The sequence below is a fragment of the Citrobacter sp. S46_ASV_140 genome (genome assembly GCF_018919545.1).
GTDB lineage: Bacteria > Pseudomonadota > Gammaproteobacteria > Enterobacterales > Enterobacteriaceae > Citrobacter > Citrobacter braakii.
In genome coordinates, this window is the sequence record NZ_JAHLRC010000006.1 from 1 (window position 1) to 57,671 (window position 57,671).

Sequence of the window (57,671 nt, forward strand, 5' to 3'; positions counted from 1 at the left end):
ATGAGTACCACGATATAAAAACGACTGAAAACGTAAGGAAAGCCTAATGAATCAGTGGCCAAATCCCTTTATTGAACAGCGTGCCGACCCGTTTATTTTACGTGACGGTAGCCACTACTATTTCATTGCTTCAGTGCCCGAATACGATCGTCTGGAGATCCGCCGGGCGGACTCGCTGGAAGGGTTACGCACCGCTATCCCGGTTGTCGTCTGGCGCAAACCAGAAAACGGCCCCATGAGCCAGTTGATCTGGGCACCTGAGATCCATCATCTGGCAGGCAAGTGGTACATCTATTTTGCCGCCGCCCACACACAGGCGCTCGACAAGCTGGGGATGTTCCAGCACCGTATGTTTGCGCTCGAATGTGCAGACGCCGATCCGCTGACCGGTCAATGGACAGAGAAAGGGCAGATTAAAACGCAGTTTGATACCTTCGCGCTTGATGCCACCACCTTTAACCATCAGGGAAAACAGTGGTATCTGTGGGCGCAGAAATCCCCCGATATCGCCGGAAACTCCAATATCTATCTCGCCGAACTGGAAAATCCATGGACGATTAAAAGCGAGCCGGTAATGCTCAGTCATCCAGAGTATGACTGGGAATGCCGGGGTTTTTGGGTCAACGAAGGCCCGGCCGTCATGTTTCACGGTGACAAGCTGTTTATCAGCTATTCCGCCAGCGCCACCGATGAGAACTACTGTATGGGATTATTGTGGATTGATCTCAATGCCGATCCGCTCAACCCGCAGAACTGGCACAAATCGCCGCGCCCGGTCTTTACCACCAGCTACGAAAACCGCCAATACGGGCCGGGGCACAACAGCTTTACGCAAACGCCGGAAGGTGAAGATGTGCTGGTGTACCACGCGAGAAATTACACTGAAATCGAGGGCGATCCGCTATACGATCCAAACCGCCACACTCGTCTGAAGCTGGTGCGCTGGAACGAAAACGGGATGCCAGATTTTGGCATCCCGCCTGCTGATACGCTTTGAAAGATTGGCCCGCAAGCACAAAGCGACCGGGCCAATTTTTTTCCTCGACGGATAAGCGCAGCGCCATCCACCAATAATGGCTTAAATTAATGTGCCATAAATGGTCAACACGGCAATGACCACCACCACCACAAACGAGGTCTTCTTCGCCATCGAAACCGCGGCTTTTGGCGTTGCGACTTTATCGGTATGTGGTTCACGCGCCAAAGAAAACTGCGCAAGGCGAGTAAGCACCTGATATTGCGAAGTATGCAGATCCGCCAGCGACGCAAACCAGGCAGGCAACGCCTTCTCGCCGTGCCCCAGCAGCGCATAGACGACACCCGCCAGGCGCACCGGGATCCAGTCCAGCACATGCAGGATCGCATCGATACCTGATTGCAAACGCTGGTGTGGCGTCTGATAGCGCGCCAGCCAGGACTGCCAGGCACGTAGAAAGGCATAACCCACCAGCGTCACCGGTCCCCACGGGCCACCGACAATCAGCCAGAATAACGGCGCCAGATAAAAGCGAAAGTTGTTCCATAACAGCGCGTTCTGCAGTTCGCGCAAGAACTCACGCTCATCGCACTCAGGCGGAATCCCATGAATCAGGGTCAGCTCGCTGGCCATCGCTTCACGGGCGTGAGCGTCATCGCGAGCAGCCGCGTTCAGATAGGCATGATAATGAAGACGCGTCTTGCCAGCGCCGATGCACAGCAAACCAATTAAGATCCACGCCACCAGCAAAGGCACGTTAAACAACAGGCCTTGAAGTGCGCGCAGCAGCAGGAACGTCACCCCCATCGCAATAAGGGCCATGCCTACCGTACGCATCATCGAAAAATGCTTCACCCGGCGGAAAAAAGCTTCAACCCGGTGATCAAGCTGCCAGTGCTCACCCAGCTTAAACAGGCGTTCAACAATCAACACCAGTAATGTTGTAAACAGCGTCATGTCATCTCCTTGTGCGACGAGGGGGTGACCAGGGCGCGAAACCTTGCCCAGTCAAAAGAGGGCCCGGGATCGGTCTTACGCTCGGGCGCAATATTGCAATGTCCTGTCATGTTGTTGGCAATGGCCGGATAACGCGTAATCAGGGCATTCGTCACGGCTGCCAGTTGCTGATACTGCGCATCGGTATAAGCCAGCGTATCCGTCCCTTCCAGCTCAATACCAATTGAGAAATCATTACAGCGTTCGCGGCCTTGATAGTTCGACACGCCAGCATGCCAGGCGCGTTTATCAAAGGGGACATACTGCACGATTTCACCGTCACGGCGAATTAAACAATGTGCCGAAACGCGCAAATGGGCGATCCCGGCAAAATAAGGATGGGCATTGGGATCAATCGTGCCCGTAAACAGCGCATCGATCCACGGGCCGCCAAACTCGCCGGGCGGCAGGCTGATATTATGCACCACCAGCAGAGAAGGGTTTTCGTCATCCGGGCGGCAATCGTAATGAGGAGAGGGAACGCGTCGCGCCTCTGCCAGCCAGCCCTCGTCTAACAACATGCAGAATCTCCTTATTGGTGGTGCTCATATCAGGTTCAGGGTAGCATGTTTCCACCTTATGATTCGTTAGCAATTTGGAGTTTTATCATGCCGCCTCGCCGCTATAACCCTGACTACCGACGTGACGCGCTGTTGGAACGCATAAATCTGGATATCCCTGCCGCTGTAGCTCAGGCGCTGCGTGAAGATTTAGGCGGAGAAGTTGATGCCAATAACGATATCACCGCACAACTTTTACCCGCGGAGATGCGCTCCCACGCCACCGTGATCACCCGCGAAGATGGCGTTTTTTGTGGAAAACGTTGGGTAGAAGAGGTCTTTATTCAACTGGCTGGCGATGATGTCAACATCACCTGGCATGTCGAAGATGGCGACAGCATTAAGGCCAATCAGCCGCTATTTGAACTGGACGGCCCTTCCCGCGTGCTGCTAACCGGCGAACGTACCGCGCTTAATTTTGTACAGACGCTTTCGGGTGTGGCGAGCGAGGTGCGTAAATATGTCGACCTGCTGGCGGGAACAAAAACCCAACTGCTGGATACACGTAAAACTCTGCCGGGGCTACGTACCGCGCTGAAATACGCCGTATTATGCGGCGGCGGAGCGAATCATCGTCTGGGGCTTTCTGATGCTTTCCTGATTAAAGAAAACCACATTATTGCTTCTGGTTCGGTACGTCAGGCCGTTGAAAAAGCCTTCTGGCTGCACCCGGATGTGCCGGTTGAAGTCGAAGTAGAAAGCCTGGATGAACTGGACGACGCGCTGAAAGCAGGGGCCGACATCATCATGCTCGATAACTTCGAAACTGACCAAATGCGGGAAGCGGTAAAACGCACCAACGGCCAGGCGCGTCTGGAAGTGTCGGGTAACGTCACTCATGAAACTCTGCGCGAATTTGCCGAAACCGGCGTGGATTTCATCTCTGTTGGCGCGCTGACCAAGCATGTTCGCGCGCTCGATCTCTCTATGCGTTTTCGCTAATTACTGATGGTGTAGCCCGATAGTACTTTCACTTATCGGGCCCATCACGTCGGTTTTTTCTATCGGCCGGATAAAGCGTTTACGCCGCCATACGGCTGTTTCTTCGAGCCTCTTCGCAAATACGTTGTCTGACTCTGTAATTTCATAAAAATCCTCGGAACCCGCCTTCCCGTTCTGTTTTTTGCCTCTCGCCGTGACCCCGAGCGTTTGCCAAAGTAGCGCCAGCTAACTCAAGGAGCGAACGATGGACAAGCAACGAGGCTTCACACTTATCGAACTCATGGTGGTCATTGGCATTATTGCCATCCTTAGCGCCATCGGTATTCCGGCTTATCAAAACTATCTGCGCAAAGCCGCGTTAACAGACATGCTGCAAACCTTTGTTCCCTATCGCACGGCGGTTGAGCTCTGTGCGCTGGAGCATGGCGGAACAACAACCTGTGATGCCGGAACGAATGGCATCCCTTCTCCAGCCACCACCCGTTATGTCTCAGCCATGAGCGTTGAAAAAGGGGTGGTCAGCCTCAGCGGACAAGAAAGCCTGAACGGGTTAAGCATCACCATGACGCCGGGTTGGGACAATGCCAACGGTATTACCGGCTGGAGCCGTAACTGCGTTATCCAGAATGACAGCGCATTGCAACAGGCCTGTGAAGATGTTTTCCGTTTCGATATTAATTAAGGAAAAGAGATGAATACCACCCAACTTACGGCGCTGTGCCAACGTCATCAGGGAATATTACTGGATGCAGACAATGAAGTGGTGCACATCGCCGTCGTGGACGCTCCGTCCCACGAATTGCTGGACGCACTGCATTTTGCCACCACCCGACGTATCGACATCGTCTGCTGGACGCGTCAACAAATGGAAGGCCACACGCATACGCCACAGAAAATGCTCCCGGCAGTGGTCACGAAAAGCAGCGCCAGCGCAGCAGATTTGCTGAATCAGACGTTTCAATCCGCTCTGGTGCAACGGGCTTCTGATATTCATTTTGAACCTGCGGAAAATCACTATCGCATCAGATTACGTGTGGATGGCGTACTGCATGCTTTACCGGACGTCACGACCGAGATGGGTATCGCCATCACTGCCAGACTAAAAGTTTTAGGCAGTCTGGATATTGCCGAGCACCGACTTGCGCAAGACGGCCAGTTTACCGTTGAGATTTCAGGAGAGCCGGTCTCGTTTCGCATCGCCACCCTGCCCTGTCGCTTTGGCGAAAAAGTGGTGCTACGGCTACTGCATCAGGTCGATCAAGCGCTGGAAATCACCGCGCTGGGAATGCAGGACACGCAGCTGGCAGCATTTTCACAAGCGTTGCAGCAGCCTCAGGGGCTGATTCTGGTCACCGGACCGACCGGAAGCGGTAAAACGGTCACGCTGTACAGTGCGCTGCAGACCCGAAACACTCCGGACGTTAACCTCTGTAGCGTGGAAGATCCAGTCGAGATCCCGATCGCAGGTCTTAACCAAACACAAATTCATCCACGTGCCGGTCTCACTTTTCAGGGAGTATTGCGCGCGCTGCTGCGCCAGGATCCCGACATTATCATGGTGGGTGAAATCCGTGATGGCGAAACGGCTGAAATAGCCCTTAAAGCCGCACAAACCGGTCATCTGGTTCTATCAACACTGCATACCAATTCCACCACAGAAACACTAATACGCTTGCAGCAAATGGGGGTTGCACGCTGGATGATCGCCTCCGCGCTGACGCTCGTTATTGCGCAGCGGTTGGTGAGAAAATTGTGTCCCCATTGCCGACAACGTCTGGAAACGCCGATCATGCTCCCGGAAGCGATCTGGCCTACGCCACTGCCTCGTTGGCAGGCTCCGGGCTGCCAACATTGCTATCACGGATTTTATGGCCGTACGGCATTGTTTGAAGTTCTCCCCGTGACACCTGCATTGCGCCAGAGCATCACCAACGGTACGTCCGTAGACGGAGTGGAATCGAATGCTCAGCAACTGGGGATGAGCACGCTTTTCGAAAATGGTTGCAAGGCCGTCGAACAAGGGTTAACAACATTTGAAGAGTTGGTACGCGTACTGGGCATGCCCCATGTCAGCTAAACTGCTTTGGCGCTGGCAAGGTATTAGCAACGAAGGTAATCCACTGGAAGGCGTACTTTGGGCCGATACCCGCCCCTCATTGATGCTTGCTCTCGAGCAACGGCATATTACGCCGCTGCGCATTAATCGTATGCGTGTCAAAGCCTCACAATGGAGCCGTGAAAAAAGCGCTGAAACCATACATCAACTGGCGACGTTGCTGAAAGCAGGGCTAACACTCTCGGCAAGTTTAGCTTTGCTGGCTGAACAGCATCCCAGCAGCCAATGGCAAGCGCTACTGCGCACGCTGGCTCACGATATGGAACAGGGTATTTCTCTCTCCACCTCGCTATCTCAGTGGCAACACGTTTTTCCGCCTCTTTATCAGGCAATGATCCGTACCGGAGAGCTTACGGGTAAGCTGGATGACTGCTGCTTTGAACTCGCCCGCCAGCAGAAGAATCAACAGCAGCTGGCGGATAAAGTTAAAAAAGCCCTGCGCTATCCGATTTTCATCATCACGATGGCAGTGATGGTGGTATTCGCGATGCTGCAGTTTGTACTCCCTGAGTTTGCCGCCATTTACCAGACGTTTAACACCCCGCTACCGGCACTCACTCAGTGGATTATTGCCATCGCGCATTTTAGCAGCCAATGGGGATGGCTGGCGGGAGCATTCATCCTGGTAGCGGGTGCGGCATATCACCTGATGAAGCAGAAGCCATACTGGCTCACTCTGCGCCAGAAATTGCTGCTCGGCTTCCCGGTCATAGGGCCGATGGTGAGAGGGCAAAAGCTCACGCAGATCTTCACTGTTCTGGCGTTAACGCAAAATGCAGGTATTCCTTTTCTGCAAGGCCTTGAGAGCGTCACTGAAACATTGGCCAACCCTTTCTGGTCGCAACGCTTAGCGCAGGTACATCACGACATCAGCGCCGGACAACCGGTCTGGTTAGCGCTAAAAAATTGCGGTGAATTCAGCCCATTGTGCATACAGTTGGTCAGAACAGGTGAGGCTTCCGGCTCGCTGGATACAATGCTGCGTAATCTCGCACATCACCACGGCGAGAAAACATTGTCTCAGGCAGAGAATCTGGCTGCGCTACTCGAGCCTGCGTTACTGGTCATTACGGGGCTGATAATCGGTACGCTGGTCGTTGCGATGTATTTGCCGATTTTTCATTTAGGAGATGCGATGAGCGGGGTGGGATAAATTCAAATGCCGGATGGCGCACAGCTTATCCGGCATGTCATAGTCCTACTTGTTCTTACAGGCTATTGAAAACGCGGTTTTCTTGTTCCTGTACACGAATAAACGTTGTACGTTTGGTCAGTTCTTTCAGGCGAGATGCACCGACATAGGTACAGGCAGAACGCAGGCCGCCAAGGATATCGCGTGCAGTGTTATCAACCGGGCCACGCAGAGGCAACTTAACTGTTTTACCTTCCGCAGCGCGGTATTGTGCAACACCACCGACGTGACGCGTCATGGCTGATTCTGAGCTCATGCCGTAGAACAGCATGAATTTCTCACCGTTCTCTTCAACAATTTTGCCGCCGCTTTCTTCATGACCGGCCAACATACCGCCGAGCATAACGAAGTCCGCGCCACCGCCGAACGCTTTTGCCACGTCACCCGGCATTGTGCAGCCGCCGTCACTGACAATCATGCCGCCCAGACCGTGAGCTGCATCGGCACATTCAATAACCGCAGAAAGCTGTGGGTAGCCAACGCCGGTTTTTACACGTGTGGTACATACAGAACCCGGGCCAATGCCGACTTTAACAATGTCCGCGCCGGAAAGTACCAGCTCTTCACACATTTCTCCAGTAACCACATTGCCCGCACAAATTGTTTTTGTCGGCCATGCTTCACGCGCTTTCGACACAAACTGAACAAAATGCTCTGAGTAGCCATTTGCCACATCAATGCAGATAAAGTTCAGCGCCGGGTTGAGCGCCAGAATCTGTTTGGTTTTTTCGAAATCGGCATCAGAGGTACCGGTTGAAACCATTACATGTTTGAGCACATCAGCAGAGCTCTCTGCGATGAAAGCAGCCCAGTCTTCAACAGAATAGTGTTTGTGTACCGCAGTCAGGATGTCGAAGGATGCCAGCGCCGTTGCCATGGCAAACGTCCCGACAGTGTCCATGTTCGCGGCAATAATCGGTACGCCGGACCAGGTCTGACCTGAGTGCTTAAAGGTAAATTGACGTTCCAGCTCAACATCGGAACGGCTTTTGAGAGTAGAACGCTTAGGGCGGATAAGAACGTCTTTGAAACCTAACTTCAGATCTTCTTCGATACGCATGTGCGGATTCCTGGGGTTAATGGCGAAAAATCGAAACTCACAACTCCAGTGACGCTATCATACGCACTAATCAATGCCGCGCAAGACTGCGAAATTCTCTTTTTTTACGCTACAATCCCATAAATTTACCTGGCGAATAGTAGGTTAATCCTGCAGCAGCCTCGCCGTCGCACGCTTAACTTTTAACTGTTTGATAATCAAACTTAAACTCCAGGATCTGCATCTATGAGGTATACGGTAGCCTTAACCGGCGGCATTGGCAGTGGTAAAAGTACCGTTGCAAATGCGTTCGCTGACCTCGGAATAAACGTCATTGATGCAGATATTATTGCGCGCCAGGTGGTTGAACCCGGTACCCCAGCCCTTAAGGCGATCGAAGAACATTTTGGTACCGAAGTTATAGCTGCCGACGGATCGTTGCAGCGACGCATTTTACGCGAACGCATTTTTTCCAGTCCTGAGGAGAAAAGCTGGCTGAATGCCCTGCTCCATCCGCTTATTCAGCAGGAAACGCAGCGCCAGTTTCAGCAAGCAACCTCCCCTTATCTGTTGTGGGTTGTACCTTTGCTGGTGGAAAATTCGCTGTATAAAAAAGCCAACCGCATACTCGTGGTGGATGTTACCCCCGAGACACAGCTCAGACGCACTATGCAGCGCGATGACGTCACGCGTGAGCATGTTGAACAAATTCTTGCTGCCCAGGCAACGCGCGAAGCGCGTCTGGCCGTGGCAGACGATGTTATTGATAATAATGGCGCACCGGAGGCCATCGCCTCGGATGTCGCCCGCCTGCACGCGCTCTATCTGCAATGCGCGTTGCAGTTTGTCTCACAGGAAAAACCGTAATGCACACCCAGGTCCTTTTTGAACACCCTCTCAATGAGAAGATGCGTACATGGCTGCGCATAGAGTTTTTAATCCAACAGCTCTCCGTTAATGTACCCATAGCGGACCATGCAGGCGCACTGCATTTTTTCCGCAACATCGGAGACTTACTGGATGTATTTGAACGCGGCGAAGTCCGTACCGAACTCCTCAAAGAGCTGGAAAGACAACAGCGTAAACTCCAGGCCTGGGTTGAAGTTCCCGGCGTCGATCAAAACAGGATCGACGCATTGCGCCAGCAGCTAAAAAGCGCGGGCAGCATTCTGATTTCAGCTCCGCGTATTGGACAGACGCTGCGCGAAGATCGTCTGATTGGCCTTGTACGTCAGCGTTTAAGCATTCCTGGCGGATGCTGCAGTTTCGATCTGCCGACCCTGCATATTTGGTTACATCTACCGCAGTCGCATCGCGACGCGCAGGTTGAAACCTGGCTTGCAAGTCTGAATCCGCTCAATCAGGCACTGTCGCTGGTGCTGGATTTAATTCGCAACTCTGCGCCATTCCGTAAGCAAACCAGCTTGAATGGTTTTTATCAGGACAACGGCGAAGATGCCGATCTGCTTCGCTTGCAGCTGCCGCTTGATTCGCAGCTTTATCCGCAAATTTCTGGTCATAAGAGCCGCTTTGCTATTCGCTTTATGCCGCTGGATAGCGAGAATGGCCAGGTGCCTGAGCGTCTAGATTTTGATCTGGCGTGCTGTTAAGGAGTCAACATGTCTGAACAAACCATCGTCAACTGCCCAACCTGCGGCAAACCCGTAGTGTGGGGTGAAGTCAGCCCGTTTCGCCCATTCTGCAGCAAGCGCTGCCAGTTAATCGATCTGGGTGAGTGGGCCGCAGAAGAGAAACGTATCCCAAGCTCTGGTGATCTGTCGGAAAACGACGACTGGAGTGAAGAGCAGAAGTAATTCAGCTAAAACGTAGGGCGGGCAAGCGTAGCGACCCCGCCCTAATTTGCCGGATGGTGGGGTTGCCTAATCCGGCCTACGAACACCTTTATCCAGCAATCAGCTTTTCAATTACCGGCGCATTCGCAGGCGGAAAATCTTCTGCATTCAGAGCATCTTGCGCAATCCACTGCGCCGGTTGCCCCTCTTTCCCCCACGGTTCGCCTTCCCAGCTTTCAACCAGCCAGAACCACAGAGTGATATGCCGGTCCGGAAACTGGTACTCCAGCTTTTCGAACAGTGAGCTTTGAGTCGGCGTAATGCCTACTTCTTCCTGTAACTCGCGAATCAGCGCCTGCTCCGGCGTTTCGCCTGCTTCAATTTTCCCGCCGGGGAACTCCAGCTTATTTGCCATGTGGGCATCAGCCGCACGCTGGGTTATAAATATTTCATGGTGCTGATTGCGAATAATCCCGACGGCGATCTGCAGTATTTTCATCTTTATAGTCCATAAAAAAGGCGCAGAATTCTGCGCCTTTTCAGTAAGTTACTTTCTTAGCTCAGACGGCCATGGCACTGTTTGTACTTTTTCCCGGAACCGCAAGGACACGGATCGTTACGACCCACTTTACGATCGCCAGTTTGTGCTGCCAGCTCTTCTGCCGCGGCAGAATCGTCACCTTTATGGCTCAACTGCTGCATCTGCGCTAAACGTTCAGCGTCTTCACGACGTTGCTGCTCCATCGCTTCTACTTCTTCAGGCATACGTACCTGAACTTTGCTCAGGGTACTGATCACTTCGTACTTCAGTGATTCCAGCATTGATGCAAACATAGAGAAGGATTCACGCTTGTATTCCTGCTTCGGATCTTTTTGCGCATAACCACGCAGGTGAATACCCTGACGCAGGTAATCCATCGCCGCCAGGTGCTCTTTCCACAGAGAATCGAGAGTTTGCAGCATCACGCCTTTTTCGAAGTGACGCATCATCTCCGCGCCCACAACTTCTTCTTTACGCTGATAAACTTCGATGGCGTTTGCCAGAATACGTTCGCGCAGCGTTTCCTCATGCAGCTCAGGCTCTTTATCCAGCCACTCTGAAATAGGCATTTCCAGATCGAAGTCGTTCTTCAGACGTTCCTGCAGACCCGGGATATCCCACATTTCTTCCAGAGACTGCGGCGGAATATAGGCATCAATCGTCGCTTTGAAGACATCCTCACGGATGCTATTAATGGTTTCACTAACGTCAGTTACGTCCAGCAGTTCGTTACGCTGGGTGTAGATTGCGCGACGCTGGTCATTGGCAACGTCATCATATTCCAGCAGTTGCTTACGAATATCGAAGTTGCGGCTTTCTACTTTACGCTGCGCGTTTGCAATCGCTTTAGTCACCCACGGGTGTTCAATTGCTTCACCAGGCTTCATGCCCAGTTTACGCATCATGCCGGACACGCGGTCAGAAGCAAAAATACGCATCAGCGCATCTTCCATCGACAGATAGAAACGAGAAGACCCCGCATCCCCCTGACGACCAGAACGACCACGCAGCTGGTTATCTATACGACGAGATTCGTGACGCTCGGTACCGATAATATGTAAACCACCTGCTGCTAACACCGCATCATGGCGAACCTGCCACTCGGCTTTGATCTGCGCGATTTGTTCTGGAGTCGGGTCCTCCAGCTCGGCAATTTCCGCCTGCCAGCTACCACCCAGCACGATATCGGTACCACGACCTGCCATGTTTGTCGCGATAGTCACTGCGGACGGATAACCCGCCTGGGCGACGATTGCGGCTTCGTTGGCGTGGAACTTGGCGTTCAGAACGTTGTGTTTGATACCCGCCTTGTTCAGCTCGTTAGAAACCACTTCCGATTTTTCAATAGAGATAGTACCAACCAGCACCGGCTGGCCATTTGCGGTACGCTCTTTAATATCTTCAATGATCGCCTGAATTTTTTCCGCTTCAGTCATGTACACCAGATCCGGTAAATCCTTACGGATCATCGGGCGGTTGGTCGGCACAACAACGGTATCCAGTTTGTAAATGGAGCTGAATTCAAAGGCTTCAGTATCTGCTGTACCGGTCATACCGGCCAGTTTTTCGTACAAACGGAAGTAGTTCTGGAAGGTAATAGATGCCAGCGTCTGGTTCTCGTTTTGGATATCTACGCCTTCTTTGGCTTCAACAGCCTGGTGCAGACCATCGGACCAGCGGCGGCCCTGCATAGTACGACCGGTGTGTTCGTCGACGATGATAACTTCGCCGTCTTTCACGATATAGTCAACGTCGCGGGTAAACAGCACGTGCGCGCGCAGTGCAGCAGTCACGTGGTGCATCAGCATAATGTTGCCCGGAGAGTACAGCGACTCGCCCTCATCCATAATGCCTTCGTTAACCAACAGCTCTTCAATCAGTACCAGACCACGTTCGGTCAGGTTGACCTGGCGCGCTTTCTCATCAACAGAGAAGTGGCCTTCCCCCTGGAACGTGTCGGAATCGTCCTTCTCCTGACGAATCAGGTGCGGGATGATTTTGTTCACTTTTTTATACATTTCCGAGCTGTCTTCAGCCGGACCGGAAATGATCAGCGGCGTACGCGCTTCATCGATCAGGATGGAGTCGACTTCATCGACCAGCGCATAGTGCAGTTTACGCTGAACGCGCTCTTCCGGACTAAACGCCATGTTGTCGCGCAGGTAGTCAAAGCCGTATTCGTTGTTGGTACCGTAAGTAATATCGGCATTGTAGGCTTCACGCTTGGCTGGCGCAGGCAGGCCAGACATGTTGATACCCACGGTCATGCCGAGGAATTCAAACAGCGGGCGGTTATTTTCGGCGTCACGCTGAGCCAGGTAGTCGTTCACGGTTACCACGTGTACACCTTTCCCGCTTAAGGCGTTGAGGTAGGCTGGCAGCGTTGCGGTCAGGGTTTTACCTTCACCGGTACGCATTTCCGCGATGCAGCGATCGTTAAGCACCATACCACCCAGCAGCTGTACGTCGAAATGACGCATGCCGAACACACGCTTACTCGCTTCGCGGACCACCGCGAACGCTTCCGGGATCAGGCTTTCAACGCTGGCGCCTTTTTCCAGACGGGCGCGGAATTCAGCGGTCTTCGCTTTCAGTTCATCATCGGAGAGTTTTTCCATCTCCGGTTCCATTGCATTGATGACATTGACCACTTTACGCATACGACGCAGCGTACGCTCGTTACGGCTACCGAATACTTTTGTTAATAATTTGATTAGCATAATAAAATCTCAAACGCCCCGCGGTGCGGAGTCAAAAATTATAAGTTGGAAGTTTCTTTTTTAGCTGAGGCGTTGAGGGCCAGCGCGGATACCCTGCAGCTGGCTGATCCAGACCGGAACGCTAAATGCGGCCTGAGAGGTAAAATGGGCATATGTCACGCGACTCACGGTCGCGGGCGGTCTGCCTTCTTGCGTCAGCATCGCGCTGAGCGTATTCAGTAACGCAAGATGGTGCGCCTGGATTGGCAACGGCTCTTCGGCAACAGGCAGCGCCTGAGGAGCCATAGCAAAAGAAAGATGGCGAATGACCGTACGAATGGCATGCTGGTGCCAGTAGTCAACGGTAAAATTCGGGCGGCGATTGGTCGCCTCCAGCAAAGCAAGCTGGCTAAAGTTAACTTTGGCAGATTGATCGTGATTGCTGGCGGTCGCCTTCGCGGGAGTATTAGGTTCAGCAGCATTACCGAGCGCAGGCAGGCCAAAGCTAGCCGCGACCATCCCCAACAGGAGATGCGGCCAGAAGTACCGTCTGCCTAACTGTCGCCAGCGCGTCAGTATTCCACTCACGTTATTGCCACCTGATATACCCTGCGTTTGGGGTTACAAATGCAAAACCATTTTTTTGCGCATAAATATTACCATTAAAGCGTACGCTCCACAGCAGTAATGACAGCAAGTCGCGGGTAAATATGCTTAAGAAAGCAGCGATCGAACGGTGTTTTAATCTGTCGGTGGGGAAAAAGTCGCTTCAGATAAGGTGGTTTTGCAATCGGAAGATAAAAAAACGACTGGCTCACCTGGCCGGAGAGAGTGCCAGATTTACCAGTCGAATTTATGCGACAGCGTATGTCGTTATGCCAGTACAGTCGAAGGTGCTTTGAACGCCAACGGCAGTTCTGCATCGTCCTGGAAGGTCACATATTCCCAGGCTTCCTGTTTTGCCAGGACTGCCTGCAACAGTTTGTTATTCAGTGCATGACCGGATTTATACGCGGTGAATGCACCAATAATGTTGTGACCACACATGAACAAGTCACCAATCGCGTCGAGCATTTTGTGACGAACGAATTCGTCTTCAAAACGCAGGCCGTCTTCGTTCAATACGCGATAATCGTCAACAACGATGGCACAATCGAAGCTGCCGCCCAGGCACAGGCCGCGGGACTGCAGATATTCGATATCACGCATGAAGCCGAAAGTACGCGCGCGGCTGATCTGGCGCATGAACGCATCCGCAGAGAAGTTCATCGCGTAGCGCTGCGTGCTGGAGTCGATCGCCGGATGGTTAAAGTCGATGGTGAAATCCAACGTAAAACCATTATACGGCTTAAACTCAGCCCACTTATCGCCATCTTCGACACGAACGGTCTCTTTGATGCGAACAAATTTTTTGGCGCTGCTCAGTTCTTCAATACCTGCATCAAGCAGCAGGTAAACGAACGGAGCGGCACTGCCATCCATAATCGGGATTTCCGGGGCGTTAACTTCAATAACGATGTTATCGATACCTAAGCCCGCCAGAGCAGCATTAAGGTGCTCTACGGTTGAAATCCGCACATCATGCTCATTGACCAGACACGTACAGAGCATGGTATCACGCACAGATTTGGCATCGGCCGGGAAATCTACCGGAGGATTCAAGTCGGTGCGACGATAGATGACCCCGGTGTTGGCCGGCGCAGGTCGTAATGTCAGGGTGACTTTTTTGCCGGTATGCAAACCGACGCCAGTCGCCTGAACGATACGTTTAAGAGTCCTTTGTTTGATCATCGTATAATCTCGCCAAATTACCTATCCAACCGAAGTGTACTATACATTCGGTGGGCCAGTTTAGCACAAAGAGCCACAATTCCCAAATTCCAGCTAATTCTTAATCAGCTTGCTTACGCAGGAATGCAGGGATATCCAGATAATCCGGCTCTTTCGTGGTTTGCGGCGTATTGTCGTTAACCACTTTCGCTACCGGTTTCTGCTCTTGCGTCAACGGCGCCATACCGTGCTGCTGGTAACGATCCATTACCGGCTGCTGTACCTGTTTGTTGGTCACCAGAGTGATTTCAGGACGCTTGTCCATACCAATTCCAGTCGCAACAACGGTCACGCGCAGTTCGTCGTTCATATCCGGGTCCAGAGAGGTACCGATAACCACAGTTGCGTTATCCGATGCAAAGGCACGAATCGTGTTACCCACGGTTTCGAACTCATCCAGACGCAGGTCGAAGCCCGCAGTAATGTTAACCAGCACGCCGCGTGCGCCGGACAGATCGATATCTTCCAGCAGCGGAGAAGAGATAGCCATTTCAGCCGCTTCTTCTGCACGGTCTTCACCGCTCGCCACGCCAGAACCCATCATCGCGTAGCCCATTTCGGACATCACGGTGCGCACGTCTGCAAAGTCGACGTTCATCAGGCCTGGACGAGTAATCAGTTCAGCGATACCCTGGACTGCGCCTTTCAGCACGTCGTTCGCTGCGCCAAATGCATCCAGCAGGGAGATACCACGGCCCAGTACTTTCAGCAGCTTGTCGTTCGGGATAGTGATCAGAGAGTCCACGTGTTTGGACAGCTCGGTGATACCCTGCTCCGCGAATGCCATACGCTTCTTGCCTTCAAAGTTGAAAGGCTTAGTCACGACAGCAACGGTCAGGATACCTAAATCTTTTGCGACTTCAGCTACCACTGGCGCTGCACCGGTACCGGTACCGCCGCCCATGCCAGCTGCGATAAACACCATGTCTGCGCCGTCAAGCGCTGCGCGCAGAGCTTCGCGATCTTCGTCTGCCGCATTACGACCGACTTCCGGGTTTGCACCCGCGCCCAGACCTTTGGTGATGCCGCTACCAATCTGAATGGTCTGTCCAACCGCCGTTTTACGCAACGCCTGAGCGTCGGTATTCACCGCGAAGAATTCAACACCTTCGATGCGCTCACGCACCATGTGTTCAACGGCATTACCGCCGCCGCCACCGACGCCGATGACTTTAATCACCGCGTCGTTGGTTAGTTCCATAGGTTCAAACATAGTTTCTCTCTCCGTTTTACACTTCATCCTTCAAGCCGCCTCGTTGTTGGCTGCCTTCACTCACTCCCGTGACATAGTAAACTATGCTCCAGGAGATTCGCTCAGTTGCCGCCGCGATGCAACTTGAATGACTTTGTGTAGTGCCTGTCGCCTGAGACCGTTAATTTGCGTCGGTCTCTTTAAAAATTAAAACTCTTTACGTAACCAGCTATTCAGTCGCTTGATCCACGATCCGACCGAGGCAGTTACGCGCTTTTCTACTTCAGCCTCACCACTTAAATGGGATTCTTTCCCGTAGTGCAGCAGCCCCACCGCCGTTGAATAATACGGCTCCTGGGCATAATCCGTCAGACCGGTAATATTCAGCGGTGCGCCAATACGTACTTGTGTATGGAACACGCGCTGTGCGCAGGCCGCAAGACCTTCAATTTGCGCAGCACCGCCGGTTAACACAATCCCCGCCGCCAGATGATGTTTCACACCCTGCTGGCGAAGCTGTTCTTGTAATTGCAAAATTTCTTCGTTGACCAGGTTGAGCAGCTCGGTATAACGCGGCTCAATGACCTCTGCCAGAGTCTGACGTTGCAGGCTACGCGGCGGACGACCACCAACGCTTGGCACTTCAACGCTCTCGTCTTTACCCACGATGGAACCCAGTGCGCAGCCATGACGCACTTTGATGGCTTCAGCATCGCTCGGCGGCGTACCAAAGGCATACGCGATATCGCTGGTCACGACATTCCCTGCATAAGGGATAACTTTAGTGTGGCGCAACGCCCCGCCAGTATAAACGGCGATGTCCATTGTACCACCACCAATATCCACCACGCAGACACCCAGTTCACGTTCATCTTCCGTCAATACGGAATAACTGGCTGCCAACCCGGCAAAAATCAGTTGGTCAACTTTCAGACCACAACGTTCAACGGCTTTGACAATATTCTTCGCCATGTCGTTGTGGCAGGTAATAAGATGGACTTTTGCCTGCATACGCACACCGGAAAGACCGACCGGATTTTTGATACCTTCCTGGTAGTCGATGGCGTATTCCTGCGGGATGACGTGCAGAACACGATGTTCATCGCGAACGCGTACGGATTTTGCCGTATGTACCACGTTTTCCACATCTTCCTGCGTCACTTCCTCTTCGGAAATGGGCACCATACCAATTTCATTCTGACAGCTAATATGTTTACCGGAAAGCGCCAGATACACTGAAGAGATCTGGCAATCTGCCATCAGTTCAGCCTGGTCAATGGCGCGCTGTACGCACTTCACCACTGACTCAAGGTCATTCACCCCGCCTTTATCCATACCTCGCGATGGGCAACTGCCCACGCCAATGATATTGACCATACCGTCGGGCAGAACTTCCCCTACTAAAGCGGCTACCTTCGCGGTGCCAATCTCCAGTCCAACTACCAGTTTTCTGTCCGTCGCCTTGATCATTGTTGTTCTGCCTGTGCCTGATTCTGTTGCTGATTAGATTCCTCAGGAGGCAAGGGAACCCAGCCTACTGCCGCTCCTGAGTCATAACGCAAATCAACGTAGCTAATCCGTTTGCCATCGGTTTGCGCCTGCTGCTGTAAAACCGGGTAGAGTTCCACAAAGCGAGCCAAACGTTTTATCGTATCGCCCCTGCCCAGATTCAGCTTAATATCGTTATTCAGCGTCAACTGCCAGGAACGACGAGCGGTCATTGCCGCTTCCTTCAGGGTGAATCTGTCCTTAGCCAGCACCTGCCCCATATCGCGGAACCCTTGCAGCACTTCACTTGCGCTGCCTTCCGGTCCGTACAACATAGGTAATACCTGCTTATTGGCCCGACCGGTTGGGACACTGAAGGTATTTCCTTCGGCATCCACCATATGTTGGTCATTCCAACGCGCTATTGGCACATATTCAACCAGATGAATCTTCAATTCATCAGGCCATTGCTTTCTGACGCTCGCCTGTTTGATCCAGGGGAGGCGTTCAATCTGACTCTGGATGATGTTCACATCCTGAGTCATAAATGTTCCCGGAGCGCCCAGCGCCAGGATGGACTGACGGATATCATCATTGCGCGTGTAATGCCGTTCACCGGTTAACACCAGTTTTGACAATGGCAGGCGCTGCGCATCTTCCATCCATCCCAACACTACCCAGCCGCTGACAAACACGGTGCACAGCACTGTCAGCAGGAACAGTATTCCTGCAAGACGCGTTCCATTATTGCGGCGTGAGGAGTTTACTTCTTCTTCATCACCGTTTCGCGTGTTCAGCGCAGCCTGCGACATATCAGTCCGCCAACTCCAGAATTCTTACCACCAACTGCGAGAAGCTCAGGCCCGCCTGACGCGCTGCCATCGGCACCAGGCTGTGGCTGGTCATACCCGGAGAGGTATTCGCTTCCAGCAGATAAAACTGGCCATCGCTGTCCAGCATGACGTCAATGCGACCCCAACCTTTACAGCCCAATGCAGTCCACGCTTTCAGGACTAATTCCTGTAAAAAGGCTTCTTGTTCGACTTCCAGACCAGCAGGGCAGAAATATTGTGTCTCATCAGAGAGATACTTCGCCTCATAATCATAGAAGGTTCCCGCGGGTTGGATACGTATTGACGGTAAAATTTCTTCGCCAAGTATCGCAACTGTAAATTCCGGGCCACTGAGCCATTTTTCAATCAGTACTTCTTCATCATGCTGAAAAGCCAATGCTAATGCACCCTGCAAAGCATTTTCTTCTTCAACTTTTGACATCCCTACGCTGGAACCTTCACGGCTTGGCTTTACAATCAGCGGCAAGCCTAACGCAGAAATTTTTGTAACTGCTTCATCGCTAAGACCTTTTTCGAACTCAGCGCGGGTCAGCGCAACCCATGGGGCGACGGGTAAACCTGCGCCCTGCCACAGCAGCTTGCTGCGCAGTTTGTCCATGGAAATCGCGGAAGCCATGACGCCGCTGCCGGTATACGGCAGGCCAATAAGCTCCAGCATGCCCTGCAATGTGCCATCTTCACCGCCACGACCATGCAGCGCAATAAACACCTTCTGAAACCCCATAGATTTCAGAAGAGTGACATCGACCTCTTTAGGGTCAACCGGATGGGCATCTACACCACCTTCGCGTAACCCTGCCAATACGGCCGCGCCTGAATTCAGCGATACTTCACGCTCAGCGGAGGTTCCCCCTAACAGGACCGCGATTTTATCAGCCATGTTGTTCTTCCTCCGGGTTTTGCGGCTTCAGTTTGATTTCAGCTAAGGAACGCGCGATTTTGCCGATATTTCCAGCGCCCTGCACCAAAATCAGATCGTTGCCGGTTAATACGGGTGCCAGCATTTCTGCCACCTGGGCCGGATCGGATACCAGAATCGGATCGATCTTACCGCGGCCACGAATCGTACGGCACAACGAGCGGCTGTCGGCACCCGGAATCGCGGCTTCGCCCGCGGCATACACATCCAGCATCAACAGCGCATCGACCTGGGTCAGCACGTTGGCAAAGTCGTCGTACAGATCGCGAGTACGCGTAAAACGGTGCGGCTGGAACAGCATCACCAGGTTTTTGTCCGGCCAACCCGCGCGCGCGGCTTTAATCGTAGCGTCCACTTCCGTTGGGTGGTGGCCATAATCATCAACCAGCATCGCGGTCCCGGCTTTACCGTTCACCGGCTCAAGCGGGAATTCGCCGAGGAAGTCAAAACGACGTCCGGTACCCTGGAAACTTTCCAGCGCGCGCAGAATAGCGTCGTCTTCAATACCTTCTTCCGTCGCGACCGCCACTGCTGCTGCCGCGTTCAGTGCATTGTGACGACCCGGCGCGTTTAACGTAACACGTAAATCGGCCATCCCCTGACGTACCAGCGTGAAGTGTCCTTGTGGACCAATCTGCTGGTAATCTTCAACGCGCACATCGGCATCATCACTGAAACCATAGGTTGTGGTTTGACGGCCAACTCGCGGTAACAGTTCGCGGATAACCGGATCGTCAACGCACATCACGGCACGACCATAAAACGGCAAGTTATGCAGGAAATTAATAAACGTCTGCTTTAAATTTTCGAAGTCGCCATGGTAGGTATCCATGTGGTCAGCTTCGATATTGGTGACAATCGCCACCATCGGCTGCAAATGCAGGAACGACGCGTCGCTCTCATCCGCTTCAGCAATCAAATAACGGCTATGACCCAGGCGCGCATGCACGCCTGCAGCCTTCACCAGACCGCCGTTGACAAAAGTGGGATCCAGACCCGCTTCCGCGTAGATGCTGGAGACCATTGCCGTAGTCGTGGTTTTACCGTGCGTCCCGGCAATAGCAATACCGTGACGAAAACGCATTAACTCCGCCAGCATTTCAGCACGACGAATCACCGGAATACGTGCTTCATGCGCTGCAACAATTTCCGGGTTATCCGCAGAAATAGCGCTGGATACCACCACCACGCTCGCATCGCGCACGTTTTCCGGGCGATGGTTGAAGAAAATCGTGGCCCCCAGATTCGTCAACTGCTGCGTCACAGGATTCGGCGCTAAGTCAGAACCGCTGATCTGATAACCTTCATTGGCCAAAACTTCGGCAATACCGCCCATACCAGCACCACCGATGCCGACAAAGTGAATGTGCCGAACGCGACGCATTTCGGGCACGATGGAACGCAGTTTTGCCAGTTGTTGTGTATTCATTCTTTAGCCATTAACTTCTTAGTTCATGCGATGCAAAAGGCATCACCACAATTACGCCCGGGCAGCCCGGCTCACTTCATTTGCAACGCGCTCTGTGGCATCCGGTATGGATGCGGCGCGCGCACGTTCTGCCATGGTTAATAACGTTTCTCGCGACCACCCGGCAAGGGTGCTGGCGACGGCATCCACAGTAAACTGCGGCTGCTCCAGAATTTTGGCGGCGCCCGCTTTCTCCAGCGGCAGCGCATTCCAATACTGCTGTCTGTCTTTGTGCTGGAACGGCACAAACAGCGCAGGCAAACCCGCGGCGGCAATTTCGCTCACCGTCAGCGCGCCTGAGCGACAAACCACGACATCAGCCCACGCGTAGGCCGCTGCCATATCATCAATAAACTCAGTGACCTTGTGCTGCGGTTGTCCCGCGTCGGCATACGCCTGTTCAACGGTCTGCTGCGCGCCTTTGCCGCTCTGATGCCAGATAGTCACCGCGCCGCCAAGCTTTGCGGCAACCTGCGGCATCGTCTGGTTCAGTACGCGTGCGCCCTGAGATCCCCCGACGACCAATACACGAACCGGACCTTCACGCCCGGCCAGACGCGCTTTGGGCAACGGCAGCGCCAGCACGTCAGTGCGCACCGGGTTGCCCACCACTTCCGCATTCGGGAAAGCGCCAGGAAAAGCCTGCATCACCGTAGTGGCAATCTTCGCCAGCCATTTGTTAGTTAATCCCGCAATGCCGTTCTGCTCATGCAGTACAACCGGAATACCTAATGACCAGGCCGCCAGACCGCCAGGGCCAGACACGTAGCCGCCCATACCCAGCACCACATCGGGTTTAAACTGCTTCATGATGGCGCGCGCCTGACGCCAGGCATTAAAAATACGCACAGGTGCAGCCAGCAGCGCATTGACGCCTTTACCACGCAAACCGGAGATACGAATAAAGTCAATTTCAATGCCGTGTTTCGGCACTAAGTCCGCTTCCATACGATCGGCGGTGCCCAGCCAACGAACCTGCCAGCCCTGGGCCATTAAATGGTGCGCGACCGCCAGCCCCGGGAATACATGCCCGCCGGTACCGCCTGCCATCACCATTAACCGCTTCGGTTGACCACTCATCGTGCACCTCGTGTAAACGCCTGGGCTTTTTCCAGACGCGTTTCATAATCAATACGTAACAAAAACATGATGGCCGTCGACATAATCAACAAACTTGAACCACCATAACTGATCAGCGGCAGCGTCAGACCTTTGGTTGGCAGCATACCCGCCGCCGCACCGACGTTTACCAGTGCCTGGAAGCTAAACCAGATCCCGATAGAGCAGGCTAAAAAGCCTGAAAAACGGTGGTCAATTTCCAACGCCTTACGGCCAATCGACATCGCGCGAAAAGCGACGAAGAATACCATTAAAAGTGCCAATACCACACCGATATAACCCAGCTCTTCCCCAATGATGGCGAAGATGAAGTCGGTGTGCGCTTCTGGTAAATACTCCAGTTTTTGGACTGAATTACCTAAGCCCTGCCCCCAAACCTCACCGCGACCAAAGGCCATCAGGGATTGCGTCAGCTGGTAGCCACTGCCGAACGGATCTTCCCATGGGTTCCAGAAAGAGGTTACGCGGCGAATACGATACGGTTCGGCAAGGATCAGCAGCACGACCGCTGAAATCCCCATGCCGATAATGGCAATGAACTGCCACAGTTTCGCTCCGGCGAGAAACAGCATCGCCAGAGTAGTGACGAACAGCACCACCACCGTACCAAGGTCAGGCTGTGCCAGCAGTAAAATAGCCAGTACCAGGATCACGCCCATCGGTTTTAAGAAACCGCGCAGGTTGTTACGCACTTCATCAACTTTACGCACCAGGTAGTTGGCGAGGTAACAGAACAGCGACAGCTTAGTAAATTCCGCAGGCTGAATACGCAGCGGCCCCAGCGCAATCCAGCGCGACGCCCCGTTAACGGAGCTACCCACCACCAGCACAATCAGCAGCATGATGATCGAGGCTATCAGCATCGTCGTACTGTACTTTTGCCAGAACTCCATCGGCAGACGCAGCGTCACCATCGCCAGGCAGAATGCGAGGAAGATGTACAGTGCGTCACGCTTAGCAAACAGGAAAGGATCGCCCGCCAGGCGTTGCCCTACGGGCATCGATGCCGATGTCACCATCACAAAACCGATCGCTGCCAGACCAAAGGTCAACCACAGCAGCATGCGGTCATACATGATCAGGCTGTCCGCGTCTTTATCACGCGAAGCCATCACCCAGCCTTTAAGTGCCGCGAAGACCCACGCCAGGATACCCAGTCCCGGTAAGCGCGGCATTCTCAGACGAGGGAGAGATAAGCGCATCAACCCAACTCCTTCGCCAGACGGGTAAATACGTCACCGCGTTGCTCAAAGTTCTTGAACTGGTCGAGGCTGGCGCAGGCGGGCGACAGCAGCACCATATCGCCCGACTTCACGCGCGGTGCGAGCAGACGCATTGCCTGCTCCATGGTTTCAGTTTGTTCCGTAACGTCAGGTCGCAGAGCGGCAAGCTGCGCGCCATCGCGACCAAAGCAATACAGACGAATGTTGTCGCCGGTCAGGTATCGTTGCAGCGGCGTAAAGTCAGCGGATTTCCCGTCTCCCCCCAGCAACAGGTGCAACGTACCGTCAACGTGCAGGCCATTCAGCGCGGCTTCAGTGCTGCCGACGTTGGTGGCTTTAGAATCGTTAATCCAGCGCACGCCGTTGTGCTCAAGCACAGTCTGGAAACGGTGCGCCAGACCGGTAAACGTGGTGAGCGCTTTCAGGCTCGACGCCCGCGGCAGACCTGCGGCATCCGCCAGCGCCAGCGCAGCCAGGGCGTTGGTATAGTTATGCTGACCGGAAAGCGTCATCTCTTTCACGTTAAGGACTTTTTCACCCTTCACTCGCAGCCAGGTTTCGCCCTGCTGACGGTTCAGGTGATAGTCACCCATGTTGATGCCAAAGCTCACGCAACGCTCATCCGCCCCGCGAACCGGCATGGTCAGCGCATCATCAGCGTTGACCACACACACTTTCGCGTTTTCATAGACGCGCAGTTTGGCCGCACGGTACTGCTGCAAGCCAAACGGATATCTGTCCATATGGTCTTCGGTGACGTTCAAAATGGTAGCGGCTACGGCTTGTAAGCTGGAGGTCGTTTCCAGTTGGAAGCTCGACAATTCCAGAACATACAGCTCACGTTCGTCATCCAGCAGCATCAGCGCGGGCAGGCCAATATTACCGCCAACCCCCACGTTCACACCGGCCGCTTTCGCCATCTCACCTACCAGCGTAGTGACTGTGCTTTTCCCGTTGGAACCGGTGATCGCGACGATCGGTGCCTGTGCTTCGCGACAGAACAGCTCAATGTCGCCGACAATTTCAATTCCCGCATCGGCGGCGGCGCTCAACGAAGGATGCGCCAGGGCAATACCAGGGCTGGCGACAATAAGATCAGCGGCCAGCAGCCAGTCATCATTCAGACTGCCAACATGACGCTCAACCGCTTCCGGTAATTTGTCCAGGCCCGGCGGCGTCGCGCGGGTATCCATTACGCGCGGCGTCACGCCACGCGCCAGGAAGAAATCCACGCAGGACAGCCCGGTCAAACCCAGACCGATAATGACGACTTTTTTACCCTGGTAATCAGCCATGATTAACGTACCTTCAGCGTTGCCAGGCCAATCAGCACCAGCATCAGCGAAATAATCCAGAAGCGCACAATTACGCGCGGTTCCGGCCAGCCTTTCAGTTCATAGTGATGGTGGATCGGCGCCATACGGAAGATGCGCTGTCCGCGCAGCTTAAAGGAGCCAACCTGCAAAATGACCGACAGTGTTTCTACGACGAATACACCGCCCATGATCACCAGCAGGAACTCCTGACGCAGCAGCACGGCAATAATGCCCAGCGCGCCGCCCAGCGCCAGCGATCCGACGTCGCCCATAAAGACCTGCGCCGGATAGGTGTTAAACCACAAGAAGCCTAACCCCGCACCGACAATTGCCGTACAGACGATCACTAATTCGCCGGCATGACGTAAATAGGGAATATGCAGATAGTTGGCGAAGTTCATGTTACCGGTCGCCCACGCTACCAACGCAAAACCTGCGGCCACAAACACGGTCGGCATAATCGCCAGACCATCCAGACCATCGGTGAGGTTGACCGCGTTGCCAGTACCCACAATCACGAAGTACGCCAGCAGCACGTAGAACAGCCCCAACTGCGGCATCACGTCTTTAAAGAACGGCACCACCAGCTCAGTGGCCGGGGTATCTTTACCAGCCAGATACAGGGCAAAGGCCACGCCCAGCGCAATCACCGACATCCAGAAGTATTTCCAGCGCGCGATCAGGCCCTTGGTGTCTTTGCGTACCACTTTGCGGTAGTCATCGACAAAACCGATAATGCCGTAACCGACCAATACCACCAGCACGCACCATACGTACGGGTTCGACGGGTATGCCCACAGCAGTACGGAGATAACAATCGCGGTGAGGATCATAATCCCGCCCATAGTCGGCGTACCGCGTTTACTGAAGTGTGATTCCGGACCGTCGTTACGCACGACCTGTCCAAAGGACATTTTTTGCAAGCGGGCGATCATGCGCGGGCCCATCCACAAAGAGATGAACAGCGCGGTCAGCAGGCTGACGATGGCGCGAAACGTCAGATAGGAAAAGACGTTAAAGCCGGAATAATATTTGACCAAATGTTCGGCCAGCCAAACTAACATGTCCCATTCTCCTGTAATGCGCGTACTACCTCTTCCATGGCGGCACTACGTGAACCCTTCACTAAAATCGTCATAATCTGATGTTCTGCAATCAGCGCCTTAAGATGCGCGGTCAACGCGGTTTTATCCGCAAAATGCTCACCCACACCGCTGGCATGGCTAATTGCCTGACTCAGTTTCCCTGTACTCAGCACACGGTCGATACCTGCAGCCTTCGCAGCTTCACCCACCTGTACGTGGCATGCTTCGCTTTCCGCGCCAAGCTCTGCCATATCGCCAACCACCAGCACGCGGTAGCCCGGCATTTCGGACAGCACGTTTACCGCTGCGGTCATTGACCCGACATTTGCGTTATAGGAGTCATCCAGCAGTAGCTGATTTTCTGCCAGTTGAATCGGGAACAGACGCCCCGGTACCGCTTGCAGTTCCTTCAGACCCGCTTTAATCGCTTCGTGCGTCGCGCCTACCGCCATAGAGAGCGCAGCCGCCGCCAGGGCGTTAGCAATGTTGTGACGACCCGGCAGCGGCAGCAGAACATCAATGCTTCCGGTTGGCGTTTGCAGAGAAAACTCTGTGCCGTGTGAAGTCACATGAACGTTGGCCGCCGAAAAGTCGCTGTTGCCCGCATTCGGGGAGAAACGCCAGACTTTGCGATCGCCGATAATGCTCTGCCAGTTCAGCCAGTCGTTGTTGTCGGCATTCATAATGGCGATTCCGTTCGCTGGCAGGCCGGTAAAAATCTCACCTTTTGCCTTCGCAACGCCCGCCAGTGAACCGAAGCCTTCCAGATGCGCGGCTGCCAGGTTGTTCACCAGCGCCGCTTCCGGACGCGTCAGACCAACGGTCCAGGCGATTTCGCCCTGATGATTAGCGCCAAGCTCAATCACGGCATAGTCGTAATCGTTGTTTAAGCGCAACAGCGTCATCGGTACGCCGATGTCGTTATTCAGGTTGCCCGCGGTATATAAGGTGTTGCCACACTGACTCAGAATGGATGCGGTCATCTCTTTGACAGACGTTTTACCGGAAGAGCCGGTCAGCGCGATAACGCGCGCCGGAACCTGAGCGCGTACCCATGCCGCCAGTTCACCAAACGCCAGACGTGTATCTTTAACAATCAGCTGCGGCAGGTTGGTGTCCAACGGACGGCTGACCAGCAGCGCACCCGCCCCGCTCTCTTGCGCCTTGTCTGCAAAATCGTGGGCATCAAAGCGTTCGCCTTTCAGCGCGACAAACAGGCAGCCCGGCGTAACTTTACGCGTATCGGTTGTCACCGCATCAAGAGTCAGATCGGCTCCTTTCAGTTCGCCACGGAGGATCTCCGCCAGTTGGCTGAGCGTTACGCTAATCATGCGATTACTCCCAGCAGACGCGCTGCCGTGACGCGGTCAGAATAGTCGAGGCGCTGCGAGCCAACGATCTGGTAGTCTTCGTGACCTTTCCCGGCCACCAGCACCACGTCGTTTTCTTTCGCCTGCATAATGGCGTTTGTCACAGCCTCTGCGCGACCTTCCATCACTTTCGCCTGTCCGGCATCCAGCATACCCGCCAGAATGTCGTTAATAATGGCGCGCGGCTCTTCGGTACGCGGGTTGTCATCGGTCACCACGACAACATCAGCAAACTGCTCGGCAATCGCGCCCATCAACGGACGTTTGCCTTTGTCGCGATCGCCGCCGCAGCCAAAAACGCACCACAGTTTTCCAGTACAGTGCAGACGTGCCGCCTGCAGCGCTTTTTCCAGCGCATCTGGCGTATGGGCATAATCAACCACAACGGTGGTTTTACCCGGCGCGCTGAACACTTCCATGCGCCCACAAACTGGCTGTAATTGTGTTGCCGTTTTCAGTAAATCAGCTAACGGATATCCCAACGCCAGCAGCGTTGCCAGCGCCAACTGCAGATTGCTGACGTTAAACGCGCCCATCAGGCGACTTTCAATTTCGCCGTCACCCCATGAGGAGGTAAAACGAATCGTTGCCCCGCTGTCGTGATAATTCACGTCAATCGCCTTTAACCAACGACCATGACAGTTCGGGTTGATGTGATCTTCCATCGATACGGCAACCGCATCCGGAAGTTTGGCCAACCAGCGACGACCGACTTCATCATCCGCATTAACGATGGCCTGGCCGCAATGGTGCGTGGAATACAGCAGCCATTTCGCGGCTTCGTAATGTTCCATGTCGCCGTGGTAATCAAGATGGTCGCGGCTTAAGTTAGTAAATACTGATGCGGCAAACTTCAGCGCCGCCACGCGATGCTGAACCAGACCGTGTGAAGACACTTCCATTGCGCCAACCGTTGCGCCTTGTGCAACCAGCCCTGCCAGCACATGCTGGACATCTACGGCTGAACCGGTGGTATTTTCCGTCGGGATCACTTTGCCCAGCAGGCCATTGCCGACTGTTCCCATCACCGCGCTGGTTTCGCCAAGCAGTTGGCTCCACTGTGCCAGCAATTGGGTGGTGGTGGTTTTACCGTTGGTCCCGGTCACGCCGACCAGTCGCATTTTTTCAGAAGGCTCGTGGTAAAAGCGGCCCGCCAGTGCAGATAAACGTTCGTTAAGCTGACTGAGATAGATAACTGGAACGCCGTGCATTTCACGGATTTCACCGTCAGTAGCTTCATCTTTTGCTTCTGCAATAATGGCAGCCACACCTTGCGCTATCGCCTGCGGGATATACCGACGCCCGTCCGCCTGATGACCCAATACTGCGACAAAGAGATCGCCCGATGCAGCCATACGGCTGTCGAGCGTCATCTCCCGCAGTGCTCGCTCCGGTGCACCCGGCACCCATGGAGCAAGAAGGTCGCGCAAATTACGATCTGCCACCTGTTGCCTCGCCTTGATTATTCACAAATTCATTTTTATCGCCCGTTGTCAGCGCATCCGGTTCGATGTTCATGGTGCGCAGTACGCCGCCCATGATGGCACCAAAGACCGGCGCTGAAACGGCGCCACCGTAGTATTTACCCGCCTGCGGATCGTTGATAACAACAACTAGCGCGAAGCGCGGCTGACTCGCAGGCGCAACGCCTGCGGTATAAGCAATGTATTTGTTGATGTAGCGGCCATCCGGCCCTACTTTCTTCGCCGTACCGGTTTTAATGGCGATACGATAGCCTTTAATCGCCGCCTTCACGCCGCCGCCGCCGGGCAGCGCCACGCTTTCCATCATGTGCACTACGGTACGCACGGTTGATTCCGGGAAGATACGCTCGCCCGGAACAGGAGGGTCAACTTTGGTGATCGACAGTGGCCGATAAACGCCATAGCTGCCGATCGTTGCATAGACTCGCGCTAACTGTAACGGCGTTACCATTAGCCCATAGCCGAAAGAGAAGGTGGCCCTCTCTATGTCAGACCACCGTTGTTTTTGAGGATATAAGCCACTGCGTTCTCCGACCAACCCCAAATTGGTCGCTTTTCCCAGCCCAAAACGTGAGTAAGTGTCTACTAACGCTGAGGACGGCATCGCTAACGCCAGCTTGGAAACACCGACGTTACTCGACTTCTGCAAAACCCCGGTGAGGGTCAATTCGCTATAACGCGCCACGTCTTTAATTTCGTGGCCATTAATTCGGTAAGGGATAGTGTTAAGTACGGTATTTTCGCGAACCACGCCACGCTGCAGCGCCGTCATCACCACCATCGGTTTGACGGTGGAACCCGGTTCAAACACGTCGGTAATCGTACGGTTACGCATCGCATCCTTCGGCGTACCGGTGAGATTGTTCGGGTTGTAGGACGGGCTGTTGGCCATCGCCAGCACTTCACCGGTGTTCACATCCACCAGTACCGCACTGCCTGACTCCGCCTTGTTAAACGCTACGGCGTTATTCAGTTCACGGTAGACCAGCGCCTGTAAACGCTCATCGATACTTAGCGCAAGGTTATGCGCCGCCTGGCTGTCGGTAGAGGAAATATCCTCAATGACGCGGCCATAACGGTCTTTACGTACAATGCGTTCGCCCGGTTGCCCGGTGAGCCATTTATCGAAGCTCTTCTCAACGCCTTCAATCCCCTGGCTGTCGACGTTAGTAAAACCGATAAGGTGAGCGGTCACTTCTCCGGAAGGATAGTAACGGCGGGATTCTTCGCGCAGGTGAATGCCTGGCAGCTTCAGTTTTTTGATGTAGTCAGCCATGTCAGGGTTTACCTGACGCGCCAGATAGATAAAGCGCCCTTTCGGGTTGGCGTTAATGCGGGAAGCCAGTTGATCGAGCGGGAGATTCAGCGCGGTCGACAGCGCTCTCCAGCGTTCACCAACGCTTACGCCGCCTGCGTCATGCACCTCTTTTGGGTCGGCCCAAATCGCCTTAACCGGAACGCTCACCGCCAGCGGACGACCTGAACGGTCGGTAATCATCCCGCGCGATGTGGACACTTCCTGTACGCGCAGAGAGCGCATATCGCCCTGACGCACCAGCATGTCCGGCGCGATGATTTGCAGCCAGGCAACGCGCCCCAGCAGAAAACCCAGTGCCAGCAAAATACAGCCGCACAGTAACGCAAAACGCCAACTGATAAAGTTGGCTTGTTCTTCCTGGCGTTTTGGCTTGTGCGTTTTTGCCGCTGCTTTCATGCGTCGCGTTTATCCTTATTTTTGTACTACGATATTTTCTTGTGAGGGATCAACATGCTGCATTTGCAGCTTTTCCGTTGCGATCCGTTCAACACGGCTATGGTCGCCGAGCGCGTTCTCCTCAAGGATCAAGTTGCGCCATTCGATATCCAACGCATCTCGCTCCAGAACCAGCTGCTCACGCTGCGCGGTCAGTAACCGCGTATGGTGTGCTGTTGTCACGACGGTAACCGCCGTCAAAATAATGCAAATGAACAGGCAGAGTGGCAGCTTCCCATACCGCAAAAGATCGTCACCGATCACGCCAGGCAAGGCATGGCGCTCGTTGCTTCCTATCGATCCTTTAACTTTGCTGAGGGCTTCTGTCACTCTGCTGATCATGCGTTCGTCCTCTCTGCAATACGCAGAACTGAACTACGGGCACGAGGATTTTCAGCTACCTCTTCTTCACCCGGCATCATCTTGCCTAGTGCTCTTAACTCACGGCCGCCCAGCTTTTTGATCTGCGCTTCGGTCATCGGTATTCCAGCCGGAACCTGAGGACCACGGCTTTGTTCGCGCATAAAGCGTTTCACAATGCGATCTTCAAGCGAATGGAAACTGATTACCGAAAGGCGACCACCTGGTGCCAGCACGCTGAGCGAGCTTTTTAGCGCCTGCTCTATCTCCTCCAGTTCACTGTTCACCCAAATGCGCACCGCCTGGAAGGTACGGGTCGCGGGATGTTTGAATTTGTCTTTCACCGGCATTGCCGCCGCAATCACTTCCGCCAGCTCTTTAGTGCGGGTCATCGGTTCGATGCGGTTGCGCTCTACGATGGCGCGAGCAATACGTTTGCCGAAGCGCTCTTCGCCAAAGGTTTTAATCACCCAGGCAATGTCTGCTTCATCGGCGGTTTGCAGCCATTCGGCCGCTGACTGACCGCGTGTTGGGTCCATACGCATATCTAACGGACCGTCACGCATAAATGAGAATCCGCGCTCAGCATCATCAAGCTGTGGAGAAGAAACCCCAAGATCGAGAAGAATCCCGTCGATCTTACCGGTAAGTCCGCGCTCGGCGACATAATCAGCCAGCGCAGAAAAAGGACCATGGACGATGGAAAAACGGGGATCGGTAATCGTCTTTGCAACGGCAATCGCCTGCGGATCGCGATCGATGGCCAGTAAACGCCCCTCTTCGCCAAGTTGCGAGAGGATCAGACGTGAGTGACCACCGCGACCAAATGTCCCGTCAATGTAGATGCCGTCTGGACGAATATTCAGGCCGTTTACGGCTTCATCCAGCAACACCGTTGTATGTTTATAATTTTCCATCATTTTATAGAGACAAATCCTGCAATCGTTCCGACAGCGCGCCGGTAACAGACTGCTCAGCGTCGATATCTTCCTTGACCTGTTGATACCAGGTCGTTTCATCCCACAGCTCAAACTTATTGAACTGCCCAACCAGCATCACTTCTTTCGTTAGCCCTGCGTGTTGCCGCAGAATGGGCGCTATCAATAATCGGCCAGCACTATCCATCTGACATTCGCTAGCATGACCCAACAACAGGCGCTGTACGCGACGCTCAACTGGATTCATGCTCGACAGACGCGATAGCTTCTGCTCGATAATTTCCCATTCAGGCAGGGGGTACAGCAGCAGGCACGGGTGATGGATGTCAATGGTGCAAACCATTTGACCGGTAGCGCTCTCGAGCAGTTGATCCCGATAACGGGTAGGCACAGATAAGCGCCCTTTACTGTCGAGATTAACTAACGTTGCTCCCCGGAACATGCCAGCCTCACCCCCGATTACCACTTTATCCCACAAATTCCCACTTAAAGGAGTTTACGGAGCGGAGGAAAACCTTGTCAAGCAAGTCACGGCGCTTAGCGGAGCAAAAAACCCATTGTTTACGGCTAATATCAGCGTTGAACAAATTCCGTACAGCAAACGAAGCAAATTAACGTCATGAATATTTGTAAGAAAAAAATCCAACAACTCATGATTGTTTAAAACAACTGAATATCATCAAAAGAAAAATATAAAGTGTCAGTTTGCGACGCGAGCGGCATTTTAGGACAATATGCAGCGAGATAACAGTACCAGTTAATCAGTCTGTACGCCGCACAGGAGCGAGATAAGGGCGAGATTGTCGCAACACACCAGTAAAGTGTTTGTTAATTCGGCAAATCCCTACATGCTTGTAACAAAATAATACAACCGTAACGCATCGTTACGTCTCAATTACCCAAAAATGGATAGTTGCATTTTTAATTCGGCATAATAGAAGAATCAATTTCAGATAATTCTAAAGAATATTCTTAATTATAATGCGGTTATTTCCGAGAACGGGATAATTGATGATGTCAGAGGCTTATCCGCCGACATCATCAATTGAGGCAACTTAGTTACGGCTTAGAATACCGCGACGGTACAGATTACGCCGTATACGCGTTAAACCTGGTTTGGGTTTACGCGGCTCATCCAGGCTTGCCAACACAATCTCCAGCACGCGTTCCGCGACATCTCGATGGCGCTGCGCCACCGCCAGTACCGGGCACTGCAGGAAGTCGAGCAGCTCGTGGTCGCCAAAAGTCGCAATCGCTAAATCAGACGGTAACTGCCCGTCGCGGCGCAGGGTCACATCCATCACCCCCTGCAACAGGGCAAACGACGTGGTAAACAGCGCCTGAGGCATTGGATGCGTTTCCAGCCATTTATCAAATAACTGCGCGGCCGCCTCCCGCTCATAGCTGTTGGCATAGAGAAAATGCACTTCACGCGGATCGTCCTTCCACGCGGTACGGAAACCCTGTTCGCGCAGGAAACTGACGGACAATTCAGGAAGCGCCCCCAGATAGAGCACGGTTTCAGCAGGGAATTTACGTAACTCCTCCGCCAGCATCTGCGCATCATCCTGGTCTGCGCCCACCACGCTGGTGAAATGTTCACGATCCAGCGCGCGATCCAGCGCCACAATCGGGAATGAACTGTTCGCCCAGCGCTGATAAAACGGATGTTCAGGCGGCAAGGAAGTCGAAACGATAATGGCATCAACCTGACGTTGTAAAAGATGCTCAATACAGCGCATTTCGTTATCAGGCTGATCTTCAGAGCAGGCTATCAGTAGTTGATACCCGCGCTGACGCGCCTGGCGCTCCAGATAGTTTGCGATCCGGGTATAGCTCGTGTTCTCGAGATCCGGGATCACCAGCCCGATAGAACGTGTGCGTCCAGCACGCAGCCCGGCCGCCACGGCATTCGGGTGGTAATTATGCTCACGCACCACCGCCATGACTTTTTCAACCGTTTTGTCGCTTACGCGGTATTGCTTTGCTTTGCCGTTAATAACGTAGCTTGCAGTCGTTCGCGAAACGCCGGCCAACCGAGCGATTTCATCCAGTTTCACAATTGCCCCTTGCGTAAAATGTACAAACCATAACCTTTGAGATGGCATGGGTTAAACTTCTTAACATCTAAGCGCAGAATAATGACTGCGGCAACCGCTTTTGTCTCTGGTTACTGCTGATTTCGCAAAAAAAAGCAACCGATAGCCAATGCATCTCGCGTAGGTCAGGTAAGCGTTAGCGCATAATTTTATCGCCGCGGGAAAGCCCCACCACGCCGGAACGGGCAACTTCCACGATTTTGGCGACTTCCCGTAGCGTTGCCAGAAACGCATCCAGCTTATCGCTGGTGCCCGCCAGCTGTACGGTGTAGATCGACGGCGTAACATCGATGATTTGCCCACGGAATATCTCCGTGTTGCGTTTCACCTCTTCCCGGCCATAGCCGCTGGCCTGGATTTTCACCAGCATGATTTCTCGTTCAACGTGGGCGCCCTGCCCCAGTTCGCTGACGCGCAAAACATCCACCAGTTTGTGTAGCTGCTTTTCGATCTGCTCCAGGACTTTCTCATCCCCTACCGTTTGAATCGTCATCCGCGATAAGGTCGGGTCGTCAGTCGGCGCGACGGTCAGGCTTTCAATGTTGTATCCGCGCTGGGCGAAGAGGCCAATCACACGTGACAATGCACCCGACTCGTTTTCCAGCAATACTGATAATATCCGGCGCATAATCAGGTCCTCTCCGTTTTACTTAACCACATTTCGTCCATCCCGCCCCCACGAATCTGCATCGGATAGACATGCTCACTGCCGTCGACGGTGACATCAACAAACACCAGGCGATGGTTACGCACATGTTCCAGCGCTTCGCCCAGCTTGCTCTCCAGTTCGCCTGGATGATTAATCTGGATACCGATATGCCCATAAGCTTCAGCAAGGCGCACAAAATCGGGTAGCGACTGCATGTAAGACTGGGAGTGACGCCCGGAGTAAATCATGTCCTGCCACTGTTTGACCATGCCGAGATAGCGGTTGTTAAGGTTGAGCACCAGTACCGGTAGCTCATATTGCAGCGCCGTCGACAGTTCCTGGATGTTCATCTGAATGCTGCCATCCCCGGTAACGCACACCACTGTTTCATCCGGCAGCGCCATTTTCACCCCTAACGCCGCGGGTAAACCGAATCCCATGGTGCCGAGGCCGCCTGAGTTAATCCAGCGGCGTGGTTTATCGAACGGATAGTAAAGTGCGGCAAACATTTGATGCTGACCAACGTCAGAGGTCACGTATGCATCCCCTTTCGTCAGACGCCAGATGGTTTCAATCACCGCCTGCGGTTTAATACTTTCACTTTGCGTGTCGTATTTCAGGCACTGACGAGCGCGCCAGTGTTCGATCTGTTGCCACCAGTCACGGTTATCATCCAGCGGCTGCTGCGATTTCTCCTGCGGCAGCAGTTCAAGCATCTGATCCAGCACCAGGCGAGCATCGCCCACAATCGGAATATCCGCAGTGACGGTTTTTGAAATTGAGGTCGGATCGATGTCGATATGCAGCACGGTCGCATTCGGGCAATATTTTGCCAGGTTATTGGTCGTTCGATCGTCAAAACGAACGCCGACGGCAAAGATCACATCAGAATGATGCATGGTCATATTCGCTTCGTAAGTACCATGCATGCCCAACATTCCCAGCGCCTGGCGATGCGTGGCCGGAAACGCGCCTAACCCCATCAGCGAGGAGACAACCGGCAGATTGAGTGCTTCGGCAATTTGCCCCAGTTGTTCGTGACAGGCGGCATTCACCGCGCCACCACCAACATAGACAACCGGTTTCTTCGCCGCGACCAGCGTCTGCAAAGCACGTTTTATCTGTCCTTTGTGCCCGGTCGTTGTCGGGTTATACGAACGCATACTCACCGACTCCGGCCAGCTATAAGGCAGTTTTTTCGCCGGATTCAGAATATCTTTCGGCAAATCCACCACCACCGGCCCCGGACGACCGCTTGCCGCCAGCCAGAAGGCTTTTTTCAGCACCTGCGGGATATCTTCCGTTTGTTTAACCAGAAAACTGTGTTTTACCACCGGGCGGGATATACCCACCATGTCGCACTCCTGGAAGGCATCGTAGCCAATCAGGGAAGTGGCGACCTGGCCAGAGAGGATCACCAGCGGAATGGAATCCATATATGCCGTTGCAATCCCGGTGATCGCATTGGTTGCTCCTGGTCCGGAAGTGACCAAAACGACGCCCACTTCTCCTGTGGCACGCGCCAGGCCATCAGCCATATGTACCGCGGCTTGCTCATGACGGACTAACACATGATCAATACCGCCGACCGTATGCAATGCATCATAAATATCGAGGACGGCCCCCCCGGGATAACCGAATACCTGCTTCACACCCTGATCGATAAGCGATCGGACGACCATCTCGGCTCCAGACAACATATCCATGGCTTGCCTCACTCTTATAATGAATTACGGTTTAACAACACATTAACCGCTGACGATGACGCATGGCAATTGACTCCGAAGGGGTGGCACTGGAGTAAATAAGAATAAAACGGAGGTAAGAATTGAATAAATGGAGAATTAAACCAGCATAAGCAATTGATATGATAAATAATCGCTTAAAAAGGGGGACTTACAGCAATTAGTCTATTTTTTTACACTTTCGGACATACGTAAAAAGTCGAGTTCAGCACAAAATTTTAGATATAAAGATAAAAGCAGAATAAACCAGATGTATTCCCCGATTTATTCTGCCAGCGGCTACTTCTTACAGACGGAGACCAACAGTTCTTCCATCCATTGATGTCCTTTATCGCGCCCCGCAGCCTCATGCCAGGAAAGATAACATGTGCGGCTATTCAATTTTAAAGGTAAAGGCAATATCTGCAGTTCTAAAGAATCGGCGAACTCTTCCGCCAACCAACGCGGCGCAATAGAGACCAGGTGCGTTTGCGACACAATATTAAGCACGCTGATTAATGCCATTCCCTGATAAGCCACGCAGGATTGTTTATCCGGTGTGTCATACCACGGCTGGCTGAATGAGGCGAAGCGATCAAGCGAAACCACGGCATGCTGTTCATGATAGAGATTGCTTTCCAGCAATGGGCCACTAATGCGCGGATGTTTTTTACTTGCCACTAACACCATTTCGTCATTGAATAACGGAACACTGGTAAATTCCGGACGACGGAATTCTTCATAGCTAATAACAAACTCAGTTTCCTGATAACGTAATTGGTGCTCGGTATTTAGATTTAGTGAGGATTTAAAAACGACATTGATGTTCGGTGCGACTTGCTCAACCCGATTATAAATCAACGAAGTAAGAATATTATCCAATGGACTGCATACGCAAAGATTGAATACACGCTCGCTGCTGGTAGGTTCAAAGCCGGAACCAGGCAGTTCATTCTGCACTAATTGTAAAGCCTGACGAACGGAGCCAAACAGCTGGAAGGCTCTTGCTGTCGGCTGGATTCCACGGCCATAACGAACAAAAAGCTCATCGTTAAACATGACTTTCAGGCGTGCCACCGCATTACTGACAGCGGGTTGCGACATCCCCAGCGTATGTGCAGCACGCGTAATATTTTGTTCCTGCATCACCGCATCAAAAACAGTTAATAAATTAAGATCAACCATGCGAAGCTGTGGCTTCCCCATCTCTATGAGATTAGATTTATCTATTATTTTTACTTCTGGCATATTTAACTCCACTGTCACTCTAAACTCCCTTTTCCCAGACGGAGTGCAGAAATAATCTCCGTTAATATGATTTACCATGCATATAAAATAAGAAAAAGGAAAAACATTAAAATTAGGAAAACATAAAGGCACAAATCTAAATGTACAAAAAAACACTACAAACGTAGTGTGGCAGATGTCACTGCGCGATGATTCATATGTTTAAATTTCGAAAACAATATAACCATAAGCGTGGCGAATACACAATCATGCGCACAGTGAATACGTTTTTAAGTTTTAATTAAACATTTCTATTATTAACACATTAAAAGTTAACATTAATTTATCAATTATAGGGTGGCACATTGATTCAATCCATTCAGAATAGCTATAAATTCTGATAAATCATAAAGATATGGAATCCCAAACGAGGCGTTATCTTCAGTTCTTCGTGACCATAAATGCAAATAAATATGCTTAAATATGTCAAACCGTGAAAAACATGTTCAACGATCAGATGATTAATTTAATATACCCTGAGAAATTCAGCACAATTCGCTTAAGTTTATCATAAACTCCCCCCCCTTAACGGGAGCATTTGCAGGGAATGGGGTTGACATCAGTCTTCATATCCAGTACCACTAAAAGCATATCGCATTCGCCTGGAGCTTGATTGATGACTTACATTGCTCGTTTTATCGGTCTACTACTACTAAACGCATTCTCATTGCGCGGTAGACTGGTGGACGACATTCAGCATTAAGTCAGCTCCAGTTAAGACAAAAAACCCGCGCCGTTGCGCGGGTTTTTTTATGCTCGAAGCAAGGCGCCCTAAAGACCAAGGACCTAAACCATGAGCCAGCAAGTCATTATTTTCGATACCACCTTACGTGACGGTGAACAGGCGTTACAGGCGAGCCTGAGTGTGAAAGAAAAACTGCAGATTGCGCTGGCCCTCGAGCGTATGGGCGTTGACGTGATGGAGGTCGGTTTTCCGGTCTCTTCACCGGGTGACTTTGAGTCCGTACAAACCATCGCTCGTCAGGTGAAGAACAGCCGCGTTTGCGCCTTAGCCCGCTGCGTAGAAAAAGATATCGACGTTGCCGCAGAATCTCTGAAGGTCGCTGGGGCCTTCCGCATTCATACGTTCATCGCCACCTCGCCGATGCATATCGCGACGAAACTGCGCAGCACGTTGGATGAAGTGATCGAGCGAGCAGTCTACATGGTGAAGCGTGCGCGTAATTATACGGATGACGTGGAGTTCTCATGCGAGGATGCTGGCCGTACCCCTATTGCCGATCTGGCCCGCGTGGTCGAAGCCGCGATTAATGCGGGTGCCAAAACTATCAATATCCCCGATACCGTTGGCTACACCATGCCTTTCGAATTCGGAGCAATCATTTCTGGTCTGTATGAACGCGTACCGAATATCGATAAAGCCATCATCTCCGTGCACACCCATGATGATTTAGGTCTGGGCGTTGGCAACGCGTTGGCGGCCGTCCACGCCGGCGCTCGCCAGGTGGAAGGCGCGATGAACGGTATCGGCGAACGCGCCGGTAACTGCTCACTGGAAGAAGTGATCATGGCGATCAAAGTGCGCAAAGATATCCTGAACGTACAGACCCGCATTAATCACCAGGAAATCTGGCGTACCAGTCAGTTAGTCAGCCAAATCTGCAACATGCCCATTCCGGCCAACAAAGCCATTGTCGGTAGCGGCGCCTTTGCCCACTCCTCTGGCATCCATCAGGACGGCGTACTGAAAAATCGTGAAAACTACGAAATCATGACGCCTGAATCCATCGGTCTGAACCAGGTGCAGTTGAATCTGACTTCCCGTTCCGGACGCGCCGCGGTGAAACACCGTATGGACGAGATGGGATATAAAGAGAACGAATACAACCTGGACAACCTGTACGACGCATTCCTGAAGCTGGCGGATAAAAAGGGTCAGGTATTTGATTACGACCTGGAAGCGCTGGCCTTTATTAATAAACAGCAGGAAGAGCCGGAGCATTTCCGTCTGGATTACTTCAGCGTGCAGTCCGGCTCAAATGACATCGCCACTGCCTCCGTCAAGCTGGCCTGCGGTGAAGAAGTCAAAGCCGAAGCGGCGAACGGTAACGGTCCGGTCGATGCCATTTATCAGGCCATCAACCGTGTGACCGAGTACAACATCGAACTGGTGAAATACAGCCTGACCGCCAAAGGGCACGGTAAAGATGCGCTGGGCCAGGTGGATATCGTTGCTAATTATAACGGTCGCCGCTTCCACGGCGTCGGTCTGGCAACAGATATCGTCGAATCGTCCGCGAAAGCGATGGTTCATGTGCTGAACAACATTTGGCGCGCCGAAGAAGTCGAAAAAGAATTGCAACGCAAAGCTCAGAACAACGAGAACAACAAGGAAACCGTGTGATGTCGAAGAATTATCATATTGCTGTTTTGCCGGGCGACGGTATTGGCCCGGAAGTGATGGCGCAAGCCCTGAAGGTACTGGACGCAATCCGCAACCGTTTTAACATGCGCATTACCACCAGCCACTACGACGTGGGGGGTGCCGCTATCGATAACCATGGTCAGCCGCTGCCGCCAGCGACGGTTGAAGGCTGTGAGCAAGCTGACGCCATTCTGTTTGGCTCCGTTGGCGGTCCGAAATGGGAAAATCTGCCACCCAATCAGCAGCCTGAACGCGGCGCGCTGCTGCCGTTGCGTAAACACTTCAAATTATTCAGCAACCTGCGCCCGGCTAAGCTGTACCAGGGGCTGGAAGCATTTTGCCCTCTGCGCGCAGATATTGCCGCGAACGGTTTCGACATCCTGTGCGTGCGCGAACTGACCGGCGGTATCTACTTCGGTCAGCCAAAAGGCCGCGAAGGCAGCGGACAACATGAAAAAGCCTTTGATACCGAGGTTTATCACCGTTTCGAGATCGAGCGTATCGCACGTATCGCGTTTGAATCTGCTCGCCAGCGTCGCCGCAAAGTCACGTCGATTGATAAAGCCAACGTACTGCAAACGTCTATTCTGTGGCGCCAAATCGTCAATGAAATTGCTAATGAATATCCGGACGTTGAGCTGGCGCATATGTACATCGACAACGCGACGATGCAGTTGATCAAAGATCCATCCCAGTTCGACGTGCTGCTGTGCTCCAACCTGTTTGGCGACATTCTGTCTGACGAATGCGCCATGATTACCGGATCAATGGGGATGTTACCGTCCGCCAGCCTGAATGAGCAGGGCTTTGGTCTGTACGAGCCCGCTGGCGGCTCCGCTCCAGACATCGCCGGGAAAAACATTGCTAACCCTATCGCCCAAATCCTTTCGCTGGCGCTGCTGCTGCGCTACAGCCTGGACGCCAATGATGCGGCAACCGCAATTGAGAGCGCCATCAACCGCGCATTAGAAGAAGGCATTCGCACCGGTGACTTAGCCCGTGGCGCTGCCGCAGTCGGTACCGATGAAATGGGTGACATTATTGCCCGTTACGTCGCAGAAGGGGTGTAATCATGGCCAAAACGTTATACGAAAAATTGTTCGATGCGCACGTCGTCTACGAAGCGCAAAACGAAACCCCGCTGTTGTATATCGACAGACATCTGGTGCATGAAGTGACCTCTCCGCAGGCGTTTGATGGCCTGCGTGCGCATGGACGTCAGGTGCGCCAGCCGGGTAAAACCTTTGCCACCATGGACCATAACGTCTCCACGCAAACCAAAGACATTAACGCTTCCGGCGAAATGGCGCGCATTCAGATGCAGGAATTGATCAAAAACTGCAATGAGTTTGGCGTCGAACTGTACGACCTGAACCACCCGTACCAGGGGATCGTTCACGTGATGGGGCCTGAGCAAGGCGTAACGTTGCCGGGTATGACCATCGTTTGCGGCGACTCCCACACCGCCACACACGGCGCGTTTGGCGCGCTGGCCTTTGGTATTGGCACCTCTGAAGTTGAACACGTTCTGGCGACGCAGACCCTGAAACAGGGGCGTGCCAAAACCATGAAGATTGAAGTTAGCGGCACAGCAGCACCTGGCATTACCGCCAAAGATATCGTGCTGGCGATTATCGGTAAAACCGGTAGTGCAGGCGGTACCGGACACGTCGTTGAATTTTGTGGCGAAGCCATCCGTGCGCTGAGCATGGAAGGCCGTATGACCCTGTGCAACATGGCCATTGAAATGGGCGCCAAAGCGGGTCTGGTCGCACCGGATGAAACCACCTTTAACTATGTGCAGGGGCGTTTACACGCACCGAAGGGTGAGAATTTTACCAACGCGGTTGCGTACTGGAAAACGCTGAAAACCGACGACAACGCGACGTTTGATACCGTCGTTACCCTGCAGGCAGAAGAAATCGCACCGCAGGTCACTTGGGGTACGAACCCGGGTCAGGTCATCTCGGTGAACGATAATATTCCCGACCCGGCGTCATTTTCCGATCCCGTTGAGCGCGCATCGGCTGAAAAAGCGCTGGCATATATGGGGCTGAAACCGGGTATTCCGTTAACAGAAGTGGCTATTGATAAAGTGTTTATCGGTTCCTGTACCAACTCGCGTATTGAAGATTTACGCGCTGCGGCCCAAATCGCCAAAGGGCGCAAAGTTGCGCCAGGCGTACAGGCGCTGGTTGTGCCGGGTTCTGGTCCGGTGAAAGCGCAGGCTGAAGCGGAAGGTCTGGACAAGATCTTCATCGAAGCCGGGTTTGAATGGCGTTTACCGGGCTGTTCCATGTGTCTGGCCATGAACAATGACCGCCTGAACCCAGGCGAGCGCTGTGCATCCACCAGCAACCGTAACTTTGAAGGCCGCCAGGGCCGCGGTGGTCGCACGCACTTAGTCAGCCCGGCCATGGCCGCCGCTGCCGCCGTTACCGGTCATTTTGCCGACATTCGCAGCATCAAATAAGGAAACTACCATGGCAGAGAAATTTACCCAACATACCGGCCTGGTTGTCCCACTGGATGCCGCCAACGTGGATACCGACGCGATTATTCCCAAACAGTTTTTGCAGAAGGTTACGCGCACCGGTTTTGGCGCTCATCTGTTTAACGACTGGCGTTTTCTGGATGAAAAAGGGCAACAGCCTAACCCAGAGTTCGTACTGAACTTCCCGGAATATAAAGGCGCGTCAATTCTGCTGGCGCGGGAAAACTTTGGCTGCGGCTCTTCCCGTGAACATGCGCCATGGGCGCTGACCGATTACGGCTTTAAAGTAGTGATCGCGCCAAGCTTCGCCGACATCTTCTACGGCAACAGCTTCAATAACCAACTGCTGCCGGTGACCCTGAGCGACGCGCAGGTAGATGAAATGTTCGCCCTGGTGAAAGCCAATCCGGGCATTAAATTTGAAGTGGATCTGCAAGCGCAGGTGGTGAAAGCGGGCGATAAGTCCTACAGCTTTAAAATCGACGACTTCCGCCGCCACTGCATGCTGAACGGTCTGGACAGCATCGGGCTGACGCTGCAGCATGAAGCAGCCATCACCGAGTACGAAGACAAGCAGCCAGCGTTTATGCGCTAGTCCTTGTGGTGCCGGATAAGCGCAGCGCATCCGGCACTCCAAAAATCAAACGTCCTTTACCCGCCCGGTCATCACCAGCGTGACCACAGAAATCGCCGCAATCACCCAATAGACGGCAAAGTGACCGTAGCTTTGCGCAATAGCCCCCTGAATCACTCCCGCGAGAATGACCCCCGTTGAAATACTGTTGGTAAATAATGTGGTCGCTGACCCCGCACGCCCGGGCATAAGATCCTGAAACCACAGCATTCCTATCCCGGCGATGATACCGATAAATACTGCATTAAATAATTGCAGCACCAGCAGCGCCGTGCGGCTGTGAAAGAAGATCAAACCAAGATAAAACAGTACGCCCGCCGCGACGGCCGCGATCATCATTCGCCGTTTGCCAAAGCGCTTCACATAGTAGCCCGCCAGGATCATCGCCGGAATTTCCAGCCCAGCCGCCGTCCCCATCAGGATACCGGCCAGCTTGTCCGGTAACCCCAGCTCAAGGCTTATCCACAGCGGCATATCGATGATGTACATGGTATTGCAGGTCCACATCAGCGTGGAGGCAATAAACAACATGCGCACATTTTTGTCCTGCCAACCACCGGTCTGTTCCAGCGGTACGTCAACAGGTTGCTCCACCCGTGTGACTGACGGCAGTATCAGCGCAATCAGCACCAGGCTAATGGCGAAAATCCCTGCGGCAATGGAAAACATCGCCGTAAAGCCGTAATTCAGCGCCAGCATGAAGGCCAGCGGCGGTCCAATTACCCAGGCCAGCGAAAGCTGCGCACGCATCACCGAGCTAAACATCACCACTTCACGCGCGGAGTTATCAGCGTATTCCCGCGCCAGCGCAAACAGTTGCGGCATGGCGGTATTCGCCAGCGAGGCCAGCAGTACACCGCAGGTGATAAGCGTGAGATAGTGGCGATTAAACGCAAACAGCAGCGCGTTTCCAATTGCCATCAGGCAGCAAAACATGATCAGCTTGCGCCTGTCGCCCTGGCTGTCGGATCGTTTCGCGAGGCCAAGGCTGACAACGATCCCGACAATCGCATTGACGGTATAAAACAGCCCGACCCAAAACGGCTGCGCCCCGACTTCACGGCTCAGGAACAAGCTCAGCGTGGGTGCCTGCAATGCACCTGCTACGCCCATCATAAAAGCGACCAGCATAAATGCCGCGTAAACGCCGTTGAGGCGCCGTCCCATGGTCATAATCCAGAGCATTACAGTTCCTTTTAGCGCAGCAGAAACAAAAAAAGCCAGCAGTGATTATCTGCTGGCGCGGCGATTAACACCAATACTCAGTCACACATGATGTCTGCAATTCCCAATTCAGGAGTCAGGCTGTCACCTCCCACTGCATCAGTTCTTCGAGCATCTTTAAGCGCTGCGGTGCGCTCAGGCAAGCCAACCAGGACGATGTTTCTGTCGCGGTAAAGTATTTCAACCAGAACTGACGCATAGATGACCCCTTCGTTGTCTCATCGCTTCATCGGAATCTATTATTGGCTTAATATAGGGATAATAAAATTGCTGAGTTTTTCGCAGGAGTTCCCCTTTTATGTCTTCTGGTCGTCTGCAACAACAGTTCATCCGTCTGTGGCAATGCTGTGACGGCAAAACGCAAGACACGACGCTGAACGAGCTGGCGGAGCTGCTGAGTTGTTCGCGCCGCCATATGCGTACCCTGCTCAATACCATGCAAGAACGCGGCTGGTTAACGTGGGAAGCCGAAGTGGGGCGAGGTAAACGCTCGCGCCTGACTTTCCTCTATACCGGGCTGGCACTCCAGCAGCAGCGGGCAGAAGACCTGCTGGAACAGGATCGCATCGATCAACTGGTGCAGCTGGTCGGTGACAAAACGGCCGTACGACAGATGCTGGTTTCTCACCTGGGGCGCAGTTTTCGCCAGGGGCGGCACATCATGCGCGTTCTCTATTATCGTCCCATGCACAACCTGCTTCCCGGTACGGCGCTACGCCGTTCAGAAACTCATATCGCCCGGCAAATCTTCAGCGCCTTAATTCGGGTAAATGAGGAAAATGGGGAACTGGAAGCGGACATCGCCCATCACTGGCAGCAGATTTCACCGTTACACTGGCGATTCTTCCTGCGTCCGGGGATTCATTTTCATCATGGCCGCGAACTGGAAATGGAAGATGTCATCACCTCGCTGATGCGCATTAACGCCCTGCCGCTGTACTCGCACATCACGCAGATCGTTTCTCCCACGGACTGGACGCTGGATATCCATCTCGCCCAACCCGACCGCTGGCTTCCCTGGCTATTGGGGCAAGTCCCCGCCATGATCCTGCCGCGAGAATGGGAGACGCTCAGCAACTTCTCCAGCCACCCGATTGGCACTGGTCCCTATGCGGTGATGCGCAATACCAATAACCAACTGAAAATTCATGCATTTGATGATTACTTTGGCTACCGGGCGCTGATCGACGAAGTTAACGTTTGGGTGTTACCCGATATCGGCGAAGAGCCTGGCGGTGGGTTGACGCTAAAAGGCCCCACGGAGGATGAAAAGGCGATCGAAAGCCGCCTCGAAGAAGGTTGCTACTACCTGCTGTTTGATGCGCGCACCCACCGTGGCGCTAATCAGGAGGTTCGCGATTGGGTTAGCCGCGTTCTTTCACCAACCCATCTCATCTGCCACGCCGACGAACAGTTCCAGCGACTGTGGTTTCCCGCCTACGGTTTGCTCCCCCGCTGGCACCATGCCAAACCCGGCCATGGTGAAAAACCCGCCGGACTGGAAACGCTGACGATCACCTACTATCGCGATCACATCGAACATCGGATTATCGCGCAGATCATGAAGACGTTGCTGGCAGAGCATCAGGTACAGTTAAATATTCAGGAGATCGACTACGATCAATGGCATGCGGGTGAAATCGTCAGCGATATCTGGCTCAACAGCGCCAACTTTACCCTACCGCTGGATTTCTCGCTGTTCGCCCATTTGTGCGAAGTCCCGTTACTGCAAAACTGTATCTCGCGGGACTGGGAAAACGATGCGGCCCGCTGGCGAACGGGCGAAATGAGCCTGGCGGCATGGTGCCAACAGCTGCTCGCCACAAAGGCCATTGTGCCATTAATCCACCACTGGCTGATCATTCAGGGACAGCGCAGTATGCGCGGGTTACGCATGAATACCCTCGGCTGGTTTGATTTTAAATCAGCGTGGTTTGCACCACCGGATCCTTAGATCCGGCTCTTGATTGCCGCATAGCAACAAAATCATTACACTAACGCCGTTCTCAACGGGGTGCTAAATAAAAACATACACAAAATCATTCACGCTGCATCAAGGCGGCAAGCGAGTGAGTCCCCAGGAGCATAGATAACTATGTAACTGGGGTGAGCGACAAATCTGCCGGGAGCAGATTTGAACGCTGCTTGCAGCGGCCCCGAAGGGGCGAGGCCCGGAGATGGGCCGAGTAACGCAGCCAACACAGAGGCAGCGTGAATGATGAAGTGTATGGGCTGAGAGATACCCGTCGAACCTGATCCGGATAATGCCGGCGAAGGGATTTGAGGCTGCAACTCAAGTCCTTTGCCACCCAACTTTATGAGGTGCAAAGTGTTTAAAAAATGTCTTCCGCTTTTACTGCTGTGCGCAGCGCCTGCTTTCGCCAAACCTGTACTGACCGTATATACCTACGACTCGTTCGCAGCTGACTGGGGCCCGGGCCCGACAATAAAAAAAGCCTTTGAAGCTGACTGCAACTGTGAACTGAAACTGGTCGCGCTGGAAGATGGCGTCTCGCTGCTTAACCGCCTGCGCATGGAAGGAAAAAACAGTAAAGCTGACGTTGTACTGGGCCTCGATAACAACCTTCTGGAAGCCGCCACCCAAACTAAACTGTTTGCCAAAAGCGGTGTAGCAAGTGAAGCCGTAAACGTGCCCGGCGGCTGGAAAAACGATACCTTCGTTCCGTTTGATTACGGCTATTTCGCCTTCGTTTATGATAAGAACAAGCTGAAGAATCCGCCCAAAAGCCTGAAAGAACTGGTAGAGAGCGATCAAAAATGGCGCGTCATTTATCAGGACCCGCGTACCAGCACGCCGGGGCTGGGCCTGCTGCTATGGATGCAGAAAGTCTATGGCGATAAGGCGCCGGAGGCCTGGCGCGCGCTTTCGGCAAAAACCGTCACGGTCACCAAGGGCTGGAGTGAAGCCTACGGCCTGTTCCTGAAGGGCGAAAGCGACCTGGTACTCAGCTACACCACCTCTCCGGCCTATCACATCATCGCCGAGAAAAAAGACAACTACGCCGCAGCCAACTTTAGCGAAGGCCACTATTTGCAGGTAGAAGTCGCCGCCCGTACTGCGGCCAGCAAACAGCCGGAACTGGCCGAGAAATTCCTCAAGTTTATGGTGTCTCCGGCCTTCCAGAACGCGATTCCGACCGGCAACTGGATGTATCCGGTAACCCAGGTCGCCCTACCGTCTGGATTCGAGCAACTGAATAAGCCAGCCACCGCGCTGGAATTTACGCCGCAGCAGGTTGCGGCTCAACGCCAGGCATGGATTAGCGAATGGCAACGCGCCGTCAGCCGTTAATTCCCGGCTGGCTGGTTCCAGGGCTTACCGCCGCCACGCTGATGGTGGCCGTTGCCCTGGCCGCGTTTCTGGCGCTGTGGTTTAACGCCCCACGGGGGGAGTGGCTCTCACTGTGGCAAGACGACTACCTGTGGCACGTGGTGCGCTTTTCTTTCTGGCAGGCTTTTTTATCCGCAGTGCTGTCGGTCATCCCGGCGATTTTCCTTGCCAGAGCGCTCTATCGCCGCCGTTTTCCAGGACGACTGGCGCTGCTGCGCCTGTGCGCGATGACGTTAATCCTGCCAGTGCTGGTCGCGGTCTTCGGTATTCTTAGCGTGTACGGTCGTCAGGGCTGGCTGGCCTCGATCTGGCATACATTCGGGCTGGAATGGACGTTTTCGCCGTACGGTCTGCAGGGCATTCTGCTGGCGCACGTCTTTTTCAATCTGCCGATGGCCAGTCGTCTGCTGTTGCAGTCGCTGGAGAATATTCCCGGCGAACAGCGACAGTTAGCCGCTCAGTTAGGTCTGCGCGGCTGGCATTTCTTCCGCTTTGTTGAATGGCCGTGGCTGCGTCGGCAAATCCTTCCCGTCGCGGCGCTCATCTTTATGCTCTGTTTCGCCAGCTTCGCCACCGTTTTGTCGCTAGGCGGCGGACCGCAGGCCACTACCATCGAGCTGGCGATTTATCAGGCGCTGAACTTTGATTACGATCCCGCCCGCGCCGCCATGCTGGCGTTGATCCAGATGGTTTGTTGTTTAGCGCTGGTGCTCTTCAGCCAACGTCTGAGCCGCGCGATTGCCCCCGGTACCACGCTGGTTCAGGGCTGGCGCGATCCCGACGATCGTCTGCACAGCCGCCTGGCAGACGCGCTGCTGATTATTCTGGCCCTGCTGCTACTGCTGCCGCCGCTGCTGGCGGTAATTGTCGATGGTATTAACCGCCATATGCTGGATGTTCTTAAGCAACCTGTACTGTGGCACGCACTGGGAACCTCACTACGAATTGCGCTGGCGGCAGGTGCGTTGTGCGTAGTTCTCACCATGATGCTGTTATGGAGCAGTCGTGAACTGCGTGCCCGACAGCAGGTGCTGGCTGGTCAGATGCTGGAACTTAGCGGCATGATGATCCTCGCCATGCCGGGCATCGTGCTGGCAACCGGCTTCTTTCTGCTGCTCAATAACACCATTGGACTCCCCGAATCAGCCGACGGGGTTGTCATTTTTACCAATGCGCTGATGGCGATCCCTTACGCGCTGAAGGTGCTGGAAAACCCAATGCGGGACGTCACCACCCGCTACAGTATGTTGTGCCAGTCGTTGGGAATTGAGGGATGGTCGCGCCTGAAAGTGGTTGAACTGCGTGCCCTGAAGCGCCCGCTGGCGCAGGCGATGGCTTTTGCCTGCGTGCTGTCGATTGGCGATTTTGGCGTGGTCGCGCTATTTGGTAATGAGGATTTCCGCACCCTGCCGTTTTATTTATATCAGCAGATTGGCTCTTATCGCAGTCAGGATGGCGCAGTTACGGCGTTATTGCTGCTGATCCTGTGCTTTACGCTGTTTACCGTTATTGAGAAATTGCCGGGTCGAAATGTTAAAACTGATTGATATCACATGGCTTTATCACCATTTGCCGATGCGCTTTACGCTGTCGATCGCGCGCGGTGAGCAGGTCGCGATCCTCGGGCCCAGCGGCGCCGGGAAAAGTACGCTGCTGAATCTGATCGCCGGCTTTCTCACGCCTGCCAGCGGTACCATGTTGATTGAAGGTGAAGATCACACCGCCACGCCTCCCTCACGTCGCCCCGTTTCGATGCTGTTTCAGGAAAATAACCTGTTCAGCCACCTGAGCGTGCAGCAAAACATCGGCCTGGGCCTTAACCCGGGATTGAAGCTGAACGCATCGCAGCGGGAGAAAATGCATCACATCGCCCAGCAAATGGGGATCGACTCACTGCTGGAGCGCCTCCCCGGTGAGCTTTCCGGCGGTCAGCGACAGCGCGTAGCGCTGGCGCGTTGCCTGGTGCGGGAACAACCCATTTTGCTGCTTGATGAACCGTTCTCTGCGCTCGATCCCGCCCTGCGCCAGGAGATGTTAACGCTGGTTGCCGAGGTCTGTCGCGATAAACAGCTTACCTTGCTGATGGTGTCCCACAGCGTAGAAGATGCGGCGCGAATTGCGTCCCGTTCGATTGTGGTCGCCGACGGGCGCATCGCCTGGCAGGGCAAAACGGATGAGTTATTAAGCGGTCAGGCCAGCGCCTCGACGCTCCTGGGCATCAAAGCCGAGTGATTGATTTCCCAGGCCGGATAAGCGTCAGCGCCATCCGGCAAAAGAATCGTCAGAAACCCACGACTTTACGCAGAATATCAATATACACCGGCATCAGCGGATGGCGCAGTAACGCCACCAGCGCAACCACGCCGATCCCAAGCGTCAACGGCGCCAGATACAGTAAACGGCTGCGGGGGAAATACGCGGTTAAGCGATCGACTGCCGCTTTGCCGCTACGCCACAGTCGCCAGCAAAACCAGCCCCCTACCCATAGCAACAGCGCCGTCGCCAGCAGCAACCATTTGAAATCCCCGCTCTGCATCTCAGAAGGAATATCAATTGCCGCCCCCGCCAGGATCCCCGGCAGGAAGTAGAACGGCGGCCACAGTATGCAACCAATAATATTCGGGACGATAAATTTAGCGACAGGCAGATCCAGCATGCCCGCCACCATTGGCACCAGCGGACGCGTCGGTCCCACAAAACGCCCCACCAGAATGGTAAACATGCTGTGCTGATGCAGCGCGTGCTCGGTTTTATCCAGCAACGCCTTGTTCTTTTTCATGAACGACCAACGGTGCAGCGGCTTTTTAAAGCGCCAGCCCAACCAGAAAGAGATCCAGTCCCCCAACAGGCAACCCATGATGCCCGCAAGCCAGGCATGCCAGAAGTTCAGTTCGCCACTGCCAATCAGCGCCCCCAGCCCCGCCATCATCACGGTACCGGGCAGAATCAGACCAACCAGCGCCAGTGACTCCAGAAAGGCCACCAGCAGTACGGCGATCAGGGAGTACAGGGCGGACTGAAGAATAAAGTGTTCCAGCAATGCTTGCATAATGTGTCCGTCAGATTTACGAAGCAGGGATTTTGATAACCCGTCTCAACTTCGTCAAGCCATCAATTGTCTGAATAGATTGCGAGTTATGACAACTTTCAGGACACATCATTCACTTTTTATTCACATCCGGCGCGAAACTCGCTCGGACTGGCGCCGGTACATTTTTTGAAAACGCGAGAAAAATAAAGCTGATCATCAAAGCCAACATTGCGCCCCACCGTAGCAATGGGCATACGAGTGGTACTCAGCAATAGCTTGGCCTGGCTGATACGCTGATCCTCGCGCCAGCTTAATACGCTGATACCCAACTGCTGACGGAACAGATGCGACAAACGGGAAGGCGACAGGCAGACGTGCTGTGCGACGCTGGCAATATCAAAATTACTGTCCGCCAGGTGATCGCTGATGTACTGGCAGGCGTCGCGCACGCGGTTGTCCATGGGGGGATGCAGCGATTCATTAATGGCTTCCATACGGCGGAGCAATAACTGTTCCAGTAAATTAATCGCCAGCAGTTCGGAATAGCGACCTTCTCCCTGCCCGGCGTTGATTATCTGCCCAAACAGTTCGTTAAAATGCGGCTGATGTGCTTCATCCGGACGAAAGAATCCAGTCTGGGCAAAAATGGCCGGCCAGGTCAGCCACTCCTGCCAGTAGGCGCGTGGGCGGAAGTAAACCCACTGGTGATACCACTCGCTGGCATCAGGATGGCGTCCGTAGTGGTGAATTTCTCCGGGCGGAAACAGCAAAATATCGCCAGGCCGACAGACAAATTGTTTGCCCTGATTATTGATAACCCCTTCGCCACGGATAGTGAGATTGAGGATATAGCCCTTCATACCCAGCGGCCTGTCGATAAAAAAATCCAGGTATCCGTTCGCCTCGATGGGGGTTAATCCGGCCACCAAATGCGCGTTAAACGAATAGCCTGGCAGCAGGGGATCGTTTTGCGTTTCAGCCATAATTTCAATACTCCCTATGTTCTGCTAAGAAACAATTTGTCCATATTACGCCAGACATCATTGCCGTCGCCCCTGCGGGCCGCTGTGTTTGCGGTAATGGACCATCAACCCCGCTTGTGAAAAGCACTTTGTAAAAAATATGTACTGTGCCAACGTTAAAATCGGCTAACAAAAGTGTCTATAACTACGGCAGAAATGTCCACATTGATTATTTGCACGGCGTCACACTTTGTGATGCCACAGCATTTTAGTCCATAAGATTAGCGAATCCTGCCTGACGGTTTTTATCCCTACTAACTACTGTTTATCCATACCCGTATTTTTGGATGGAGTAAGACGATGGCGATTGCAATTGGCCTCGATTTTGGCAGTGATTCAGTACGCGCTTTGGCAGTGGAATGTGCTACCGGTGAAGAAATCGCCACCAGCGTAGAGTGGTACCCACGTTGGCAGGAAGGACAGTATTGCGATGGCCCAAACAACCAGTTTCGCCATCATCCACGCGACTACATTGAATCAATGGAAGCGGCGCTGAAAACCGTGCTGGCCGAACTGAGCGTTAAACAGCGTGCGGAAGTGGTCGGGATTGGCGTTGACAGCACCGGTTCAACCCCGGCCCCCATCGATGCCGACGGCAACGTACTGGCGTTGCGTCCGGAGTTCGCTGAAAACCCAAATGCAATGTTTGTCCTGTGGAAAGATCACACCTCAGTAGAAGAAGCTGAAGAAATTACCCGTCTGTGCCACACACCGGGCAAGATCGATTACTCCCGCTATATCGGCGGTATTTATTCCAGCGAATGGTTCTGGGCCAAAATCCTGCATGTGACCCGTCAGGACCACGCGGTTGCCGAGGCCGCGGTTTCGTGGATTGAACTGTGCGACTGGGTTCCGGCCCTGCTCTCTAATACCGTACGTCCACAGGATATTCGTCGCGGTCGCTGCAGCGCCGGGCATAAATCCCTGTGGCATGAAAGCTGGGGTGGTCTACCGCCAGCCAGTTTCTTTGACGAACTCGACCCCATCCTCAACCGCCATCTGCAATACCCGATGTTTACCGATACCTTCACAGCCGACCTGCCGGTTGGCACCCTGTGCGCCGAGTGGGCGCAGCGTCTGGGACTACCGGAAAGCGTGGTGATTGCAGGCGGCGCTTTTGACTGCCATATGGGCGCGGTCGGCGCGGGCGCACAGCCCAATACGCTGGTGAAAGTCATTGGCACGTCGACCTGCGACATTCTGATTGCTGACAAACACAGCGTCGGCGAGCGCGCGGTGAAAGGCATTTGCGGCCAGGTTGATGGCAGCGTGGTGCCGCATTTTATTGGCCTCGAGGCAGGCCAGTCCGCGTTCGGCGATATCTATGCCTGGTTTAGCCGTGTGCTGAGCTGGCCGCTGGAGCAGCTTGCCACGCAGCACCCGGAGCTGAAGACCCAGATTAAAGCCAGCCAAAAACAGCTGCTACCAGCGCTAACCGAAGCCTGGGCGAGAAATCCGTCGCTGGATCACCTGCCGGTGGTGCTCGACTGGTTCAACGGTCGCCGTACGCCCAATGCCAACCAGCGTCTGAAAGGAGTGATTACCGATCTGAATCTGGCAACCGACGCGCCAGCGCTGTTCGGCGGTCTGATTGCCGCCACCGCCTTTGGTGCACGCGCCATCATGGAATGCTTCACCGAACAAGGCATTGCGGTTCACAACGTAATGGCGCTAGGCGGCATCGCCCGTAAAAACCCGGTCATCATGCAGGCCTGTTGTGACGTGCTCAACCGTCCGCTACAGATTGTCGCTTCAGACCAGTGCTGCGCACTCGGTGCGGCTATCTTTGCCGCCGTTGCCGCGAAAGTACACACCGATATCCCAGCCGCTCAGCAACAGATGGCAAGCGCCGTGGAAAACACGCTGCAACCTCGACCAGAGCAGGCTCAACGTTTTGAACAGCTTTACCGCCGCTACCAGCAGTGGGCGGTTAGCGCTGAACAACAATATCTTCCGACTGCCGCTCCGGCGCAACAAACCCCGGTAGACCAGGCAACCCTGACACATTAAGGACACGACAATGACGATTTTTGATAACTATGAAGTGTGGTTTGTGATTGGTAGCCAGCATCTGTATGGCCCTGAAACCCTGCGTCAGGTAACCCAACATGCCGAGCACGTCGTTAACGCGCTGAATACTGAAGCTAAACTGCCCTGCAAACTGGTTTTAAAACCGCTGGGTACTTCACCTGACGAGATTACCGCTATTTGTCGTGACGCTAACTACGACGATCGCTGCGCAGGTCTGGTGGTCTGGCTGCACACTTTCTCTCCGGCCAAAATGTGGATTAACGGTCTGACTATCCTCAACAAGCCGCTGATGCAATTCCATACCCAGTTCAACGCCGCCCTGCCGTGGGACAGCATTGATATGGACTTTATGAACCTGAACCAGACCGCGCACGGCGGCCGTGAATTCGGCTTCATCGGCGCACGTATGCGTCAGCAGCACGCCGTGGTCACCGGTCACTGGCAGGACAAACAAGCGCACGAACGCATTGGCTCCTGGATGCGTCAGGCCGTGTCCAAACAGGATACCCGCCATCTGAAAGTCTGCCGTTTTGGCGACAACATGCGTGAAGTCGCGGTCACCGATGGCGATAAAGTCGCTGCGCAGATCAAATTCGGCTTCTCGGTAAATACCTGGGCCGTAGGCGATCTGGTGCAGGTAGTGAACTCCATTAGCGACGGCGAAATCAACGCGCTAATCGATGAGTATGAAAGCACCTACACCATGACGGCGGCAACACAAGTCCACGGTGAGAAACGTCAAAACGTACTGGAAGCGGCCCGTATTGAACTGGGGATGAAGCGTTTCCTGGAACAGGGCGGATTCCACGCCTTTACCACGACATTTGAAGATTTACACGGCCTGAAACAGCTCCCGGGTCTGGCCGTACAGCGTCTGATGCAGCAAGGCTACGGCTTTGCGGGCGAAGGCGACTGGAAAACCGCCGCTCTGCTTCGCATCATGAAGGTGATGTCAACCGGTCTGCAGGGCGGCACCTCATTTATGGAGGATTACACCTACCACTTCGAGAAAGGCAACGATCTGGTGCTCGGCTCGCACATGCTGGAAGTGTGCCCGTCTATCGCGGTGGAAGATAAACCGATCCTCGACGTTCAGCATCTCGGCATTGGTGGTAAAGACGATCCCGCTCGTCTGATCTTCAACACCAAAACTGGTTCGGCAGTCGTTGCCAGCCTGATCGATCTTGGCGATCGCTATCGCCTGCTGGTTAACTGCATCGACACGGTTCAAACACCGCACTCCCTGCCGAAACTGCCGGTGGCTAACGCATTGTGGAAAGCCCAGCCTGATCTGCCAACCGCCTCTGAAGCTTGGATCCTGGCCGGTGGCGCGCACCACACCGTCTTCAGCCACGCGCTGGATCTAAACGATATGCGCCAGTTCGCTGAAATGCACGATATCGAGATCGCCGTGATCGACAACGATACCCGCCTGCCGGCCTTTAAGGACGCGCTGCGCTGGAACGACGTCTATTACGGTTTTAAACGTTAATTATGTTGTTGCCGGATGGCTCTGCGTTTGCCCGCCATCCGGCACAGAGGAATCAACATGTTAGAAGATCTCAAACGTCAGGTGCTGGAAGCCAATCTGGCGTTGCCTAAGCACCACCTGGTTACCTTGACCTGGGGGAACGTGAGTGCCGTCGACCGCGAGCGCGGCGTGTTTGTGATTAAACCATCCGGGGTCGATTACAGCGTTATGACCGCAGAAGATATGGTCGTAGTCAGTATCGCCACCGGTGAGGTTGTAGAAGGTACGAAGAAACCCTCCTCCGATACCCCAACGCACCGTCTGCTGTATCAGGCATTCCCGACCATTGGTGGCATTGTTCATACCCATTCGCGTCATGCGACCATCTGGGCGCAGGCGGGCCAGTCGATTCCAGCCACGGGTACCACTCATGCGGACTATTTCTACGGATCGATTCCCTGCACACGGAAAATGACCGAGGAAGAAATCAACGGCGAATATGAGTGGGAAACCGGTAACGTGATCGTTGAAACCTTTGAGAAACAAGGCATTAACGCTTCGCAGATGCCTGGCGTGCTGGTGCACTCTCACGGTCCGTTTGCCTGGGGAAAAAACGCCGAAGATGCGGTACACAACGCCATCGTGCTGGAAGAAGTCGCCTACATGGGGATCTTCTGTCGCCAGCTCGCGCCGCAATTGCCGGATATGCAGCAAACCCTGTTAGATAAACACTACCTGCGTAAACACGGCGCAAAAGCCTACTACGGCCAGTGAAAACAATCTGAGCGCGCCCGAAATCTCGGTGGCGCGCTCTCTGGTTATTCCTTTATATATTCCGCAAACGCACTTCGATACACACAGTTATTAGCACAAACGTATTTAATCACGTTGTCATAATGTCCCTGCGCCTCTTCACCATCCAGTGAATGAAAGAAAATGTAATCTGTAATCGTTGACTGCCAGCGCTGTCCATTCAACAGATAATTAATCACCGTATCACGATGACCATTTATTCTGTCATGCCCTTGCCAGTGAAAGAAAGCATTCCCACGTTCAATAATCTCAGTACGCCAAATTTGACCTGACCATGTTCTATACTCAATATATTGACTTACTGATTTAATTGTAGGGTTAGATACCTGAGTATTAACAAATAAATAGTGATCATATCCTACCTGTAACGCCTGAGTATAAATATCCATAATAGGCCTCCATAACACTACGCACCCAAGCTATTGATATAAAACACCCGAGCTATCTGATGAATAAAATTATATTCAGCGATAAAAATCAAATTATACAGAGAGATATTCCCGACGAAATCGAACCGAAAATCCGTTTTTATCCAGACAATAGCAAGCCATAAAAATATATTATATTCAACCTGGTAACTCGAGTGTTTGATTAAAATAGTTACACTAACCATGAATAAAAACAAATAAAAAAAAGAACCATTTTTCCTGAACCGAGGGATGAGTAACAAAACCGTACAAGCACGATTCCGAAAATGACATAAAAATCCTGAAACGGACTTCCAATTAATGAAACAAACATAATTACAAAACAATAATAAATAAAAATAGCCATGACAGGCCAATAAAATAATTCAAGGAAGAGTTTTCAATTAAGGCATTCATTTATTAAATACCAACCTCTATCCTGTAACACTTTTACTGCGGAGGGCATTTTACTTTTATTGTCACAATAACTGCCCGCAGCTCTCATTTTTAACTGTACAAAATAACAGTACAATCGTGTAAACCAGGCTATAATAATGCCTGGTTTTTTAATGGATACGCAGCGTGGCGCAGGCAGGCTTTATTTTAACCCGGCACTGGCGGGACACCCCGCAGGGAACTGAGGTCACATTCTGGCTGGCTACAGACGACGGGCCGCTACAGGTCACGCTCGCGCCTCAGGAGTCGGTCGCGTTTATTCCTGTCAGTCAGGTTCCCCGCGTAGCGTCATTATTACGCAATGAAAACGGCTATCGTCTGACGCCGCTGCAATTGCAAGACTTCCACCGCCAGCCCGTTTCCGGCCTGTATTGCCGCTCACATCGCCAGCTCATGCGGCTGGAAAAGCTGCTGCGTGAAAACGCAATTACCGTCTACGAGGCCGACGTGCGTCCGCCGGAACGGTATCTGATGGAGCGTTTTATCACCTCGCCTGTTTGGGTTGAAGGCGACAGACATAACGGTACGCTGGTTAATGCCCGGTTGAAGCCGAACCCTGACTATCGACCGCCGCTGAAATGGGTCTCGCTGGATATCGAAACCACGCGCCACGGCGAACTCTACTGTATCGGCCTTGAAGGCTGTGGGCAGCGTATTGTCTACATGCTCGGTCCGGCAAACGGCGATGCCTCAGCGCTGGATTTTGAACTTGAATATGTCGCAAGCCGCCCGCAGTTACTGGAAAAGCTCAACGACTGGATTGCCCGTCACGATCCTGATGTGGTAATCGGCTGGAACGTCGTGCAATTCGATTTACGCGTCCTGCAAAAGCATGCTGAACGTTACCGCATTCCCCTGCGTTTTGGCCGTGACAATAGCGAGCTGGAGTGGCGCGAACATGGCTTCAAAAACGGCGTATTCTTCGCGCAGGCTAAAGGTCGCCTGATTATCGACGGCATTGAGGCGCTTAAATCCGCATTCTGGAATTTCTCATCCTTTTCGCTGGAAACGGTGTCACAGGAGCTGCTGGGCGAAGGGAAGTCGATAGATAATCCCTGGGACAGGATGGACGAAATAGATCGCCGGTTTGCCCAGGATAAGCCCGCACTCGCCACCTACAATCTCAAAGACTGTGAGCTGGTCACGCGTATTTTTCATAAAACCGAGATCATGCCATTTTTGCTGGAACGATCGACGGTAAACGGCCTGCCGGTCGACCGGCACGGCGGTTCCGTAGCCGCCTTCGGCCATCTCTACCTACCGCGAATGCACCGGGCGGGCTATGTGGCACCGAATCTGGGGGAAGTTCCCGCGCACGCCAGCCCCGGTGGCTACGTG

At 53.4% G+C, this 57,671-nt stretch carries 51 protein-coding genes and 1 riboswitch (1 of these 52 running past the window's edge); of the genes, 20 read left to right on the forward strand and 31 right to left on the reverse strand.

Going from position 1 to position 57,671, the window contains the following annotated elements:
* The first annotated feature begins 46 nt into the window (after positions 1–46).
* Positions 47–997 (forward strand): family 43 glycosylhydrolase, encoded by a 951-nt coding sequence (locus KQJ19_RS03260; protein WP_216403336.1) that lies wholly within the window; start codon positions 47–49, stop codon positions 995–997.
* An 81-nt stretch (positions 998–1,078) separates the two neighbouring features.
* Here the strand turns inward: KQJ19_RS03260 and ampE are convergent, their stop codons facing one another.
* Both ampE and ampD read right to left on the reverse strand, forming a co-directional pair.
* Complete coding sequence (gene ampE / locus KQJ19_RS03265; RefSeq protein WP_016155697.1) at positions 1,079–1,933, reverse strand: beta-lactamase regulator AmpE; 855 nt, start codon at positions 1,931–1,933, stop codon at positions 1,079–1,081.
* A complete protein-coding gene (gene ampD, locus KQJ19_RS03270; RefSeq protein ID WP_016151712.1) occupies positions 1,930–2,493 on the reverse strand; it encodes a 1,6-anhydro-N-acetylmuramyl-L-alanine amidase AmpD in 564 nt (187 codons plus the stop codon). The genes ampE and ampD overlap by 4 nt, the downstream gene beginning before the upstream one ends.
* A gap of 87 nt (positions 2,494–2,580) precedes the next feature.
* Here ampD and nadC point away from each other — a divergent pair, with 87 nt between their 5' ends.
* The 4 genes from nadC to hofC all read left to right on the forward strand — a co-directional run bounded on the left by nadC (position 2,581) and on the right by hofC (position 6,743).
* Complete coding sequence (gene nadC, locus KQJ19_RS03275) at positions 2,581–3,474, forward strand: carboxylating nicotinate-nucleotide diphosphorylase (RefSeq protein ID WP_016151711.1); 894 nt, start codon at positions 2,581–2,583, stop codon at positions 3,472–3,474.
* A gap of 244 nt (positions 3,475–3,718) precedes the next feature.
* Positions 3,719–4,156 (forward strand): prepilin peptidase-dependent pilin, encoded by a 438-nt coding sequence (gene ppdD, locus KQJ19_RS03280; protein WP_016151710.1) that lies wholly within the window; start codon positions 3,719–3,721, stop codon positions 4,154–4,156.
* A 9-nt stretch (positions 4,157–4,165) separates the two neighbouring features.
* Positions 4,166–5,551, forward strand: a complete 1,386-nt coding sequence (gspE, locus tag KQJ19_RS03285; RefSeq protein WP_216403337.1) for a type II secretion system protein GspE — start codon at positions 4,166–4,168, stop codon at positions 5,549–5,551.
* On the forward strand, positions 5,541–6,743 hold the full coding sequence (gene hofC / locus KQJ19_RS03290; protein ID WP_216403338.1) for a protein transport protein HofC: 1,203 nt from the start codon (positions 5,541–5,543) through the stop codon (positions 6,741–6,743). Before gspE ends, hofC begins: the two co-directional genes overlap by 11 nt.
* 55 nt (positions 6,744–6,798) lie before the next feature.
* On the opposite strand, the gene KQJ19_RS03295 is transcribed toward hofC, so the two are convergent.
* The gene (locus KQJ19_RS03295) at positions 6,799–7,842 is read right to left on the reverse strand and encodes a GMP reductase (protein WP_003829510.1); all 1,044 of its coding nucleotides are present in this window, start codon (positions 7,840–7,842) and stop codon (positions 6,799–6,801) included.
* 225 nt (positions 7,843–8,067) lie between these two features.
* On the opposite strand from KQJ19_RS03295, the gene coaE reads away from it, so the two are divergent.
* Genes coaE through yacG form a run of 3 tightly spaced genes read left to right on the forward strand, consistent with a single transcriptional unit; the run spans position 8,068 to position 9,635 of the window.
* Positions 8,068–8,688 carry a dephospho-CoA kinase gene (gene coaE / locus KQJ19_RS03300; protein ID WP_216403339.1) on the forward strand — a complete coding sequence of 207 codons (621 nt, stop codon included), beginning with the start codon at positions 8,068–8,070 and terminating at the stop codon, positions 8,686–8,688.
* Positions 8,688–9,431, forward strand: a complete 744-nt coding sequence (gene zapD, locus KQJ19_RS03305; protein WP_016151705.1) for a cell division protein ZapD — start codon at positions 8,688–8,690, stop codon at positions 9,429–9,431. The genes coaE and zapD overlap by 1 nt, the downstream gene beginning before the upstream one ends.
* Before the next feature lie 9 nt (positions 9,432–9,440).
* Positions 9,441–9,635 (forward strand): DNA gyrase inhibitor YacG, encoded by a 195-nt coding sequence (gene yacG, locus KQJ19_RS03310; RefSeq protein ID WP_016151704.1) that lies wholly within the window; start codon positions 9,441–9,443, stop codon positions 9,633–9,635.
* An 88-nt stretch (positions 9,636–9,723) separates the two neighbouring features.
* On the opposite strand, the gene mutT is transcribed toward yacG, so the two are convergent.
* The 23 genes from mutT to leuO all read right to left on the reverse strand — a co-directional run bounded on the left by mutT (position 9,724) and on the right by leuO (position 36,973).
* Complete coding sequence (mutT, locus tag KQJ19_RS03315) at positions 9,724–10,113, reverse strand: 8-oxo-dGTP diphosphatase MutT (protein ID WP_046275370.1); 390 nt, start codon at positions 10,111–10,113, stop codon at positions 9,724–9,726.
* 56 nt (positions 10,114–10,169) lie between these two features.
* The gene (secA, locus tag KQJ19_RS03320; RefSeq protein WP_016151702.1) at positions 10,170–12,875 is read right to left on the reverse strand and encodes a preprotein translocase subunit SecA; all 2,706 of its coding nucleotides are present in this window, start codon (positions 12,873–12,875) and stop codon (positions 10,170–10,172) included.
* 60 nt (positions 12,876–12,935) lie between these two features.
* Complete coding sequence (secM, locus tag KQJ19_RS03325) at positions 12,936–13,442, reverse strand: secA translation cis-regulator SecM (protein WP_029139762.1); 507 nt, start codon at positions 13,440–13,442, stop codon at positions 12,936–12,938.
* Positions 13,443–13,727: 285 nt separating this feature from the next.
* Complete coding sequence (lpxC, locus tag KQJ19_RS03330) at positions 13,728–14,645, reverse strand: UDP-3-O-acyl-N-acetylglucosamine deacetylase (RefSeq protein WP_006686706.1); 918 nt, start codon at positions 14,643–14,645, stop codon at positions 13,728–13,730.
* 100 nt (positions 14,646–14,745) lie between these two features.
* Positions 14,746–15,897: a cell division protein FtsZ gene (ftsZ, locus tag KQJ19_RS03335; RefSeq protein ID WP_003018753.1), complete on the reverse strand. Its 1,152-nt coding sequence runs from the start codon at positions 15,895–15,897 to the stop codon at positions 14,746–14,748.
* A gap of 186 nt (positions 15,898–16,083) precedes the next feature.
* Positions 16,084–17,346 (reverse strand): cell division protein FtsA, encoded by a 1,263-nt coding sequence (ftsA, locus tag KQJ19_RS03340; RefSeq protein ID WP_003018755.1) that lies wholly within the window; start codon positions 17,344–17,346, stop codon positions 16,084–16,086.
* The gene (ftsQ, locus tag KQJ19_RS03345) at positions 17,343–18,176 is read right to left on the reverse strand and encodes a cell division protein FtsQ (protein WP_003018758.1); all 834 of its coding nucleotides are present in this window, start codon (positions 18,174–18,176) and stop codon (positions 17,343–17,345) included. The genes ftsA and ftsQ overlap by 4 nt, the downstream gene beginning before the upstream one ends.
* A 1-nt stretch (position 18,177) precedes the next feature.
* Positions 18,178–19,098, reverse strand: coding sequence for a D-alanine--D-alanine ligase (locus KQJ19_RS03350; RefSeq protein ID WP_016151699.1), 921 nt, complete (start codon positions 19,096–19,098; stop codon positions 18,178–18,180).
* Positions 19,091–20,566, reverse strand: coding sequence for a UDP-N-acetylmuramate--L-alanine ligase (murC, locus tag KQJ19_RS03355; protein ID WP_016151698.1), 1,476 nt, complete (start codon positions 20,564–20,566; stop codon positions 19,091–19,093). Before murC ends, KQJ19_RS03350 begins: the two co-directional genes overlap by 8 nt.
* 51 nt (positions 20,567–20,617) lie before the next feature.
* The gene (gene murG, locus KQJ19_RS03360; RefSeq protein ID WP_047499873.1) at positions 20,618–21,685 is read right to left on the reverse strand and encodes an undecaprenyldiphospho-muramoylpentapeptide beta-N-acetylglucosaminyltransferase; all 1,068 of its coding nucleotides are present in this window, start codon (positions 21,683–21,685) and stop codon (positions 20,618–20,620) included.
* Positions 21,682–22,926 (reverse strand): cell division protein FtsW, encoded by a 1,245-nt coding sequence (gene ftsW, locus KQJ19_RS03365; protein WP_016151696.1) that lies wholly within the window; start codon positions 22,924–22,926, stop codon positions 21,682–21,684. The genes murG and ftsW overlap by 4 nt, the downstream gene beginning before the upstream one ends.
* On the reverse strand, positions 22,926–24,242 hold the full coding sequence (gene murD, locus KQJ19_RS03370) for a UDP-N-acetylmuramoyl-L-alanine--D-glutamate ligase (protein ID WP_016151695.1): 1,317 nt from the start codon (positions 24,240–24,242) through the stop codon (positions 22,926–22,928). Before murD ends, ftsW begins: the two co-directional genes overlap by 1 nt.
* 2 nt (positions 24,243–24,244) lie before the next feature.
* Positions 24,245–25,327: a phospho-N-acetylmuramoyl-pentapeptide-transferase gene (gene mraY / locus KQJ19_RS03375; RefSeq protein ID WP_016151694.1), complete on the reverse strand. Its 1,083-nt coding sequence runs from the start codon at positions 25,325–25,327 to the stop codon at positions 24,245–24,247.
* Complete coding sequence (murF, locus tag KQJ19_RS03380; protein WP_216403340.1) at positions 25,321–26,679, reverse strand: UDP-N-acetylmuramoyl-tripeptide--D-alanyl-D-alanine ligase; 1,359 nt, start codon at positions 26,677–26,679, stop codon at positions 25,321–25,323. The genes mraY and murF overlap by 7 nt, the downstream gene beginning before the upstream one ends.
* Positions 26,676–28,163 carry a UDP-N-acetylmuramoyl-L-alanyl-D-glutamate--2,6-diaminopimelate ligase gene (gene murE / locus KQJ19_RS03385; protein ID WP_216403341.1) on the reverse strand — a complete coding sequence of 496 codons (1,488 nt, stop codon included), beginning with the start codon at positions 28,161–28,163 and terminating at the stop codon, positions 26,676–26,678. Before murE ends, murF begins: the two co-directional genes overlap by 4 nt.
* A complete protein-coding gene (ftsI, locus tag KQJ19_RS03390) occupies positions 28,150–29,916 on the reverse strand; it encodes a peptidoglycan glycosyltransferase FtsI (RefSeq protein ID WP_016151691.1) in 1,767 nt (588 codons plus the stop codon). The genes murE and ftsI overlap by 14 nt, the downstream gene beginning before the upstream one ends.
* A 15-nt stretch (positions 29,917–29,931) precedes the next feature.
* On the reverse strand, positions 29,932–30,297 hold the full coding sequence (ftsL, locus tag KQJ19_RS03395) for a cell division protein FtsL (RefSeq protein WP_006686695.1): 366 nt from the start codon (positions 30,295–30,297) through the stop codon (positions 29,932–29,934).
* Positions 30,294–31,235: a 16S rRNA (cytosine(1402)-N(4))-methyltransferase RsmH gene (rsmH, locus tag KQJ19_RS03400; protein ID WP_016151690.1), complete on the reverse strand. Its 942-nt coding sequence runs from the start codon at positions 31,233–31,235 to the stop codon at positions 30,294–30,296. Before rsmH ends, ftsL begins: the two co-directional genes overlap by 4 nt.
* 1 nt (position 31,236) lies before the next feature.
* On the reverse strand, positions 31,237–31,695 hold the full coding sequence (gene mraZ / locus KQJ19_RS03405) for a division/cell wall cluster transcriptional repressor MraZ (RefSeq protein ID WP_005124560.1): 459 nt from the start codon (positions 31,693–31,695) through the stop codon (positions 31,237–31,239).
* Between the two features lie 613 nt (positions 31,696–32,308).
* Positions 32,309–33,313, reverse strand: a complete 1,005-nt coding sequence (gene cra / locus KQJ19_RS03410) for a catabolite repressor/activator (protein ID WP_016151689.1) — start codon at positions 33,311–33,313, stop codon at positions 32,309–32,311.
* A gap of 175 nt (positions 33,314–33,488) precedes the next feature.
* The gene (gene ilvN, locus KQJ19_RS03415) at positions 33,489–33,980 is read right to left on the reverse strand and encodes an acetolactate synthase small subunit (protein ID WP_003829566.1); all 492 of its coding nucleotides are present in this window, start codon (positions 33,978–33,980) and stop codon (positions 33,489–33,491) included.
* Between the two features lie 2 nt (positions 33,981–33,982).
* Positions 33,983–35,707 carry an acetolactate synthase 3 large subunit gene (gene ilvI / locus KQJ19_RS03420; RefSeq protein ID WP_216403342.1) on the reverse strand — a complete coding sequence of 575 codons (1,725 nt, stop codon included), beginning with the start codon at positions 35,705–35,707 and terminating at the stop codon, positions 33,983–33,985.
* A 318-nt stretch (positions 35,708–36,025) separates the two neighbouring features.
* Positions 36,026–36,973 (reverse strand): transcriptional regulator LeuO, encoded by a 948-nt coding sequence (gene leuO / locus KQJ19_RS03425; RefSeq protein ID WP_016151687.1) that lies wholly within the window; start codon positions 36,971–36,973, stop codon positions 36,026–36,028.
* A gap of 832 nt (positions 36,974–37,805) precedes the next feature.
* Here leuO and leuA point away from each other — a divergent pair.
* The 4 genes from leuA to leuD are packed head-to-tail and all read left to right on the forward strand — an operon-like array spanning position 37,806 to position 42,487.
* Positions 37,806–39,377 carry a 2-isopropylmalate synthase gene (gene leuA / locus KQJ19_RS03435; protein ID WP_216403343.1) on the forward strand — a complete coding sequence of 524 codons (1,572 nt, stop codon included), beginning with the start codon at positions 37,806–37,808 and terminating at the stop codon, positions 39,375–39,377.
* Positions 39,377–40,468: a 3-isopropylmalate dehydrogenase gene (leuB, locus tag KQJ19_RS03440; protein WP_016155686.1), complete on the forward strand. Its 1,092-nt coding sequence runs from the start codon at positions 39,377–39,379 to the stop codon at positions 40,466–40,468. Before leuA ends, leuB begins: the two co-directional genes overlap by 1 nt.
* 2 nt (positions 40,469–40,470) lie before the next feature.
* On the forward strand, positions 40,471–41,871 hold the full coding sequence (leuC, locus tag KQJ19_RS03445) for a 3-isopropylmalate dehydratase large subunit (RefSeq protein WP_216403344.1): 1,401 nt from the start codon (positions 40,471–40,473) through the stop codon (positions 41,869–41,871).
* A gap of 10 nt (positions 41,872–41,881) precedes the next feature.
* Positions 41,882–42,487: a 3-isopropylmalate dehydratase small subunit gene (leuD, locus tag KQJ19_RS03450; protein ID WP_016155684.1), complete on the forward strand. Its 606-nt coding sequence runs from the start codon at positions 41,882–41,884 to the stop codon at positions 42,485–42,487.
* A 45-nt stretch (positions 42,488–42,532) separates the two neighbouring features.
* Here leuD and KQJ19_RS03455 read toward each other — a convergent pair whose 3' ends face one another.
* On the reverse strand, positions 42,533–43,711 hold the full coding sequence (locus KQJ19_RS03455) for a sugar efflux transporter (protein WP_200046639.1): 1,179 nt from the start codon (positions 43,709–43,711) through the stop codon (positions 42,533–42,535).
* A 115-nt stretch (positions 43,712–43,826) separates the two neighbouring features.
* The gene (sgrT, locus tag KQJ19_RS03460; protein ID WP_216403345.1) at positions 43,827–43,949 is read right to left on the reverse strand and encodes a glucose uptake inhibitor SgrT; all 123 of its coding nucleotides are present in this window, start codon (positions 43,947–43,949) and stop codon (positions 43,827–43,829) included.
* A gap of 99 nt (positions 43,950–44,048) precedes the next feature.
* Between sgrT and sgrR the strand changes: the two genes are divergently transcribed.
* From sgrR to thiQ, 4 genes are all read left to right on the forward strand, one after another.
* Positions 44,049–45,704, forward strand: a complete 1,656-nt coding sequence (sgrR, locus tag KQJ19_RS03465; RefSeq protein WP_216403346.1) for an HTH-type transcriptional regulator SgrR — start codon at positions 44,049–44,051, stop codon at positions 45,702–45,704.
* 239 nt (positions 45,705–45,943) lie between these two features.
* A riboswitch (TPP riboswitch) is annotated at positions 45,944–46,046 on the forward strand.
* 33 nt (positions 46,047–46,079) lie between these two features.
* Positions 46,080–47,063 carry a thiamine ABC transporter substrate binding subunit gene (gene thiB, locus KQJ19_RS03470; RefSeq protein WP_016151679.1) on the forward strand — a complete coding sequence of 328 codons (984 nt, stop codon included), beginning with the start codon at positions 46,080–46,082 and terminating at the stop codon, positions 47,061–47,063.
* Complete coding sequence (gene thiP / locus KQJ19_RS03475; protein WP_216403347.1) at positions 47,039–48,649, forward strand: thiamine/thiamine pyrophosphate ABC transporter permease ThiP; 1,611 nt, start codon at positions 47,039–47,041, stop codon at positions 48,647–48,649. Before thiB ends, thiP begins: the two co-directional genes overlap by 25 nt.
* The gene (gene thiQ, locus KQJ19_RS03480; protein WP_016151677.1) at positions 48,633–49,334 is read left to right on the forward strand and encodes a thiamine ABC transporter ATP-binding protein ThiQ; all 702 of its coding nucleotides are present in this window, start codon (positions 48,633–48,635) and stop codon (positions 49,332–49,334) included. The genes thiP and thiQ overlap by 17 nt, the downstream gene beginning before the upstream one ends.
* Before the next feature lie 49 nt (positions 49,335–49,383).
* Here thiQ and KQJ19_RS03485 read toward each other — a convergent pair whose 3' ends face one another.
* Together KQJ19_RS03485 and araC are read right to left on the reverse strand one after the other, a co-directional pair.
* A complete protein-coding gene (locus KQJ19_RS03485; RefSeq protein WP_094760774.1) occupies positions 49,384–50,151 on the reverse strand; it encodes a DedA family protein in 768 nt (255 codons plus the stop codon).
* A 119-nt stretch (positions 50,152–50,270) separates the two neighbouring features.
* A complete protein-coding gene (araC, locus tag KQJ19_RS03490) occupies positions 50,271–51,116 on the reverse strand; it encodes an arabinose operon transcriptional regulator AraC (RefSeq protein ID WP_003018834.1) in 846 nt (281 codons plus the stop codon).
* 339 nt (positions 51,117–51,455) lie between these two features.
* Between araC and araB the strand changes: the two genes are divergently transcribed.
* Genes araB through araD form a run of 3 tightly spaced genes read left to right on the forward strand, consistent with a single transcriptional unit; the run spans position 51,456 to position 55,431 of the window.
* Positions 51,456–53,165 carry a ribulokinase gene (gene araB / locus KQJ19_RS03495; protein WP_216403348.1) on the forward strand — a complete coding sequence of 570 codons (1,710 nt, stop codon included), beginning with the start codon at positions 51,456–51,458 and terminating at the stop codon, positions 53,163–53,165.
* A 10-nt stretch (positions 53,166–53,175) separates the two neighbouring features.
* Positions 53,176–54,678, forward strand: coding sequence for an L-arabinose isomerase (gene araA / locus KQJ19_RS03500; protein ID WP_200080194.1), 1,503 nt, complete (start codon positions 53,176–53,178; stop codon positions 54,676–54,678).
* A gap of 57 nt (positions 54,679–54,735) precedes the next feature.
* Positions 54,736–55,431, forward strand: a complete 696-nt coding sequence (araD, locus tag KQJ19_RS03505; RefSeq protein WP_216403349.1) for an L-ribulose-5-phosphate 4-epimerase — start codon at positions 54,736–54,738, stop codon at positions 55,429–55,431.
* 44 nt (positions 55,432–55,475) lie between these two features.
* Here araD and KQJ19_RS03510 read toward each other — a convergent pair whose 3' ends face one another.
* Positions 55,476–55,859 (reverse strand): DUF4751 family protein, encoded by a 384-nt coding sequence (locus KQJ19_RS03510; protein WP_200080195.1) that lies wholly within the window; start codon positions 55,857–55,859, stop codon positions 55,476–55,478.
* Positions 55,860–56,459: 600 nt separating this feature from the next.
* On the opposite strand from KQJ19_RS03510, the gene polB reads away from it, so the two are divergent.
* Positions 56,460–57,671: the 5' portion of a DNA polymerase II gene (gene polB / locus KQJ19_RS03515; protein WP_080859379.1), read on the forward strand. It continues 1,140 nt past the right edge of the window; 1,212 of the gene's 2,352 nt are visible here — the first part of the coding sequence; the start codon lies at positions 56,460–56,462; the stop codon falls past the right edge of the window.

What these genes read in the sequence shown, in the direction of transcription:
- KQJ19_RS03260 (WP_216403336.1), top strand. Translation starts at nt 47, where the DNA reads ATGAATCAGTGGCCAAATCCCTTTATTGAACAGCGTGCCGACCCGTTT.
- ampE (WP_016155697.1), bottom strand. Translation starts at nt 1,933, where the DNA reads ATGACGCTGTTTACAACATTACTGGTGTTGATTGTTGAACGCCTGTTT.
- ampD (WP_016151712.1), bottom strand. Translation starts at nt 2,493, where the DNA reads ATGTTGTTAGACGAGGGCTGGCTGGCAGAGGCGCGACGCGTTCCCTCT.
- nadC (WP_016151711.1), top strand. Translation starts at nt 2,581, where the DNA reads ATGCCGCCTCGCCGCTATAACCCTGACTACCGACGTGACGCGCTGTTG.
- ppdD (WP_016151710.1), top strand. Translation starts at nt 3,719, where the DNA reads ATGGACAAGCAACGAGGCTTCACACTTATCGAACTCATGGTGGTCATT.
- gspE (WP_216403337.1), top strand. Translation starts at nt 4,166, where the DNA reads ATGAATACCACCCAACTTACGGCGCTGTGCCAACGTCATCAGGGAATA.
- hofC (WP_216403338.1), top strand. Translation starts at nt 5,541, where the DNA reads ATGTCAGCTAAACTGCTTTGGCGCTGGCAAGGTATTAGCAACGAAGGT.
- KQJ19_RS03295 (WP_003829510.1), bottom strand. Translation starts at nt 7,842, where the DNA reads ATGCGTATCGAAGAAGATCTGAAGTTAGGTTTCAAAGACGTTCTTATC.
- coaE (WP_216403339.1), top strand. Translation starts at nt 8,068, where the DNA reads ATGAGGTATACGGTAGCCTTAACCGGCGGCATTGGCAGTGGTAAAAGT.
- zapD (WP_016151705.1), top strand. Translation starts at nt 8,688, where the DNA reads ATGCACACCCAGGTCCTTTTTGAACACCCTCTCAATGAGAAGATGCGT.
- yacG (WP_016151704.1), top strand. Translation starts at nt 9,441, where the DNA reads ATGTCTGAACAAACCATCGTCAACTGCCCAACCTGCGGCAAACCCGTA.
- mutT (WP_046275370.1), bottom strand. Translation starts at nt 10,113, where the DNA reads ATGAAAATACTGCAGATCGCCGTCGGGATTATTCGCAATCAGCACCAT.
- secA (WP_016151702.1), bottom strand. Translation starts at nt 12,875, where the DNA reads ATGCTAATCAAATTATTAACAAAAGTATTCGGTAGCCGTAACGAGCGT.
- lpxC (WP_006686706.1), bottom strand. Translation starts at nt 14,645, where the DNA reads ATGATCAAACAAAGGACTCTTAAACGTATCGTTCAGGCGACTGGCGTC.
- ftsZ (WP_003018753.1), bottom strand. Translation starts at nt 15,897, where the DNA reads ATGTTTGAACCTATGGAACTAACCAACGACGCGGTGATTAAAGTCATC.
- ftsA (WP_003018755.1), bottom strand. Translation starts at nt 17,346, where the DNA reads ATGATCAAGGCGACGGACAGAAAACTGGTAGTTGGACTGGAGATTGGC.
- ftsQ (WP_003018758.1), bottom strand. Translation starts at nt 18,176, where the DNA reads ATGTCGCAGGCTGCGCTGAACACGCGAAACGGTGATGAAGAAGAAGTA.
- KQJ19_RS03350 (WP_016151699.1), bottom strand. Translation starts at nt 19,098, where the DNA reads ATGGCTGATAAAATCGCGGTCCTGTTAGGGGGAACCTCCGCTGAGCGT.
- murC (WP_016151698.1), bottom strand. Translation starts at nt 20,566, where the DNA reads ATGAATACACAACAACTGGCAAAACTGCGTTCCATCGTGCCCGAAATG.
- murG (WP_047499873.1), bottom strand. Translation starts at nt 21,685, where the DNA reads ATGAGTGGTCAACCGAAGCGGTTAATGGTGATGGCAGGCGGTACCGGC.
- ftsW (WP_016151696.1), bottom strand. Translation starts at nt 22,926, where the DNA reads ATGCGCTTATCTCTCCCTCGTCTGAGAATGCCGCGCTTACCGGGACTG.
- murD (WP_016151695.1), bottom strand. Translation starts at nt 24,242, where the DNA reads ATGGCTGATTACCAGGGTAAAAAAGTCGTCATTATCGGTCTGGGTTTG.
- mraY (WP_016151694.1), bottom strand. Translation starts at nt 25,327, where the DNA reads ATGTTAGTTTGGCTGGCCGAACATTTGGTCAAATATTATTCCGGCTTT.
- murF (WP_216403340.1), bottom strand. Translation starts at nt 26,679, where the DNA reads ATGATTAGCGTAACGCTCAGCCAACTGGCGGAGATCCTCCGTGGCGAA.
- ftsI (WP_016151691.1), bottom strand. Translation starts at nt 29,916, where the DNA reads ATGAAAGCAGCGGCAAAAACGCACAAGCCAAAACGCCAGGAAGAACAA.
- ftsL (WP_006686695.1), bottom strand. Translation starts at nt 30,297, where the DNA reads ATGATCAGCAGAGTGACAGAAGCCCTCAGCAAAGTTAAAGGATCGATA.
- rsmH (WP_016151690.1), bottom strand. Translation starts at nt 31,235, where the DNA reads ATGATGGAAAATTATAAACATACAACGGTGTTGCTGGATGAAGCCGTA.
- mraZ (WP_005124560.1), bottom strand. Translation starts at nt 31,695, where the DNA reads ATGTTCCGGGGAGCAACGTTAGTTAATCTCGACAGTAAAGGGCGCTTA.
- ilvN (WP_003829566.1), bottom strand. Translation starts at nt 33,980, where the DNA reads ATGCGCCGGATATTATCAGTATTGCTGGAAAACGAGTCGGGTGCATTG.
- ilvI (WP_216403342.1), bottom strand. Translation starts at nt 35,707, where the DNA reads ATGGATATGTTGTCTGGAGCCGAGATGGTCGTCCGATCGCTTATCGAT.
- leuO (WP_016151687.1), bottom strand. Translation starts at nt 36,973, where the DNA reads ATGCCAGAAGTAAAAATAATAGATAAATCTAATCTCATAGAGATGGGG.
- leuA (WP_216403343.1), top strand. Translation starts at nt 37,806, where the DNA reads ATGAGCCAGCAAGTCATTATTTTCGATACCACCTTACGTGACGGTGAA.
- leuB (WP_016155686.1), top strand. Translation starts at nt 39,377, where the DNA reads ATGTCGAAGAATTATCATATTGCTGTTTTGCCGGGCGACGGTATTGGC.
- leuC (WP_216403344.1), top strand. Translation starts at nt 40,471, where the DNA reads ATGGCCAAAACGTTATACGAAAAATTGTTCGATGCGCACGTCGTCTAC.
- leuD (WP_016155684.1), top strand. Translation starts at nt 41,882, where the DNA reads ATGGCAGAGAAATTTACCCAACATACCGGCCTGGTTGTCCCACTGGAT.
- KQJ19_RS03455 (WP_200046639.1), bottom strand. Translation starts at nt 43,711, where the DNA reads ATGCTCTGGATTATGACCATGGGACGGCGCCTCAACGGCGTTTACGCG.
- sgrT (WP_216403345.1), bottom strand. Translation starts at nt 43,949, where the DNA reads ATGCGTCAGTTCTGGTTGAAATACTTTACCGCGACAGAAACATCGTCC.
- sgrR (WP_216403346.1), top strand. Translation starts at nt 44,049, where the DNA reads ATGTCTTCTGGTCGTCTGCAACAACAGTTCATCCGTCTGTGGCAATGC.
- thiP (WP_216403347.1), top strand. Translation starts at nt 47,039, where the DNA reads ATGGCAACGCGCCGTCAGCCGTTAATTCCCGGCTGGCTGGTTCCAGGG.
- thiQ (WP_016151677.1), top strand. Translation starts at nt 48,633, where the DNA reads ATGTTAAAACTGATTGATATCACATGGCTTTATCACCATTTGCCGATG.
- KQJ19_RS03485 (WP_094760774.1), bottom strand. Translation starts at nt 50,151, where the DNA reads ATGCAAGCATTGCTGGAACACTTTATTCTTCAGTCCGCCCTGTACTCC.
- araC (WP_003018834.1), bottom strand. Translation starts at nt 51,116, where the DNA reads ATGGCTGAAACGCAAAACGATCCCCTGCTGCCAGGCTATTCGTTTAAC.
- araB (WP_216403348.1), top strand. Translation starts at nt 51,456, where the DNA reads ATGGCGATTGCAATTGGCCTCGATTTTGGCAGTGATTCAGTACGCGCT.
- araA (WP_200080194.1), top strand. Translation starts at nt 53,176, where the DNA reads ATGACGATTTTTGATAACTATGAAGTGTGGTTTGTGATTGGTAGCCAG.
- araD (WP_216403349.1), top strand. Translation starts at nt 54,736, where the DNA reads ATGTTAGAAGATCTCAAACGTCAGGTGCTGGAAGCCAATCTGGCGTTG.
- KQJ19_RS03510 (WP_200080195.1), bottom strand. Translation starts at nt 55,859, where the DNA reads ATGGATATTTATACTCAGGCGTTACAGGTAGGATATGATCACTATTTA.